Origin of the sequence: Pseudomonas sp. MWU12-3088 (assembly GCF_023242405.1) — a bacterium.
GTDB classification, from domain to species: Bacteria; Pseudomonadota; Gammaproteobacteria; order Pseudomonadales; family Pseudomonadaceae; genus Aquipseudomonas; species Aquipseudomonas kribbensis.
In genome coordinates this window covers 1,137,495-1,193,829 of sequence record NZ_JALJEA010000001.1, presented here as the reverse complement: position 1 = coordinate 1,193,829, position 56,335 = coordinate 1,137,495, and the positions used below count along the sequence as shown (strand labels likewise).

Here is a 56,335-nt window from a genome sequence, read left to right as displayed (position 1 = left end):
GCGATACAGATACAGCGTCGCGCACAACGCACACAGCGCGCCGACACTCATCCAGTAACCCGGCGCAGCCTTGTCGCCGGTGTACTGGATCAGGAAAGTCGACATCGCCGGGGTGAAGCCGCCGAAAATGGCGGTGGCAAGGCTGTAGGCCAACGAGAAACCGGCCACACGCACCTCAACCGGCATGATCTCGGTCAGCGCCGGAATCATCGCGCCGTTGTACATGCCGTAGATGAACGACAGCCACAGCAGCGACAGCAACATATGGCTGAAGCTCGGCGCCTGCACCAGATACGACAGCGCCGGATAGGTGGTCGCCAGGGCCAGCAGCGACATGGTGATCAACAGCGGACGACGGCCGAAACGGTCCGACAACGCGCCGCCAATCGGCAGCCAGAAGAAGTTCGAAACGCCCACCAGCAGCGTCACCAGCAACGCATCCGAGGTGCTCAGGTGAAGCACGGTTTTACCGAAGGTCGGCGCGTACACGGTGATCAGGTAGAACGCGGTGGTGGTCAGCGCAACCATCAACATCCCGCCGATGACCACGACCCAGTTCTGGCCGAGGGTGCGGAACACTTCTTTCATGCTCGGGCGATGTTTGCGGGTGGCGAACTCTTCGGTTTCCGCCAGGTTGCGACGCAACAGGAAGATGAACGGCACGATCATGCAGCCAACGAAAAACGGAATGCGCCAGCCCCAATCGGCAATCACATCCGGCGCCATCCACTGGTTCAAGGCAAAGCCCAGCGCGGCGGCAACGATGATCGCGACCTGTTGACTAGCCGACTGCCAGGCCGTGAAGAAACCCTTGCGGCCCGGTGTGGCGATCTCCGAGAGATATACCGACACACCGCCCAGTTCCGCACCGGCGGAGAAGCCCTGCAGCAAGCGCCCGATCAGTACCAGCGCCGGTGCGAACAGACCAATGGTTTCGTATCCGGGCACCAGCACAATCAATATCGTGCCGCTGGCCATGATCGACAGGGTGACGATCAAGCCCTTGCGACGACCGACGTCATCGATATACGCGCCGAGCACAATGGCCCCCAGCGGACGCATCAAAAAGCCTGCGCCGAACACCGCGAACGTCATCATCAGGGAAGCGAACTCACTGCTCGCCGGAAAGAACACCGCCGCGATCTGCGTGGCGTAGAAGCCGAACAGAAAGAAGTCGAACTGTTCGAGGAAGTTACCCGAGGTCACCCGGAAAATGGCACCGGCCCGCGAGCCGCCGTGTGGGATTGAGGCTGTCATCGAAAAATACTCCACCGCTTTTATGACGTGCGCGACGGGGAGGCGGCGCACGGTTTTTATTGGGGCGGATAGTGGCGCAGGGGGATCGATCTGTTAATTGCATAGTTGGTATGGATTGATGCGCAGGACGGATCAATCCATATCGAGCGGCAGCCGCATTATTGAAGCGGTGTGGCCGTTTCCTGTTTCTTCGCCGGCACACCCGGCGCAGTGGCGGTTGTAAAACTGCCATCCCACTGCGGATCGATCCGACGAATGCGCACGCTCAGATCAGGGTGTGACGCAAACATCCGACTCAGCAAGCCTGATCCTCCCGTGCTGAAAAACAAATGGCTGAACTCGGCGGCGCGGGGGGAGTTGATGACGGAGCCTTGTTTATGGGCGCCGATTTTTTTCAGCGCGCCGACAATGCTTTGCGGATTGCGCGTGTATTGCACCGCGCTCGCATCGGCGAGGAACTCACGCTGGCGACTGACAGCCGCCTTGATCAAATTCCCATACAGATGCCCGATAAATCCGGCCACGCACAGTGCGAATCCGAGCGCAAAAACTACCAGCATCAACCGCACGTCGCGTTTGTCGCGCTTGAGCAGACTGGCCATTATGTAAGTACCCGCCAGCCCCAGCACCAACAGGCCGTGCACCACCGCCACCAGTTGCGTATTGAGGCGCATGTCACCGTTGAAGATGTGGCTGAATTCGTGGGCAATCACCCCTTGCAGCTCTTCTCGGGTCAGCAGCTTCACCGCGCCACGGGTCACGCCGATGGCCGCATCCTCCGGTGTAAGTCCGGCTGCGAAGGCGTTGATGCTCTCGTCCGGCAACAAATACACCGCCGGCACGCGGGTGCCGGAGGCAATCGCCATTTCTTCGACGACGTTCATCAAGCGCTGCTCGTCCAGCGTGCGCGCATTGCCGTTGAGCAGGCGGCCACCCAGTTTCTCCGCAACGACTTTGCCGCCCGCCCGCAGTTGCTGGTATTTCAGCAGGCCGCCGATCACCACAATGCTGCTGATGAACGACGCGATGACGGCCATCGCCAGAAAGGCATCTGCCAGCGTGCCGGTGCCGCTCAAGTAGTCTTCAAAACCGCTGAACACGAAGGGCAGGGCGGTCAGGAAGACCAGCGAGACAATCGACAGAATCATCATGTAAACCAGCCGTCGGGTCTGGTTGCGAGCCTGGGTTTGTCGTTCAAAGAAATTCATCGGGCCATCCATGGAAAGCAGAAATCAGAAAGAAACCTTGGGTGCGGTTTTGATTGCCAGCGTATCCGCAAACTTCAGCGGCACGGCGTCATCGCGATGGCCAAAACTGGCTGCCAGCAGCACCGCAGGAAAGCTCTGTTTGAGGGTGTTGTAGGCCATGACTGCGTCGTTGAAGGCCTGGCGCGCGAAACTCACTTTGTTTTCGGTGCTGCTCAGCTCTTCGCTCAGTTGCTGCATGTTCTGCGATGCCTTGAGTTCCGGGTAGGCTTCCAGGGTCAGGTTCAATCGACCCACGGCGCTGCTGAGTGCGCTGTCCGCCAGCCCCAGTTGCGCGATGTGCTGGGCATTGCCCGGTTTGGCCTGTGCAGCTTCAAGTCCCGCCACGGCTTCATTGCGCGCAGCGATCACCGCTTCCAGGGTTTCGCGCTCATGGGCCAGATAACCCTTGGCGATGCTGACCAGATTGGGGATCAGGTCGTAGCGGCGCTTGAGCTGCACTTCGACCTGGGCAAACGCGTTCTTGATCTCGTTGCGCCGTGCAACGAGCTTGTTGAAAAGACTGACAGCGTAGAGGCCCAGAACCGCAAGCAGCACCAGATTGACGATGAGGTAGATTTTCACGGTGATGTCCTTGTTCACTCGGCGGGGGCGCGCGGGATCTTATCGTAATTGGTGGCCATTGGCTGTAATTGCCATGCAGCGGGGGAACCCCGGATGGTGCTCCGGGGCGCGACTACAATCTCAAGTCCTGCATCATCAAAAAACAAGGAATGATTCCAGAACCCCGCAGTCGGAGTTCAGGTATCACACATCTGAAGGAGGTTCACCGATGAACAACAAGACCCTGATCGCCAGCCTGGCCCTCGTCGCCGGCATCGCCGGGATCACCCCACTCGTTCAAGCGGCGCAACCCTCAACCGACACCGTCGAACGCTCGCCCACCGACGGCCGCGAACTGAAGGTCAACGACCGCGCCCCGGACGTCTACCAGCGCAGCGAAAAAGCCATCAAGAACTGGAAACAGAAAGGCCTCAAGCAACCCGATCCGCAGGCGCAGTGGGTGCAGATGAACGACAAGTACGTGATGGTGATGATCACCAACGGGACGATTGTGGATATCAAGCCGGTGGAGCGTTAACGCTCACATTCCAAATCCCGGTGCACTTGCCCGCACCGGGCTTTCGCCACCCAACCGATACTGATTGTTCCCGCTGCGCTTGGCCTCATACATTGCCAGATCCGCAATGTGCAGCAGCCGGTCCATGGTCGGCGCATGGTCGGGGAATACCGCTACGCCGAGGCTGGTGCCGATGTGGCGTTGGTCGTTGCCGATGGTGATGGGCGGGGACAGTTCGATGAAGATTTTCTGGCAGATGCTACGGGCTTCGTCCTGCAGGTTCAGGCCGGGGGCGAGGCCTTGCAGGATGACCACGAATTCGTCGCCACCGATCCGGGCGACGGTGTCGCTGACCCGCAGGATGCGTTTCAGCCGGGTGGCGGTGGTGATCAGGACGCGGTCGCCGGCGGCGTGGCCGTAACGGTCGTTGATGCTTTTGAAACCGTTGAGATCGATGAACACCAGCGCCACCCGGGTCTCGGTAGCGCGAGCATGTTCCAGTGCTTCCGACAGGCGTTCTTCCAGCACCAGTCGATTGGGTAAACCGGTCAGCGGATCGAAGTGGGCCAGGTGCTGAAGGTAACTGGCCGAGGCCTTCTCTTCGGTGATATCGCGCACCACGCCCATCATCTTGATCATCGCGTCATGATCGTTCTTTACCACGTTGCCGGTTTCCCGCAGCCAGCGAATCGTGCCGTCGGGCCAGACCACGCGGTACTCCTCGTCGTGGTTTTCACCGGTTTCCAGGCAACGCAATTCCCCGGCGCGCACCTTGGCGCGGTCGTCCGGGTGGACGCAGGAGCAGAACAAGGCGTAGGACGGTGTCACTTCACCGATCTTGAAGCCGAACATGCCGAAGATCGCGTCGGACCAATAGAGTCGATCCGTGTCGACTTCCCAATCCCAGGTGCCGATCCGCGCAAAATACTGGCTGCGCTTGAAGCGCTCGGCATCGCCATCCTGGTGGATGTTCCGACCTTCGGCCGCTCGGGTGAGCAATTCGCGATACTCAATAAGCTGCCGACGCAGGACACGCTCGCGACGAATCAACACGGCGATCACGACCATCAGCACAACGACAAGGGCAAAGCCGATCCAGAGTTGAGTCATTCAAGCATCGCTGACATGGCGTATCGATTCGGGGTTGGTGGCGGGTGGCTATCATTCATCACTGCCAACGCTGGGTCAAACGGTTGCCAATGTCCGGCATTTCTGGGAAAACGGCGGCCAGCGGAACAATAGAGTGAATGTTATGAATGATGAACTGCAGATAATCGATCTTCAGCCCGGCGACGGAAAAGCCGCCGTCAAAGGCGCATTGATCACCACCCAATACACCGGTTGGCTGGAAGACGGCACCGAGTTCGATTCGTCCTGGAGCCGGGGCAAACCGTTCCAGTGCGTGATCGGTACGGGCCGGGTGATCAAGGGCTGGGATCAAGGGATCATGGGCATGCAGGTCGGCGGCAAACGCAAACTGCTGGTGCCGGCGCATCTGGGGTATGGCGAGCGGACGATGGGCAAGATTCCGCCGAATTCGAATCTGGTGTTCGAGATTGAGTTGCTGGAGGTTTTGACGCGGGAGGATTGATTGCTCCGCGTTACAGCTGACGTCATAAAACCCGCTGCCTCCGATCACGGAGCAGCGGGTTTTTTCTTGTTTTTTTACCTGAGGCGTTACGCAGCCATCGCCATCTCATCCAGCGTTGCGGCAACCGTGCTGGTCAAGCTCGGAAATCTGCGTTTTACGCTGTTAAGTACCGGCATTACTCGGTTGCGGTCCAGTTTGCCGTGATCGCGGGCGAGCTGGACGAGGGCCTCGAGGGCGGCGGTGACGATGGATTTTCTTTCGCTTTCGAGCAGGAGCAGGCAGGCCTTTTCGGCCCACTGGCTGTCTTTTTCGTTGAGGCCGATGGAGATCAGGGCGGCGACGACGTGTGCATCGGATTTGCTTTCCATGGAGTGTTCCTCAGGTCGTGGCATCGAGAGTGTCCAGCGCCCGGTTCACGGCGAGTTCGCCACACATCACCACTTGGGCGATGCCCAGGACGGTACTGCGGTAGGGCGGGTCCAGCAACGCAGCGAAGTCGCTGAGCATCACGCTGGCCGAGGCCATCGATTCGCAGGCGTGGGCCAGCAAGGCATGTTGATCGATGTGGGGGGCGATGAGGAACATGCGGCCGGGGCAGTGTTGTTTCGGGGCGGTGGGTTTCAGGTAGTGGTCGAGGGCGCGCTCGGCGGCTTCGTGGAGTTTTTTTGAGTCGGTGGAGGAGTAGGGCGAAGTTGGGTCTGAATCAGTTTCGACATCTGTTTCGGGAGGATTCGGTGTGATTTTGAACATTTCGAAGGTTTCCAAAGTGATGCCGACACCACCTCGCGACTAAACGAAAAGGTGGCAGCTATACGCAGGTTAGTCGACCGGCAACCTTCCAAACCGGTGCACCCGAAGGTGCCCTGCGCACAGCTACCATTAAGTGCAGGTATTGAAAACCTGTCTGTTTGGAGCGTTATGCAGTTTGAAGGTAATACCGAGCGACTAAACCCGATCACTGACCATTCAGTGACGCGAATCAAGTTACCGACGCCCTCAAAACCGCACAAGCCGGCGGATTCTGGCGTAGTTGTAGGCAAAGGCGCAAGGCAATGTAGCCTCCCGGATGGGGGCAAAATGATGCGTCATTTTTCAGTCCGCCATCGCGAGCAGGCTCGCTCCCACAGGGTTCTGTGTCGGCTTATCAGGTATGCCGGCTCACGCATTTCTGCTTTGTGATACTGGATATTTAATAAGCCGCTTCAAGCTTGATTTATATCGGTTTCGATATAGCCTGCATGGCACATCCAGCACAAGGAAACAGGCTAAACCATGAAGGTTCATCAAAACCCACCCCAGCGTTTCGCAAGCGTCTGGGATGCACTGGAAGACACGCCGCAGGAAGCAGCCAACATGCGCCTGCGGGCCAAACTGATGCGCACGCTGTGCGAAACGATTCGTGCCTGGGAGCTTCCGCAGAAGGAGGCGGCCAAGCGTCTTGGCATCACCCAGCCGCGCCTCAACGACGTACTCAACGGCAAAATCGACAAGTTCTCTCTGGATGCGCTGGTCAACCTGTCGGCTGCAGCGCAACTGGACGTAGACCTCTGCTTCTCGTCGTCTCCGCCACTGCAATGGGCCGGACAGACGAGGGTTCCCAACGATCCTGCCTCTGAAAAGCCTTCCAGAGGTGGCGCCGTCTGACGCACCGCCTCATTCTCCCAAATCAAATTTTCAAGCCGCGACGGACGGTCGCAAGCAGGCCTTGCCCCTTCCGATCGAAACAGCGACTATGCTCGCCATATAGGGGTAGGGGGTATAGGTATGTCGCACACACACGAACACAAAGGTGAGTTGCTCAATCGGGTCCGGCGCATTGCCGGGCAGGTTCAGGCAGTTGAACGGTCGCTGGAATCCGAGGCCGATTGTGCCAAGACGTTGCACCTGATGGCGGCGATTCGCGGCGCGGTCAATGGCTTGATGGAGCAGTTCATCGAGGCCCACGCCCGCGAGCATGTCGCCCATCCCGACCTCAGCGATGAAGCCCGCGCCCAAGGCGTGGAAGAGTTGCTGCAAGCCATCCGCCGTTATTCCAAGTGAGCACCGACACCATGAATCTGACGACTCGCTCTGACGACTTTTCCCACGATCACCAGTTCCTTGGCGCGTCCCACGACGACAATGCCCGCCGCACCTTGTGGGTGGTGGCTCTGACGTTCGTGATGATGATCGGCGAAATTGCCGCCGGTTACCTCACCGGTTCCATGGCGCTGCTGGCCGACGGTTTTCACATGGCGACCCACGCCGGCGCCCTCGGCATCGCGGCGGCAGCCTATGGTTTTGCCCGGCGCAACGCCAACAACCGCCGTTACAGTTTCGGCACCGGCAAGGTCGGCGATCTGGCGGGTTTCGCCTCGGCCATGGTGCTGGGGCTGGTATCGCTGGGCATTGCCGGGGAATCGGTTTTCCGTCTGTTTGAGCCCACCAGCGTGGCGTTCGGCGAAGCAACCTTAATTGCCGTGGTCGGCCTGGGCGTCAACCTGCTCAGCGCTTTTCTGCTGGCCGGCCATCACGGTCATCATGACCACGGCCATAGCCACGATCATGGTCATCATCACCATCACGACAACAACCTGCGTTCAGCCTACGTGCACGTACTCGCCGATGCGTTGACCTCGGTGCTGGCGATTGCCGCGCTGCTGGCCGGGCGCTATCTGGGCTGGGTCTGGATGGACCCGGTGATGGGCATCGTCGGTTCCATCGTCATCGCCAAATGGGCCTGGAACCTGATGCGCGACAGCGCCGCCGTGCTGCTCGACACCACCGATGAGCCGGTGGCCGAAGAGATCCGCGAACTGCTGGAAACCTCCGACGACGTGCGCATCAGCGACCTGCACGTCTGGCAGGTCGGCCCGCAGGCGCGGGCGGCAATTGTCAGTGTGGTGGCGGCTGCTGGCGTTACGGCAGAAGCGATTCGCGAGCGACTGGCGCCGGTGCATGAGCTGTCGCACCTGACCATCGAATTGCGCAGCGCCTAAGCCCGTACTTCGCTGAACAGCGGAATGCGTCCGTTCAGCGAGGGGCGGTAGTGCCAGGTGAACCGGCTCAGGTCGATGTCATGGGCGAGGATTTCACCTACGGTGGCGCTGGCAATGGTCAGTGCCAACCTTTGCCCCGGGCATTGGTGCCGACCGCTGCCGAACGTGAAGCTGCGGCGGTTGGGGCGATCCGGCAGAAACTGGTCCGGATTTTCATTCAGGGCCGGGTCGCGGTTGGCCGAGGCGAGCAACACCAGTATCACGTCGCCCGCTTCAAAGCGTACGCCGTCGATTTCGCAGGTGTTCGCGACAAAACGTCGAGTGTTCTGTACCGAAGGATCGAAGCGCTGCACTTCTGCCAGCAGCGAATCGACTGACACGTCGTGTAATCCAGGCTGACGCTGCAACGCCACCAGCGCATTGCCAATCAGGCCGGCGGTGGCTTCAAAGGTCTGCGAGCAAAGGCCGATGAGGTTGGCGATCAGCACGTCCTCTTCGCCTGAAATGCGCTGCTGAATGTCGGCGAGAAACGGGTTCGGATCTGCCAGTAATTCAATGAAGTAACCGTGCAATTGCTCCGCCGCTCGATGGGCTGCCGCCAGTTGCAGGTCATTGCTCAGCGGCGACAGGCACGCTGCAAAATCGGCGGTCAGCTCACTGATCGTCCGCGCTTGTGCCGGAGTGAATCCGAGCAAAGCTGCAACCACGCTCACCGGGCCGCGAAACATTGCCTTATATAAGCCGTCGGCATCGTTTGTGATCAACCGAGCGGCGACCAGCGCTTTGACATCTTTGTCATTGATAAGCCCCAGCGGCGGCTCAACGGCCGAACGCGGGCAACGCTGACCTTCACCATCATTCATCCGCATCAACTGGCCAAACACCTTGCCCGCCATGCCGTCGGCGATGGTTTTGGGCACCGGCTCCTGCACCGGACGCACCCGGCAATCTGCATGCGCCAACACTGCGCAAACCGCCCGGGCACTGCTGGCCACCCACAGTTTCAGTCCGTGATGAAAGGTCAGCCCGCCCGCCGCGCGCAGTTCGGCGTAATAAGGGTAGGGATCGGCGTGAGTCGCAGCGATGATCGGGTCCATGGATCGCAACCTTGTCGGTGGGGAAAGTGTTGCTACTATCTCCAGTCCTTGGGGGCGATGATTCGTCCGGGAGCGAAATATGCACGCAGAAAATCAAGACATCGGCGTCTCGCAAGTGGCCGCCGCCATCGCGGAACCGGCGCGAACCAAAATGCTGTGCTCGCTGATGGACGGCCATGCCCGCACCGCCACGGAGCTGGCGACCCTCGCCGACGTCAGCGCCTCCACTGCCAGCGCACACCTGGCCAAACTCAAGGACCTGGCGCTGGTGCGCCTGCACGTGCAGGGCCGCCACCGTTATTACAGCCTCGCCGACAAGCGCGTGGCCCAAGCGCTTGAGGCGCTGATGGTGATCGGCCGGAACCCCGCACCGACCTTCAAACCGCACACGCCGGACCGTCTGCAATTTGCCCGTACCTGCTACGACCATATGGCCGGGACGCTGGCGGTGTTGCTGCATGACCGGTTGCTGGAGGGCGGTTGGCTGGTCGAAACCGATGAGCAGGCGTACCGCTTGAGCGAGAGCGGAGAGGCGCTGTTCGAAGGGTTGGGAGTCGAGGTCAGGGATCTGTCGACGATGCGCCGGCGCTTCGCCTGCCCATGCCTGGACTGGAGCATGCGTCGGCCGCATCTGGGTGGATCGCTTGGAGCGGCGCTGTTGCAGACCGCGTTGAAGCGCAAGTGGGTGACGCAGGATCTGGACAGTCGAGCGTTGACGTTGACGGCGGTGGGGCGCAAGGAAATGATAGAAAAGTTTGCGATATCTAAAGCGTCGTTACCGCCAGTTGATACATCGTTAAATAAATCTTCGCGATTTTGCTGTGAATTTACACATGCCCCACGTCAGTAAATGCAGTAGTTCAATAACCCTCAAACTCAGGAGGGGTGGACAAGCTGATGGCTAAATAGTAGCTTTTGGCCTGTGATCTCTTCGTTGGATCCAAGATGAATGATGACGGCGGGACCTATCTGAACGTAACTCTATGATGACAAATACCACGCAAGGAGAGGCATGTGGCTTTATACAAACAGGGTAATCACCTCACCCATTCGCTTGATTCTGCGTTCGACTCTTTATATGCCCCCGGAACCACAGCTCCCCATCCTGGCATTTACAGATGCACTAACTGTGGTGATGAAATAGCAATCGCGGGAGGCCACACACTACCTCCACAGAACCACAGGCAACATAGCCTAGCCTCTGGGGCAATCAGATGGCAGCTCTTGGTATACCCCGTACAGAATTGATTTTTGTCCGGATATGGAAGTAAGAGTGAAGTTCAGTTCTATTTAAATTCGGGGGGTAGTAATGCGACGTGGCAGATATTTTTTGGCGCGCGTTATAAAGCTTGGGCAGTTGAATCAGGCGCGCTTAATGGATGCGATTGCAAATGCACCTGTTGTTGAGTTAGGGCAATTTGAGTGGACAATAACTGACGTTATTGATATGCGAAACTCCTCGCAGCCGTATTTGTTTGGGAATTTAACGAAGTACTCAAGAGTTGGGGAGGTGACGGTAGTCGATGAACCTGCAAAACAGCAGTTGCGTGCAGAGGCTCCATATCTTCTAGAGGCTAGTGCCCCATTTGTCTATCTTCCAGATTTTTCGGGGCTTGCTTTTTTACAGGTTTGGAATGGTATACAGGAAACGGTATTTCCTAGAAGGTTCAAGTCAATTATTGAAGCAGCCTATGATAATTTTTTTGTAGAGTGCACTGTTGATCCTGTGACTGATTATCGGGCGTTTCTTGAGAAGTTGCAGTCCTTAGACGTAATTAATGAGTTGTCAGCTAAGGTTCATCCGCCAAATCCGTTGTTTGGTCGGTTGTGGGGGAGTCTAGATAAATACGTTCGGAGACGTCAGGCAGAAGAAGTAGTAGTTAAGGAAAGTACCTCAAAGCCGGAGGGTTTAGAAACGAAGTTGCTAGAGCTCATGGAGAAGATTTTATCAAATCCGAAATTTGAACCTGAGGAGGAGCCTGACATTACTGATGCTGCAATTTTGATGGCTGCCGATGGTTATGGCTCTGGAAAAGCTATAGGAACAGAAAACGGTCAGGAGGTTGTTATCAGAACCTCTGAATCACAAAAAAGCTTTTTGTTCGATAAAGCACCGGACCCGGATTATCTTGCTGCAGTTGCGAGAAGTCAGTTCGAGAATATTAGTGATGAAAGAGATATGAGACATTAAATTGAAAGGTCTTTTGTATATTTTTCGGGTGCTATTTATAAGCTTCGAAATGATCATATTGCTTTTGGGTGGGGCTGCTTGGTGGTTGTGGTTGCCGCAATTTAATGATATTGCATCGGTGATTCATCTTAATGATGAAATTAATAAATATCTAATGCTGCTTCCTGCTGGTCTTACAGTTTGGATATTCAATGAAGTGCGATGCTTGCTGCAAGAGGATAAAGATACTCTCCGGTTGCTGCTTAGGTGGGAGGATTATTGGAAGTTAAAATGTCATGCATGGGTAAGCTTGTGTTATGCGGTGGTATTTGTATGTGTTTCTCTAGTGCCTTGGGTTAGTAAGTCTGGTATTGCCACAGGGGGAGGGATTCTTTTGTTTTTGGTTGGAGTTGTCGGTCAGCTGTATGTTGCTGTTAGCGTGTATTTGGCTAGGATTAAGGTAAAGGAGATTGTAGTCAGTGCTGAAGCTTAAAGTTGGTTTGTTAAATTGTATTTGTGTTAAGGCCTGTTGAAGGTTTCGGTTGGTGATTGCGTCTGAGCTTAGGGATTAGAACTGATAACTTGGGACGCAAGGAAATGACTGCGCGATTCGGGGGGTAATGGCCCGAGTCGACGCAGCCTGTTCCGGCGAGTAAACCCTCGACCATCATGCCTGCCAGCCGCCAGCCGCCAGCCGCGTGCAGTGAGCGCGACCGACAAAGGGTCGTTTTACGGCTTGTGGCCCGCGGACGGACTCTATACTGTATATGCGAACAGTATAAGGTCCATGCCATGCAACTCATCGACAAGCTCAGCATCCTCGCCGACGCCGCCAAGTACGACGCCTCTTGCGCCAGCAGTGGCGCGCCCAAGCGCAGCTCCGAGGGCAAGAGCGGGCTGGGTTCCACCGATGGCATGGGTATCTGTCACAGCTATACGCCGGACGGGCGCTGTGTGTCGCTGCTCAAGGTTCTGCTGACCAATTTCTGCCTCTATGACTGCCAGTACTGCGTCAACCGCCGCTCGAGTGATGTGCCGCGGGCGCGTTTCACACCAGAGGAAGTGGTGACGCTGACCCTGGATTTCTACCGGCGCAATTGCGTCAGCGGGTTGTTCCTCAGTTCGGGGATCATCCGTTCGGCGGACTACACCATGGAGCAACTGGTGCGTGTTGCGAAGCTGTTGCGTGAGGAACATGAATTCCGGGGCTATATCCACCTCAAGACCATTCCCGAAGCCGATCCTGCGCTGATCGAAGAGGCCGGGCGTTATGCCGACCGCTTGAGCGTCAACATCGAATTACCGACCGATGCCAGTTTGCAGACGCTGGCGCCGGAGAAGCAGATCGGCTCGATCAAGCAGGCGATGAACACCATCTACACCGGCGTGCAGACCGTGCTCAACGAACCCCGCGCTCCAAAGTTCGCCCCGGCCGGGCAGAGCACGCAGATGATCGTCGGTGCCGATGACACCGACGACAGCACCATCCTCCACAGTGCCCAGGCCTTGTACGGCAACTTCCGTTTGCGCCGGGTCTATTACTCGGCATTCAGCCCGATTCCCGACAGCCCGAAAAGCGTACCGCTGGCCGCACCGCCGCTAATGCGTGAGCACCGCTTATATCAAGCCGACTTTCTGCTGCGCAGTTACGGCTACAGCGCCGGCGAGTTGCTTCAAGGGCCGGGCAATCTGGCGCTGGATATCGACCCGAAACTGGCCTGGGCACTGCAGAATCGCGAGGTGTTTCCGCTGGACCTCAATCGCGCCGAGCCAGCGTTGATCTCTCGCATTCCTGGCATTGGCCTGCGTACCACCGAGCGTCTGGTGGAGCTGCGTCGGCAGCGGCGCATCCGTTACGAGGACGTGGCCCGCATGCGCTGCGTACTGGCCAAAGCCAAGCCATTCATCATCACCAGCGACTACCACCCGCAGCAGGCGGAAGTCACCAGCCAGATGCTTTATCAGCAACTGCGCGACCGGCCGATGCCGCAGCAGATGGGGTTGTGGGGATGATCAATCTCGATTGCGACGACCTGTTCGACACCTGGCGGCCGCAGGCACGCTGGCTGCTCAGTCATGAAATCGATCCCAGCCTGGTGAGCTGGACGTCGGAAGGGGTGAGTGATCTGTTTGCCAGTGATGTGTCGGTGCCTGAAGGGCAGGGGCCGTTTCAGGCGCGGATTCCGCGTGCGTTGCTCGACACCCTGGAACAAGCGTCACGCTACCGTGGCGATCAGCGCTGGAGTCTGCTTTACGAAGTGCTCTGGCGCGTCAGCCACGGCGATCGCACGGCAATGATGGCCGGCGACAAGCTCGGCAGCGAGTTGCAGCGGCGGATCAAGCAGGTACAACGTGAGGCCCATCATCTACACGCGTTCGTGCGTTTCATCGAGCCTCCGTCAGACCTACCGGGCCCACAATATGTGGCGTGGCACGAACCGGCCCACGACATTCTGCACAGTGCCAGTGAACACTTCATCGGGCGCATGGGGCGGCATCGCTGGCTGATCGCTACGCCGCGTGATGGGGTTTATTACGATGGCGAACAGTTGATCCATCAGCGCCAGTGCCCGCTGGAATGGCAGCAATTGGCGCAGAACGTTGACGATCCGCAGGGCGAGTTGTGGCTGGCGTACTACAGTCACATCTTCAACCCGGCGCGGTTGAACGAGAAGGTCATGCAGGGGCACTTGCCCATGCGCTTCTGGAAGAATCTGCCGGAGGGGGAATTGATCCCCGGATTGATTACCCAGGCGCGAACGGGCAAACAGCAGAACGGGCAGGCCGGCGGCATCGCCGGGCGTGGCGGAAAGCGCATTGCCTTGAAACAGGTGGAGCGTGAATCGTCCGTTCAACGCGTCGCCGAAGCCATCAACAAACCAAAACCGGCAAAGGTCACCCCCGAGACTTTCGCCGTCAGCCAAGACCCTTTCGGGCTCGACAGCCAGCCTTTGGCGGCATTGGCGAGCAGCGCATAACTGCCGTGCACCAGAATCACCAGCACGGCGTAAGAGGCCACCAGTTTGAAGAACTGCGGAAGGAAAGCCTGTGTGGTGTCGATGAACTGCGGGAACACCGCCAGAAAGAAGAAAATGGCTTTGGGATTGAGAAACTGCAGGGACGCGGCTTCCAGAAAGCGGTAACTCGGGCGGGAAGGGCGGACGTCTTGCAAGGTTCGGAAACGATCCGAGCGCCAGCTCTTGAAACCCAGGTACAACAGGTAAGCGGCGCCGGCGTATTTCAGCACAGTGAAGGCTGTCGCCGAGGCGCTGAGGATCAGGCCGACACTGGTTGCACTGACGGCTGCAACCACAAAGGCTCCCGAGGCAATCCCCAGAATCCCGGGCACTGCGCCGATCCAGCCCAGGCGCACGGCGTTGGACAGGGTCAGCACCACGCCAGGGCCGGGGCTCAAAATGGTCAGGGTGGCGAAGAGTACAAAGAGTCCGTAGCTGTGCATGTCTGGCTCCGTCGGGGCGCGGGGTTGGGCGTGCGGGCAGATTGGCGTGGCGACGAACCTGTGACAAACGCTTTAAATGCAGCGCATACGTGACTAAATTAGACCCATGAACAAATCACTCCCGCCGCTCAATGCGGTTCGTGCCTTTGCAGTAGCTGCCCGTCATCAGAGTTTCACGCTGGCGGCCGAAGAGCTGCACGTGAGCCACAGCGCCGTCAGCCGGCACATCAAGTTGCTGGAAGAACACCTGGGTGTGTTGCTGTTCGAGCGGCGCATCCGGCAATCGTTGCTGACGCCTGCCGGCCAGCGTTTTTATCAGCAGGTCAGCGCCGGTCTGGCGCAGATCGCCGACGCGGCTGCCGAGTTGCGGCAGCGGGCCGCACGGCCGACAGTGACCATCAACACCCGGCCGTCCTTTGCCCAGTTGTGGCTGATGCCTCGGCTGGAAGACTTCACGGCGGAACATCCGGACATCGAACCGCAGGTGGTCACCCAGACCCGCTCTCCGGATCCTGCGCGAGACAGCTTCGACATCGTCATCCGCCGTGGCCGCGACGACTGGGCGCCGACCATCGAATCGCACGCGTTGTTTGAAGATGAGTTGCTGATGGTGGCGGCGCCCGAGCTGATCGAGCGAATCCCCTTGGCGGACCTTGCCGATCTGGGCCGGCACACCTTATTGACGGTGAGAGCCCGACGCGAAGACTGGCACCACTGGGCGCTGCGTTTTGGCCAGAGTCAGAGTGCGACCCAGGAGATTCGCCAGTTCGATTACATGCATCGAGTCATGGAGGCCGCTGTGGCGGGTGAGGGCGTCGCGTTGTGCCCGACCACGTTGCTGGGCACGCACCTGTCGAGCGGTCGCCTGGTCTGCCCGTTGCCCGATCTGCGGATGCCGCTGCCCCGTTATTACTATGGCGTGGCGCCGCAGGCATCGGCCTCGGCCCAGGTATTTCTGACGTGGTTGCAAAAACAGACCCCATGAAAAAGCCCCCATCGATTTCTCGATGGGGGCTTTTGTGCATCTGGCCGTCAGATCAAACCTTGACGATCCAGACCGCTGGCGCTTCGACGTCACCGGTCTGTACGCCGGTCAGCTCTTTGTAGAGCTTCTGGGTCACAGGGCCGACTTCGGTTTCGCTGTGGAACACGTGCAGGTGGTCGTTGTAGCTGATGCCGCCGATCGGGGTGATCACCGCAGCGGTACCGCAGGCGCCGGCTTCCTTGAAGTCCGACAGTTTGTCGATGAACACGTCGCCTTCGACGACTTCCAGGCCCAGACGGGACTTGGCCAGTTCGATCAGGGACAGACGGGTGATGCCCGGCAGGACCGACGGCGAGTTCGGGGTCACGAACTTGTTGTCGTGGGTGATCCCGAAGAAGTTGGCCGAACCGACTTCTTCGATCTTCTTGTGGGTCAGAGGATCCAGGTAGATGGCGTCAGCGAAGTGCGCTTTCTTGGCCTGGGAGCCCGGCATCAGGCTGGCAGCATAGTTGCCACCGACCTTGGCGGCACCGGTGCCTTGTGGCGCGGCGCGGTCGAAGCTGGAGATCTGGAAGTTGTGCGGGGTCAGGCCGCCCTTGAAGTAGGCGCCGACCGGGATCGCGAACACCGAGAAGATGAACTCAGGGGCGGTACGCACGCCGATGTTGTCACCCACGCCGATCACGAACGGACGCAGGTACAGCGCGCCGCCGGTGCCGTAAGGCGGGATGAAGCGCTCGTTGGCGCGAACCACTTCCTTGCACGCTTCGATGAATTGCTCGGTGGACACATGCGGCATCAGCAGGCGGGCGCAGCTGCGCTGCATCCGCGCGGCGTTCTGGTCCGGACGGAACAGGTTGATCGAGCCGTCCTTGCAACGATAGGCCTTCAGGCCTTCGAAGCATTGCTGGCCATAGTGAAGGGCAGTGGAGCCTTCGCTGATGTGCAGCACGTTGTCTTCGGTCAGGGTGCCTTTGTCCCACTCGCCGTTGCGAAAGTACGACAGATAGCGTTTATCGGTCTTGATGTAGTCAAAACCCAGCTTGTCCCAATTGATGCTTTCGTTACCCATGACACCCTCTATCACTTAACAACCGTCGAAACGGTTCAAGGCTTCTGACGTTTTTTTGGATGGGCACAACAATACTTCATTCTTGAGCGGTTTCGCAGCCCGGGCGATGGGGGGAGCAGCAGATTTATTAGCCTGCTTATGAAAAAACTCCCCCGCGTCGGGTTTTTACAAGTGCAACGCATGCCCGAGGGCACGCAACGCCGCTTCCTGCACCGCTTCACCCAGGGTCGGGTGCGCATGAATGGTGCCGCCGATGTCTTCCAGTCGCGCACCCATCTCCAGGCTTTGCGCAAACGCGGTGGACAGCTCCGACACCCCGACCCCCACCGCCTGCCAACCGACAATCACATGATTGTCCCGACGGGCGACCACCCGCACGAAACCGGTTTTCGATTCCAGGGTCATCGCCCGGCCATTGGCCGCGAACGGGAAGTTCGACACGATACAGTCCAGTCCCGCCGCCTTGGCTTCATCCGGGGTCTTGCCGACGACGACCAGTTCCGGGTCGGTGAAGCACACGGCGGCGATGGCGGTCGGGTTGAATTCGCGGGTCTTGCCGCTGATCAGTTCGGCAACCATCTCGCCCTGGGCCATGGCGCGGTGGGCCAGCATCGGCTCGCCGCTCAGGTCGCCGATGGCGTAGACGTTGCGCATGCTGGTCTGGCAGCGGCTGTCGATCTTGATCGCCGAGCCGTTCATGTCCAGATTCAGCGCTTCGAGGTTCCAGCCCTGGGTATTGGGTTTGCGACCGACGGCCACCAGCACCTGATCGGTTTCCAGGTTCAAGGTGTCGCCGTTCGGATCGCGCACCTGCAACGTACCGTCGAAGCCCAGCACGCTGTGCTTCAGGTACAGCTTCACGCCCAGTTGCTTCAGCGCTTCGTGCACCGGTTGGGTCAGTTCGGCGTCGTAGGCCGGCAGGATGCGATCCTGCGCCTCGACCACACTGACCTCGGCGCCTAGCTTGCGATAGGCAATGCCCAGCTCCAGGCCGATGTAACCACCGCCGACCACGATCAGACGTTTCGGAACCGACTTCGGCGCCAGTGCTTCGGTCGACGAAATGATCGGCCCGCCAATCGGCAGGATCGGCAGGTTGACGCTTTTCGAACCGGTGGCGAGCACCAGGTGTTCGCACTGGATGCGGGTGTCGCCGACTTCTACGGTCTTGCCGTCGATGACCTTGGCCCAGCCGTTGATGACCTGAACCTTGTTTTTCTTCAGCAGCGCGGCGACGCCAGTGGTCAGGCGATCGACAATGCCGTCCTTCCACTCGACGCTTTTGCTGATGTCGAGGGTCGGCGCGGAAACGCTGATGCCCAGTGCCGAATGCTGATTGTGATGCTGAGTCTGGTGAAACTGCTCGGCCACATGGATCAGCGCTTTAGACGGAATGCAGCCGATGTTCAGGCAGGTGCCGCCCAGCGATTCGCCCTCGACCAGAATGGTCGAAATGCCCAGTTGCCCGGCGCGAATGGCGGTCACGTAACCGCCGGGGCCGCCGCCGATGATCAGCAGCGTGGTGTTCAGAGATTGCATGCCATCACTCCACAAACAGGGTCGCGGGTTGTTCGAGCAGACCACGAATGGCCTGGATGAAGAGCGCCGCGTCCATGCCGTCGACCACGCGGTGATCGAAGGAGCTGGAGAGGTTCATCATCTTGCGGATCACCACCTGGCCTTTGACGACCATCGGGCGTTCGACGATTTTGTTCACGCCGACGATGGCCACTTCCGGCAGGTTCAGCACCGGGGTGCTGACGATGCCGCCCAGGGCGCCGAGGCTGGTCAGGGTGATGGTCGAGCCGGACAGTTCATCGCGGCTGGCCTTGCCATTGCGGGCGGCAGTGGCCAGGCGGGAGATTTCCGCCGCGCTGTCCCACAGGCTGCGCGCTTCGGCGTGACGTACCACCGGCACCATCAGGCCGACATCGCTTTGGGTGGCGACGCCGACATGCACCGCGCCGAGGCGGGTGATGACCTGGGCTTCGTCGTCGTAACGGGCGTTCATCTGCGGGAAGTCGCGCAGGGCGACGACCAGTGCACGCACCAGGAACGGCAGCAAGGTCAGCTTGCCACGGCTGGCGCCGTGTTTTTCGTTCAGGTGGGCGCGCAGTTCTTCAATCGCGGTGACGTCGATTTCCTCGACATAACTGAAGTGCGCGGCGCGCTGAGTGGCGTCCTGCATGCGCTGGGCAATCTTGCGGCGCATGCCGATAACCTGAATCTGTTCTTCATCGTGACGCTGAGCGTACGCGGCGGCGACCGGCGCCGAAGCGTTCGATTGACCTTGGGCCAGATAAGCTTCGAGGTCTTCATGCAGTACGCGACCGGCCGGGCCGGAGCCTCGTACCAGACGCAATTGAATGCCCAGATCCAGCGCGTGTTTGCGCACGGCCGGCGAGGCCAGCGGACGCTCATCGGCTTCTCGGGCAACCATCGGGCCCTGGCAAACCGGAGCGGTACGCGGCGCGGCGGGTTTGCTTTCAACGACCGCTTCAACTTTGGGTGCGACAGGTGCTTCCTTCGCTGCAACAGGCGCCGGTTTGTCGGACTCTTTCAGATTACCCGCACCTTCAACCTCGATGCTGATCAGCACACTGCCGACCGCCATCACTTCGCCCGGCTGACCGCCGAGCGCAATCACCTTGCCGTGTACCGGCGACGGAATATCCACCATCGCCTTGTCGGTCATCACATCCGCCAGCACCTGGTCTTCAACGACCAGATCGCCGACCTTGACGTGCCACTGCGACAGTTCTACTTCTGCGATGCCTTCGCCGATGTCCGGCATCTTGATAACGTGCGTGCCCATTCAGACCTCCATGACCCGTTTCAGCGCCGCGCCCACTCGGGACGGCCCAGGGAAATACGCCCACTCTTGCGCGTGCGGATAGGGGGTGTCCCAACCGGTGACGCGTTCGATCGGCGCTTCCAGGTGATGGAAGCAATGCTCTTGCACCAGCGACACCAGTTCGGCGCCGAAACCGCAGGTACGGGTGGCTTCGTGAACCACGACGCAGCGGCCGGTTTTCTTCACGGATTTGACGATGGTTTCCAGGTCCAGCGGCCACAGGCTGCGCAGGTCGATGACTTCAGCGTCCACGCCGCTTTCTTCGGCGGCGACCTGCGACACGTACACGGTGGTGCCGTAGGTCAGCACGGTGACGTCCTTGCCCGGACGGGCGATGGCGGCAACGTCCAGCGGCACGGTGTAGTAGCCGTCCGGGACTTGTGCGGCCGGGTGTTTCGACCAAGGCGTTACCGGGCGTTCGTGGTGGCCGTCGAACGGGCCGTTGTACAGGCGTTTCGGCTCCAGGAAGATTACCGGGTCATCGTTTTCGATGGAGGCGATCAGCAGGCCCTTGGCGTCATACGGGTTGGACGGCATGACGGTACGCAGGCCGCAGACCTGGGTAAACAGGGCTTCGATACTCTGGCTGTGGGTCTGGCCACCGTAGATGCCGCCACCGCAAGGCATGCGCAGGGTCATCGGCGCGGTGAATTCGCCGGCGGAGCGATAACGCAGGCGAGCCGCCTCGGAAATGATCTGGTCGTAGGCCGGGTAGACGTAGTCGGCGAACTGGATTTCCACCACCGGGCGCAGGCCGTAGGCACCCATGCCCACGGCGGTCCCGACGATGCCGCTCTCGGAGATCGGTGCGTCGAAAACCCGCGAGGTGCCGTACTTGGCCTGCAGGCCTTCGGTGCAACGGAACACGCCGCCGAAATAGCCGACGTCCTGGCCGAACACCACCACATTGTCGTCACGCTCAAGCATCACATCCATGGCCGAGCGCAGGGCCTGGATCATGGTCATGGTGGTCGTGGTCATGGCGGTTTCCAACTGAATATTGTTGTTGTGGTCGTTCATGTCAGATCCCCAACTGCTGACGCTGGCGCTTCAAGTGCTCCGGCATCTCTTTGTAGACGTCTTCGAACATGGTCGCGGCGCTTGGAATCTGGCCGCCGGCGAGGGTGCCGTACTGTTCGGCCTGTTTCTGTGCGGTGATCACTTCGGCTTCGAGCTCGGCGCTGACGGCAGCGTGCTCTTCTTCCGACCAGTGGCCGACCTTGATCAGGTGCTGTTTCAGGCGGGCGATCGGGTCGCCCAGCGGGAAGTGGCTCCAGTCGTCGGCAGGACGGTATTTGGACGGATCGTCGGAGGTCGAGTGCGGACCGGCACGGTAGGTGACCCATTCGATCATGGTCGGGCCGAGGCCGCGGCGGGCGCGTTCGGCAGCCCAGGCGGAGGCGGCGTAGACCGCGTAGAAGTCGTTGCCGTCGACGCGCAGGGAAGCGATGCCGCAACCGACGCCGCGTCCGGCGAAGGTGGTGGCTTCACCACCGGCGATGGCCTGGAAGGTCGAAATCGCCCACTGGTTGTTAACGACGTTGAGGATCACTGGCGCGCGGTAAACGTGGGCGAAGGTGAGGGCGGTGTGGAAGTCCGATTCGGCGGTGGCGCCGTCACCGATCCAGGCCGAGGCGATTTTGGTGTCGCCCTTGATTGCCGAAGCCATGCCCCAGCCCACGCCCTGGATGAACTGGGTGGCGAGGTTGCCGGAAATGGTGAAGAAACCCGCGTCCTTGACCGAGTACATGATCGGCAGTTGACGCCCCTTGAGCGGGTCGCGCTCGTTGGACAGCAGTTGGCAGATCAGGTCGACCAGCGGTACGTCGCGGGCCATCAGGATGCTTTGCTGGCGGTAGGTCGGGAAGCACATGTCGTCGGTGTTCAAGGCCAGGGCCTGGGCACTGCCGATGGCTTCTTCGCCGAGGCTCTGCATGTAGAACGACATTTTTTTCTGACGCTGGGCGACCACCATACGGTTGTCGTAGATCCGGGTCTTGAGCATGGCGCGCATGCCTTTGCGCAGGATCTCGACCGGCACGTTCTCGGCCCAAGGGCCAAGGGCATTGCCCTGGTCGTCGAGCACACGGATCAGACCACGGGCCAGGTCGGCAGTGTCGGCGGGTTCAACGTCGATGGAAGGTTTGCGCACCGTGCCGGCATCGGTCAGATGCAGGTAGGAGAAGTCGGTTTTGCAGCCTGGGCGGCCCGAAGGTTCAGGGACGTGCAGACGCAGCGGTTCATACGCTTGGGTCATGGCTTCTACGCTCGATCTTGTGAATTTCTTGTAGTGAGCTGGCAGTCATTCTTCGATAAAAGAAATCTTGTCCTACAACAATCATAGGCCCGGGCAAGAAGAATATTTCTCTCTGTTTCGTTGCGCTGGAGATCATTTGCAGATAGAAAATCTGCATAAACATAAAAAACAGGTGGTTTTGTCTCATGCGCAAACTGGACCGTACCGACATCGGCATTCTCAACAGCCTTCAGGAGAATGCGCGCATCACCAATGCCGACCTGGCCCGTTCGGTCAATCTGTCGCCGACACCGTGCTTCAACCGGGTCAAGGCGATGGAAGAACTGGGGCTGATCCGTGAGCAGGTGACCCTGCTCGATGCCGATCTGCTGGGGCTGCACGTGAACGTGTTCATTCACGTGAGCCTGGAGAAACAGGTGGAGGAAGCGCTGCAGCATTTCGAAGAAGCGATTTCCGACCGCCCGGAAGTCATGGAGTGCTACCTGATGGCCGGCGACCCGGACTATCTGATCCGGGTGCTGGTGCCGACCATTCAGTCCCTTGAGCGCTTCATGATGGATTTTCTGACCAAGGTGCCGGGCGTGGCCAACATCCGCTCAAGCTTCGCGCTCAAGCAGGTGCGCTACAAGACAGCTCTGCCGTTGCCAGCAAACGGTCTGACCCTCGGCAACTGACCGCTGACCGGGTTACAGGTAGTCATAGCGATAATTCAGCTCCGTCGTGTGGATTGCCTGCCCGACCGTGAATGTTTGTTCCCAGGGGGCGGGTTCATTCTCCGGGTGGAAGACCAGCGCAGTTTCATTCATTGCATCGGGATCGCCTTCACTGGACGTGAATGCCGGGAGGCGCGGATGTTGATGCTTCCAGCGTTCCCACAGCAGATCCATGTAGCAGTGATGCAGGAAGAAGACCGGATCGTTCGGGGAGGCCGCGTGCAGCATGTTGCCGCCCACCCAGGCGTGAACCGGGTTGTGCAGCTCTCTTTCCGCCACGTTTTCCCAACCCGCCGGCTCCAGCCAGTAGGGCGTCCTGTTGAGGGCAGAGATGACGGCGTCTTCCGACGGCAAGGCGCCTTCTGCACCCAGGTTTCGAAGCAGGCCGGTGTTTCCCGGCGCCTCGTCCCATACAGTGATCTCGAACCGGGACTGCTCCCGGGAAAACGGGCCGGTGGTGACGCGCTGCTCCAGCGTATTGTCGCCGTTTCCCCCCATGAAGTCGGAGGTGAAGGGGTTGTCGGCACCACTGAGTTGCCAGTTCCAGTAGGGCAAGGTGATGCCCGGATTGTTGGCAGCGGCCTGCAGGGCCAGCTCGAACTGGCGAATCAGAATCCGGTGCCAGGGAAAGAACAAGGGACTGCCGTGCGGATTGGGGACCAGCGGGTTGCCCCGTCCCATCGAATTCTTGTGGATCTGGACAAAGTCGTCGTAGCGGTTCTGCTGGCCGGGCCGCAGCACGCTGTCGACATTGTTTTTCAGCCTCAGAACCGCGTCGATGAAAGCGGATTTCTCATCCCGGGACAGATCCCGGTGGTTGCGGCGAATATCCATATTGCCAAAACTCCATTGGTTGATTGCCCAATGAAGTCTGCCTGCTGGCCGGAATTAAACCAGTTCATGGTTATCGACGCGTGATGTGGGAAAAACTTCCTCCATCACGCCCTGTGCAGTTTTTTCTTATAACGCATTGATCGGAATCTTCAGGTACGTCACGCCATTGCCTTCCGCCGGCGGCAGATTTCCGGCCCGCACATTGACCTGGATCGCCGGCAGCAACAGCGTCGGCATTCCCAACCCGGCATCACGTTTGGTGCGCATCTCGACAAAAGCGTTTTCGTCGATACCGTCATGCACATGGATATTGCTTTTGCGTTGTTCGCCGACAGTGGTCTGGCACTGCGAGGCGCGACCTTGCGGCGGGTAGTCGTGACAGACGTAAAGCTTCACGCTGGCGGGGAAGGCCAGCAGTTTATGGATCGAATGGAACAGTTGATGCGCGTTGCCGCCAGGGAAATCGCAGCGGGCGGTGCCGACGTCGGGCATGAACAGCGTGTCGCCGACCAGGATCTGTTCGCCATCGATCAGGTAGGCCATGTCCGCCGGGGTGTGACCGGGGACGTGCAGGGCGGTTGCCTTGAGGTTGCCGATCCTGAACGACTCGTTCGGCGCAAACAGATGATCGAACTGCGAGCCGTCGACACGAAATTCCGGCTCCAGATTGAACAGCGCCTTGAACACGTTCTGCACTTTGCTGATCGATTCGCCGATGGCGATCTTGCCGCCCAATTCACGACGCAGATAAGGGGCGGCGGACAGGTGATCGGCGTGGGCGTGGGTTTCCAGCAGCCACTGCACTTGCAGACGGTGGGTGCGAACGAAGGCAATGATTTTGTCTGCCTGGGCCGTGCAGGTGCGGCCGGCGGCGCCGTCGTAGTCGAGCACCGGATCGACGATCGCGCACTGTCCGCCATCGGCCTCGTAGACCACGTAGCTGTAGGTCGAGGAGGCAGGGTCGAGGAAAGCTTCAATCAGCGCGGGCATGGACAGGGTCCTGTGCAGGAAGGTGGAAAGTCAGGGTTGCAACACTTTATGTAAACACATAATGTCCGCAGCTTAAGTGACGTTGAAGGCATCCTGCAAATGCAATCCAGTCTGACCGAATGTGAAGTCGCCCAACTGCGGGCCTCGGCCTCCAAGGCCTGTTCGCTGCTCAAGGCCCTGGCCAATGAGGACCGGCTGCTGATCCTGTGCCAGCTGACCCAGGGTGAACGCAACGTCGGCGAGCTGGAGAAAATGACCGGCGTGCGTCAGCCGACCCTGTCCCAGCAATTGGGCATCCTGCGCGATGAAGGGCTGGTCGCGACCCGACGTGAAGGCAAGTACATTTTTTACGGCCTCGCCAGTCATGAAGTCATCCAGGTGATGAAAACCCTGTCCGGACTCTACTGCGGAGCCGTGCTCAAAAGCTGGGCGCAATAGACCCGGCTATCCTTGCGTGCAGCAATAAGGAACAAGCAATGAACGATCAACACTGGGGCCCATCCATCAGTGCAGACATCGTGGTCATCGGCGGCGGCACCGCCGGCATCGGTTTTGTCGCCAGTCTGCTCAAGCGTGATCCGCACCTGAAAGTGACGGTGATCGAGCCGAGTGCCCAGCATTACTACCAACCGGCGTGGACGCTGGTCGGCGGTGGTGCCTACGACGCCAAAGACACCGCCCGACCGATGAACAAGGTGATGCCGCGTCAGGCGACCTGGATTCAAGCGGCGGTGACGGCCGTCGATCCCGGCAAACGCCAGCTCACCCTCAACGATCAACGCACCGTCAGCTACCAGAACCTGATTGTCTGCCCCGGCCTGCGTCTGGCCTGGGAGAAGATCGAAGGCTTGCAGGAAAACCTCGGCCAGCACGGCGTGACGTCCAACTACAGCTATCAGCACGCGCAATACACCTGGGATCAGGTGCAGAAACTGCGCGGCGGCAAGGCGCTGTTCACCCAGCCGGCAATGCCGATCAAATGCGCAGGCGCCCCGCAAAAGGCGCTGTACCTGTCCTGCGATCACTGGCTCAAGAACGGCGTATTGAACAAGGTCGAGGTTGAATTCAACCTGGCCGGCGCGGCGCTGTTCGGCGTGGCGACGTTCGTGCCGCCGCTAATGAAATACATCGAAAAGTACAATGCCCGTCTGGCGTTCAACGCCAATCTGGTGAAGGTCGACGGCCCGGCGAAAACCGCCTGGTTCGAGGTCAAGGATGCCGACGGCAACGTCACTCAGGTAGCCAAGACCTTCGATCTGCTGCACGTCGTGCCGCCACAGGTTTCCCCGGACTTCATCGCTCAAAGTCCGCTGGCCGACGCCGCCGGCTGGTGCGAGGTCAACCCGCACAGCCTGCAACATCCGCGTTACCCGGAGGTGTTTGCGCTCGGCGATATCTGCAACACCACCAACGCGAAAACCGCTGCTGCCGTGCGCAAGCAGGTCGTGGTGGTCGCCGAGAACCTGCTGGCCCAGCGCAAGTCTCTGGCGTTGCCGTTGAAGTACGACGGCTACGGCTCCTGCCCGCTGACGGTGGAGAAGGGCAAGGTGATCCTCGCCGAGTTCGGCTATGGCGGCAAGTTGCTGCCGACCTTTCCCCTCGATCCGACCGTGCCACGGCGTTCCGCGTGGTGGCTGAAGGCGTCCCTGCTGCCGTGGTTCTACTGGAACGGCATGCTCAAGGGCCGCGAGTGGCTGACTGGTGTGTCCAAAGTCGACTGAGAACTCCCTATGTTGCTGGCAAGTCTGTTTGGCGTGGTGATGGGATTGATCCTCGGGCTGACCGGGGCCGGCGGCGGGATTCTCGCGGTGCCGGCGTTGGTACTCGGTCTGGGCTGGACGATGACGCAAGCGGCGCCGGTGGCATTGTTTGCCGTGGGCAGTGCGGCGGCAGTCGGGGCCATCGATGGTTTGCGTCATGGACTGGTGCGCTACCGCGCGGCGCTGTTGATCGCGGCGCTCGGGGCGGTGTTTTCGCCGCTGGGCATCTACTTCGCGCACCAGTTGCCGGAGAAGGTCCTGATGATCCTCTTCAGCCTGCTGATGGTCATGGTGGCCTGGCGCATGCTGCGTCGCGAACGCCAGCAAGAGGGACCGAGCGATCATGGCCACGCCAGTTGGGGCCAGAAAAACTGCATGCTCAATGAACAGACCGGCCGCTTCGACTGGACTGCCAAATGCACCGCAACCCTCGCGGCGCTGGGTGCGGTCACCGGCGTAGTGTCCGGGTTGTTGGGGGTTGGCGGCGGGTTCCTGATCGTGCCGGCCTTCAAGCAACTGACCGATGTGCAGATGCGCGGCATCGTCGCCACGTCGCTGATGGTGATCAGCCTGATTTCCGCCATCGGCGTGATCGGTGCGTTTCATGCCGGGGTGCGGATCGATCATTTGGGCGCGGCGTTTATCGTGGCCAGCATTGTCGGCATGATCATCGGGCGTAAACTTTGCGCGCGAGTACCGGCGAGGACATTGCAGGTGGGATTCGCCAGTGTGTGCCTGGTGGTCGCGGTTTATATGCTGCTGCGGGCTTGAGTCGTTAAAGAGAAAATCGCAGCCTTGGCTGCGATTTTTTTTGTCACTGGTTGTACGCCGCCTCGGTGTTGTCGATCAGCGGGTTTTTCTCGGTCAGCACCACTTGGGCAATCTGATCCTTGCGCATGAATGTCACCTTCGGATGGGATTGCGCATAGCGGATAAAGCGCTCCATCGCCTCGACCATCGCCGGCGTGCCGCCGATACGGTCGTGCAGACTCACCGACATCATCCGCCGCTTGCTCGCACCTTCGGCGTAGAGGCGATCGAATTCCAGCACCAGCTGCTGATAAAACTGCTCGGCGGAGAAATGCCTGCCTTCGATCAGCACAATGTCGTTGTTGCGCAGGGTGTAGGGCACCACGGCGAATTTGCGCCCGCGAGCCATGGTCACGAAGGGTTCATCGCGGCTGACATCGTCGATGTGGTAAGTGAAATTCAGATCCTGCAGCACCTTCAGCGTGTTGGGGCTGCGCCGCAGCCAGTTGGCGTTGTAGCCCACCGAGCGCTGGCCGGTGATTTTCTCCACCGCCGCGACGCCATCACCGATGAACTGTTTTTCCTGGGCGTAGTTCATGTTGTACGAATCGGCCCAGCGCATGCCGTGGGCCGCCAGTTCATGGCCGCGCTCGGCAATCGCCCTGGCCAGCTCCGGGTGCTTGAGCGCCGCTTCGCCGACCACGTGGGAGGTGACTTTGATGCCGGTGCGATCCCACAGATCGAGCATGCGCCACAGACCTTCCTTGTAGCCGTAATCGAACCAGGTCTGCGCCGGCAAGTCCGGATAGCCTTTGGGTAGCTGCGTGCCGGAGAACGGACTTTCCGCGCCCTCGGGCTGGCCACCGGTTTCGAATTGCATCGACACCGAAATCACCAGTTGCGAGCCATCCGGCCACGGGCGTTCCTGGGCGAAGGCGAGGGCGGGCAGCAACAGGGTGGCTGCCATCAGGTTTTTCAGCAGACGCGGGGAGCGTTGCCAGCGGGGCGTGGTCATAACGGGCACCTTGCAGGTTGAGAAGTGCGGCAAGGTTGGCATCCGCTACGCTTGGGAAAAATCCGCTGCGGGCGAGATGACCTTTAAACAAAATTTACGAATCCACCACTGACTTGTGGGAGCAAGCTCCCACAGGGATATGTGTTTGGCTGCCGTTTTGCGGCACACTCAAGCCATCACCGTACAAGGCCTTTCCATGGATCGATACGCCCCGCGCAACTGGCAGCCTCACGAGAAGCCCAGCCTGCCCGGATCCCCCTCGACGCCGCTGCACTCCAACCCCAAGCGCCTGGCCTATGCGCTGGTCGGGTTGCTGGTGGCGTTGACCGGTGGCTTGGGTAACTCGCTGGTAGTCGCCAACCTGCCTTATCTGCAAGGGGCGCTCGGGGCGACCACGGCGGAGATGGCCTGGCTGCCGGCGGCGTATGTGATGACCAACGTGTCGATGAACCTGCTGCTGGTGAAGTTTCGCCAGCAGTTCGGATTGCGGGCGTTCACCGAGGTGTTTCTGGTGCTATATGCGCTGGTGACCTTCGGCCATTTGTTCGTCAATGACCTGAATTCGGCGGTCGCCGTGCGGGCGGCCCACGGTATGGTCGGCGCGGCATTGAGCTCTCTGGGCCTGTATTACATGGTGCAGGCGTTCCCGGCCAAGTGGCGCATGAAGGCGCTGGTGCTGGGGCTTGGTACTTCACAGCTGGCCTTGCCGCTGGCGCGGCTATTTTCCGAAGATCTGCTGCAGATCGCCGAATGGCGCGGGCTGTACCTGTTCGAATTGGGCATGGCGCTGCTGTCGCTGGGTTGCGTATTGATGCTCAAGCTGCCGCCGGGTGACCGCTTCAAGACCTTTGAACCCCTCGATTTTCTGACCTTCGCGATTCTTGCCAGCGGTGTGGCCTTGCTGTGCGCGGTGCTGTCCCTGGGCCGGATCGACTGGTGGCTCGAAGCACAATGGATCGGCATTGCCCTCGCGGCATCGATCGCCCTGATCCTCGCGGGACTGGCCATCGAACACAACCGCAGCAACCCGATGCTGATGACCCGCTGGCTCGGCAGCGGAGTGATGATCCGTCTAGCGCTGGCGGTGATCCTGATTCGCATGGTGACCTCGGAGCAATCCACCGGCGCCGTGGGTTTCATGCAGAACCTGAACATGAGCAGCCAGCAGTTGCACAGCCTGTACGTGGTGATGCTGATCGGCAGCGTCGCCGGCCTGCTGACCAGTGCGCTGACCATCGACCCGAAACACCTTTTGATGCCGCTGATCGTCTCGCTGGCGTTGATGGCCACCGGTTCGATCATCGACAGCTCCTCGAACAACCTGACCCGCCCCGAGAACCTGTATTTCAGCCAGTTCCTGCTGGCGTTCGGCAGCACATTCTTCCTCGGCCCGACCATGGTCCTTGGCACCCGCAACGTGCTGACCAATCCACGCAATCTGGTGAGCTTTTCGGTGTTGTTCGGGATCTGCAACAACCTCGGTGGCCTGATCGGCGCGGCGTTGCTGGGGACGTTTCAGATCGTGCGCGAGAAGTTTCATTCCAGCCATATCGTCGAGCAACTGGTGCTGTCCGACCCGTTGGTGGCCGCCCGGGTGCAGAGTGGCGGTTCGGCGGTCGGCTCCCTGATCGCCGACCCGAGCCTGCGCAACCTGCAAGGCATTCGCAGCCTGGCCAACGCGGCCACCCGTGAGGCCAACGTACTGGCTTACAACGATGTGTTCATGCTGATCGCGGTGATCGCGATCCTCACCATGATCTGGATTTCCATCCGTGCGCTCTGGCTGATCAGCACCACCAAAGCCGTCGCTCCGACACCTTCCGTACCTTCCAGCGGTGCCACTTCTTCATGACTGAACCGACCACCACGACCACCAATGCCATTGCCGCCACGCCCGAGGGCGAGGCACCGCCGTCATCACCGAACACCGAGCCGCGCTCGTTGCGGGTGCGGATCATCTCGTCGCTGGGCTTTGCCGCGATTGCCATCGTCGGCGTGCTGATCGTGCTGTATGCGTGGCAGTTGCCGCCGTTCAGCAGTGCGGTCGAAACCACCGAAAACGCTCTGGTGCGCGGGCAGGTGACGATCATCGGTCCGCAGCTCAGCGGTTATGTCTATGAAGTGCCGGTGCAGGATTTTCAGTTCGTGAAGGCCGGGGATCTGCTGGTGCGTCTCGATGACCGGATTTATCAGCAGCGTCTCGATCAGTCGCTGGCGCAACTGGCGGTGCAGAAAGCCTCACTGGCCAACGTGGTGCAGCAACGTAACAGCGCCGAGGCGACCATCAAGTTGCGGCAGGCGGTGGTGGCCGACAGCGAGGCGCAGTTGCGTAAAAGCGAGGCTGACCTGCGCCGCAACACCGCGCTGGTCAATGACGGCTCGGTATCCAAACGCGAGATGGACGTGGCGCTGGCCGCCAACGCGCAAAGCATTGCGTCCGTAGCGCAGGCCAAGGCCAATCTGGAAATCGCCCGGCAGGATCTGCAAACGGTGATCGTCAATCGCGGTTCGCTGGAAGCCGCAGTGGCCAGTGCCGAGGCGGCGGTGCAACTGGCGCGAATCGATCTTTCCAACACCCGCATCATCGCCCCGCGTGACGGCCAGCTCGGGCAGATCGGCGTGCGCCTCGGCGCCTACGTCAATTCCGGGGCGCAACTGATGGCGCTGGTCCCGGACCAGAAGTGGGTGATCGCCAACATGAAAGAGACCCAGATGGACAACGTGCGGGTCGGGCAACCGGTGAGCTTCACCGTCGATGCGCTGAACCACCGCAAATTCACCGGCCACGTTCAGCACATCTCGCCCGGCACCGGTTCGGAGTTCGCGTTATTGCAGGCCGACAACGCCACCGGCAACTTCGTGAAGATCGCCCAGCGGGTGCCGGTGCGGGTGACCATCGATCCGGACCAACAGGAAATCGAGCGCTTGCGGCCGGGCATGTCGGTGGTGGTCAGCATCGATACGGCAAAGGGTGATACTCAGAAACACTGAGGTCAGGCCGCAATCATCGGCGGCAGGGTGCCGAGCACGGAAACCGCCGCCACCGCGCCGATCCCAAGCAGCCACTCCAGCATCACACTGCGCTTGAGGGTATCGACGCGCTGTTCGCAATCACGGATGCGCAAGCGATTGAACAGCGCCAGCCCCAGCATCCCGAGCACCAGCAAAGCCTTGATCAGCAGGATCAGGGCGAATCCCGAGAACAACGGCGTCGGCCACCACTGGCCGGTGAGGACACGCACGTTGATCAATCCGGTGATCAGCAGACCGGCAACCAGCACATAGCCGATCCCGCTGAAGCGCTGCAAGACGTAACGCACCGTTTCGCCGGATTGGCGCAGGATCATCACCAGCATCAGCAACCCGCCGAGCCAGGCGCCGACGCAGGTCAGGTGAACGACCTGATTGAGGATCAGCATCTGGCCGCTGAATCCGTCGAGCATCGCCCCGTGGCCGACCGGCGCGAGGGTCATCAGCAGCAACGCGCTCAGGCCCAGCCGCAATGGCTGGCTCGAACGCCAGGGCGTAAACAGCAACGCCAGCAACAGCGCATTGATCAGCAGATGCCAGCGCCATACCTGACCGAAAAACGTATGGCCCAGCACCAGCTCGACGGTGTCCGGGTCGAACGCCGCAGCCGCCGAACCGGCCATGCTCGCGGTGATCAGCAACGCCCAGGCAACGCCGCTGGCCAGCGCAATCGCCGTCAACCAACGAGCCAGCCGCGCCAGCTGCCGATCCAGCGCCGGCGCTTCACCCTTGAGCAGCAGCGGCCGGAACAGCCAGGCCCCGAACAGCATCAACACCACGATGAAATGCAGGAACCGGCACAGCACCAGCGCGTCGCTCATGAATTACTGGCCAACCTTGAACTGATAGGCGCCTTCGCTCTTGTGCGTGTCGACCGACACCGCGTGCCATTCGACCTTGTATTCGCCAGCGGTCAACGGTGCTTCGGGGGTGACGATCAGGGTTTTCTTGTCGCCTTCGGTGGTCAGCGGCTTGATCTTCACCGGCGCGCCGCCGTGGGTCACGGTGACTTTGGTGAAGCTGGCTTCGACGCCTTCGGAAAACACCAGGCGCAAATCCGCAGGGGCGGCGACGGTGCTGTCGGCGGCCGGGGTTTCGCTTTTCAGGTGAGCATGGGCGAACGCCTGGGAATTGACGACCAGCGAAGCCAGCAGGGCGCCGGTGGTGAGCAGTTTTTTCATCGACATGGGCAGTGTCCTTTCAGTGAAATGGCGGGCTGAGTATAGAGCGTGGATCACAAGGCTTTCAGGCGCATGTGCACGACCGGAAAGGGCCGGCCTTCACCGTCGAGTTCCGAGCGGCCAATGTCCTCGAAGCCGTAGTGCAGATAGAAGCCGTGGGCCTGGGGATTCTGTTCGTTGACGTCGACCTTCAGCAACGGGCGGCGGACATGGTCGAGCAAGCGTCGGCCGATGCCTTGGCCACGCCGGGCCGGGTCGATGAACAGCATCTGTACGGTGTCGTCGTCGGTGGCGATGAAGCCCGCCGGAGAGTTATCGGGGTTCTCGAAGACCCAGACATCCAGCGCGGGCAGGTAGGCGTCACGCACCAGCGGGAACAGTCGGTGAATGTCGTCTTCCGGAAGAAAATCGTGGGTGGCGCGGACGGAACGTTCCCACAGGTCGGCAAGTTGCTGATCGTCCGCGGCAATACGTTTGCGAATGGTCATGGACAAGATCCTTCAGTGTCTGACAGGGAGAAGGGGGGCGATCCTAAACCAGAAAAAAGCCCAAGTGTGTGAAGAATCGTTCTCGCCTGTCGCCCCTTGCCCAGAGCGGATGCTAGTCTTCAACAACGTTGTCTTCAGGGAGCCCTCATGGGCAATCACAAGATCGAAATCCGCCGCACCAACGTCGACAAGATCCTGCTGGCGGCGGAAAAAGTCTTCGCCGAAAAAGGCTTCGGCGGCACCGCCATGGCCGACATCGCCGCCGAAGTGCAGCTGCCTCGCTCCAACCTGCATTACTACTTTTCAACCAAGAGCGAGCTGTACAGCGCCGTGCTGTTCGACCTGCTGGAAGTGTGGAAGCAGGACGCGCTGTGCTTCGAGATGTTCGACGATCCGCGGGTGGTGCTCAGCAGCTACATCCGCGCCAAGATGAACCACTCGCGCAGCCGGCCCTACGGCTCGAAAGTCTGGGCCAACGAAATCATCCACGGTGCCCCGACCCTGGGCGAGGCGCTGGATGTCAGCCTGTACGACTGGGCCAAGATGAAAGAGGCGAAGATTCGTCAGTGGGTGGAGGACAAGCGGATTCTGCCGGTGGAACCGTCGAGCCTGCTGTACATGATCTGGGCGTCGACCCAGCATTACGCTGACTTCGATCATCAGGTGAATATTTTGAATGAGCATCAGCCGTTGTCGGACATGCAGTTCGAGCGGGCGGTGCAGACGGTGACTAGCGTGATTCTGCGGGGGATAGGGTTGGAGCCATGAGGCAAGGGTGTGGCTGCCGGCCTCATCGCTAGCAGGCTAGCTCCCACAGGGAATTGCATTCCAACAGTGGGAGCTAGCCTGCTAGCGATGGCGGTGGTTCAGGCAACTACATGGTAGGGATTCCTCGGATCATGATTCCAGTCCAGAAACGGCTTGCCCGTTTCCATCGGCACCATCTCGATACAGTCCGCCACCGGGCAGGTGATCTGACACAGATTGCACCCCACACACTCATCATCGATCACTTCATATTTATGCGTGCCATCGGGCTGTTTCAGGCTGCTGATCGCCTGGTGTGACGTGTCTTCGCAGGCAATGTGGCAACGCCCGCAACCGATGCACGCCTCCTGATCGATCTTCGCAATCACCTGATAGTTGATGTCCAGGTACTTCCAGTCGGTGGTATTGCCCACCGCACGCCCGGAAAACTCGGCGATGCTGGCGTAACCCTGACTGTCCATCCACCGCGACAAACCGTCCTTCATCTCATCGACAATCCGGAAGCCATGCAGCATCGCCGCCGTGCACACCTGCACCGCGCCGCTGCCTAGAGCCATGAACTCCGCCGCGTCGCGCCAGCTTCCGATGCCGCCAATGCCGCAAATCGGCAGGCCCTGGGTCTGCGGATCACGGGCGATCTCCGCGACCATGTTCAGTGCAATCGGTTTGACCGCCGAGCCGCAATAGCCGCCGTGGGTACTTTTGCTGCCGACGGTGGGCAGGGCGACCATGTGTTCGAGGTCGACGCTGGTGATCGAATTGATGGTGTTGATCAGCGACACCGCATCGGCGCCACCTCGATGCGCGGCGCGGGCGGCGACGCGGATGTCGGTGATGTTCGGCGTCAGCTTGACGATCACCGGTAGCGAGCAATAAGTCTTGCACCAGCGCGTGACCTGCTCGACATACTCCGGCACCTGACCGACCGCCGCGCCCATGCCGCGTTCGGGCATGCCGTGGGGGCAGCCGAAATTCAGCTCGATGCCGTCGGCGCCGGTGGCTTCCACCAGCGGCAGGATGTGTTTCCACGACTCCTCGACGCACGGCACCATCAGCGACACGATCAGCGCGCGATCCGGCCAGTCCTTCTTCACCTGAGTGATTTCCCGCAGGTTGATTTCCAGCGAGCGGTCGGTGATCAGTTCGATGTTGTTGATGCCCAGCACTTCGCGGTTGTTGCCGTAATGCGCCGAGTAGCGTGAGGACACGTTGACCGCCGCCGGGTCTTCACCCAGGGTTTTCCAGACCACACCGCCCCAGCCGGCCTCGAAGGCGCGCACCACGTTGTAGGCCTTGTCGGTCGGCGGCGCGGAGGCCAGCCAGAACGGGTTGGGGGCTTTGATACCGGCGAAGACAATCGAGAGATCGGCCATTTACGCAGCCTCCACGTTGAGCATCAGTTGAGCGTTGATCGCCTCGGCGGCGCGCTTGCCGTGTTGCACCGCTTGCACGGTCAGGTCCTGATCGAGGCTGGTGCAGTCGCCGCCGGCAAACACGCCGGGGATGCTGGTACGCAGGTTTTCATCGACCTGAATCCGTTCGCCCTGACGCTTGAGTTCGCGGGCCAGTGGGTCGGCGAGGGCGCTGCCATCGAAGGCCTGGCCGATGGCTTTGAAGATCGCATCGGCCGCCAGCTCGAAGGTCTCGCCCGTGGTTTGCAGGCGACCTTCCACCAGATGCGTGCGGGCGAAGCGCATGCCGCGCACCTTGCCCTGAGCGTCGAGCAGCACTTCGTCCGGTTGTGCCCAGGTCAGCAGCCGCACCTGATTGGCCTTGGCGATGTCCTGTTCGTGGCCGGTTGCGCCCATGTCCGCCGCGCCACGGCGATAGACCAGATTGACGTCGCGGGCGCCGAGGCGAGCCATTTGCACGGCCATGTCGATGGCGGTGTTGCCGGCGCCGAGGACGATGCAGTGCTCGGCCAGCGGCAGTTGCGACAGGTCATCGGCCTGGCGCAGTTCGCGGATGTAATCGGTGGCGGCGAGCAGGCCGGGGGCGTCTTCGTGGGCCAGGCCGAGTTGTTTGCTGGCGTTGAGACCGAGGCCGAGGAACACCGCGTCGAACTGCTGATGCAGTTCGCTCAAGGTCAGATTTTCACCGAGTTTCTGCCCGTGGCGGATTTCGATGCCGCCGATTTGCAGGAGGAAATCCAGCTCCTTCTGTGCGTAGTCGTCCACCAGTTTGTACTTGGCGATCCCGTATTCGTTGAGCCCGCCAGCCTTTTCCCGCGCCTCGAAAATCACCACGTCATGCCCGTGCATGGCGCTGCGGTGGGCGCAGGACAGACCCGCCGGGCCGGCACCGACCACGGCAATGCGTTTGCCGGTGGCGGCGGCGCGCTGGAACGGGTGCTCGGTGAAGTGCGCGTTGTCCACGGCATAGCGTTGCAGCAGGCCGATCAGCACGGGCGCGCATTCGTGGGCGTTGTTGCGCACGCAGGCTTGCTGGCAAAGGATCTCGGTCGGGCAGACCCGGGCGCAACTGCCGCCGAGGATGTTCGCCGAGAGGATTTTCTGCGCCGCACCGGGCACGTTGTCCTGATGGATATTGCGGATGAACGACGGAATGTCGATCTCGCTCGGGCACGCGTTCACGCAAGGCGCGTCGTAGCAATACAGGCAGCGCGAGGCTTCCAGATGCGCCTGACGGTCGTTGAGCGGCGGCGCCAGATCGGTGAAATGGCCGGCGAGGGCGGCCGCACTTTCGTGCGGGTGCGGGAGATGGTTCAGGGTCTCGATCACGGTTTTTTGCCTCACGGTTATTTCAGGTTTTCTGCCTCTGTCGGGCAGTGGTTTGATCGTTCGGCTTGGGAACGATCAGGAGTCAGCGCTTGACGGCCACAGGTCTGTGCAACTCAGCCCGTTTGCTCAACAAGTCAAACACCGCCGGATACGCCGGCCGTTCGATATACCGGCCCGCCCCGCGCTCGGCGCGCAGGTCGCCGTCGGCCCAGACCACTTTCCCCTGGCTGACGGTATGGCTTGGCACACCGCGCACGGTCTTGCCTTCGAAGATGTTGAAGTCCACCTGCTGGTGGTGGGTCTTGGCGGAGATGGTGCGGGTGCCTTGCGGGTCCCACAGCACCAGATCGGCATCGGCGCCGACGCGGATTGCGCCTTTGCGTGGGTAGAGATTGAAGATTTTCGCGGTGTGGGTGGAGGTGAGGGCGACGAAGTCCTGCATCGACAACCGTCCGGTGTTCACCCCTTCATCCCACAACACCGCCATGCGGTCTTCGATGCCGGCGGTGCCGTTGGGGATCTTGCTGAAGTCGTCGCGCCCGGCGGCTTTCTGCTCGGCGCAGAAACAGCAATGGTCGGTAGCTGTGGTGTGCAGATTGCCGCTCTGCAAGCCATGCCACAGCGCATCCTGATGCCCGCGCGGACGGAACGGCGGGCTCATCACGTAGCCGGCGGCGGTCTGCCAGTCCGGGTGCTGGTAGACGCTGTCGTCCAGCAGCAGATGCCCGGCCAGCACTTCGCCGTAGACCGGTTGGCCCTTGCTGCGGGCGTAGGTGATTTCGTCGAGGGCTTCCTTGGTCGAGACGTGCACCAGGTACAGCGGCGTGCCGATGGTTTCAGCGATACGGATCGCCCGGCTCGCCGCTTCGCCTTCGACCTGCGAGGGCCGCGACAGCGGATGGGCTTCCGGCCCGGTGATGCCCTGGGCCATCAACTTGCGCTGCAGGTGATAGACCAGCTCGCCGTTTTCCGCGTGCACGGTCGGTACCGCGCCGAGTTCCAGGCAGCGTTCGAAGCTCGCGACCAGCGTGTCGTCGGCGGCCATGATCGCGTTTTTGTAGGCCATGAAATGCTTGAAGCTGTTGATCCCGTGATGGCTGACCAGCTCGGCCATTTCCTCGCGGACCTGCTCGCTCCACCAGGTGATCGCGACGTGGAAGCCATAGTCCGACGCCGACTTTTCCGCCCAGCCGCGCCACTGGTGAAAGGCTTCGAGCAGCGACTGCTGCGGATTGGGAATCACGAAATCGATGATCGAGGTGGTGCCGCCGGCCAGGCCTGCGGCGGTGCCGCTGTAGAAGTCTTCGCTGGCCACGGTGCCCATGAACGGGAGTTGCATGTGGGTGTGCGGATCGATGCCTCCGGGCATCAGGTATTGGCCGCTACCGTCAAGCACTTCAGCGCCGGCGGGAATATCCAGGTTTTCACCAATGGCTTTGATCACGCCGTCAGCGCAATAGACATCGGCGCGGTAACTTTCATCATGGGTAACAACGGTGGCGCCACGGATCAACAGAGACATTCCGAGTTCCTCGCAGGCATGACCGACTTGTGCCGGTTCTAGTGTTTTATTGTTTGCAGCGCCAAATGCGTAATCTTGTCAGCACTGTCAGGAATAGACGCTAGTCGCAGTTCTGCAATTGATCAAGATTATTTTTTATAAGCTTATGACTGTTTTAACTGACTGATAAATAACGATAAAAATCATAAATCACCAAAATGGTGAGGCACTTCACCATTTTGACGCACTTGACAGGTTGGAAATATGAGCAAGATTTCCTATGTGAAATCAGCCGCTTGAAGTTGAGCTGCGGCTGATCGCCCACGATGAAAAAAAGTGCAGTGCACCAGATTGAGTCCTGACAGTTCGGACAACTTGCCTGGCAATTAGCCTGAGTGTTCAGTCAAGTTTTCGCGGTCTCACAAGGTGAATAATTAAAACTGATAAACATCAGTAAGTTGCAGGAAATAGAAAGCACGGCCCGATGCGAAAGCGGGGCACCCGGCACGTTTATTGATGCCGCCGCTGACACCATGGCCGGTGCATGAAAGTTGTCAGTTCCTCCGGCCATCGTCCGGCTCGCACCCGCGTGTGCAGCCGTCTGATGAGCAAAAAATAATCAGAAGAAACAGTGGAGCGGCCATGCAACAGAACAGATCGCAAGTGACCGAGCGCGACGGCTTGTTCGAACTCGAAGCCGGCAGCGACGTCCTCGACAGTCCCCGTTACAACCACGACATGGCACCGACCAAGGTGCGCGAACGAACCTGGAACAAATGGCACATCACCGCCCTGTGGGTCGGCATGTCGATCTGCGTGCCGACCTACACCCTGGGCGGCGTGCTCACTGCGTATTTCGGTTTGACCGTCGGTGAGGCGCTGCTGGCGATTCTGTTCGCCAACATCATCGTGCTCATCCCGCTGACGCTGAATGCGTTTCCCGGCACCAAATACGGCATCCCGTTTCCGGTACTGCTGCGTTCGTCGTTCGGGATTCTCGGCTCCAACGTGCCGTGTCTGATCCGCGCGCTGGTGGCCTGCGGCTGGTTCGGCATCCAGACCATGTTCGGCGGGCTGGCGATCCACCTGTTTCTCGGCTCGATTTTCGAGGGCTGGAAATCCCTCGGCGGCACGGGGGAGGTGATCGGTTTCATGATCTTCTGGACGCTGAACCTGTGGGTGGTGATCCGTGGCGCCGAGTCGATCAAATGGCTGGAAACCCTGTCGGCGCCGCTGTTGGTGGCGGTCGGTATCGGGCTGCTGGTGTGGGCCATGCCCAATGTGTCGATGACCGAACTGCTGGCGATTCCGCCGAAGCGTCCCGAAGGCGCAAGCGTGGTCAGTTACTTCGCCGCCGGGCTGACGGCGATGGTCGGCTTCTGGGCCACCCTGTCGCTGAATATTCCCGACTTCAGCCGTTATGCCCGCAGCCAGAAGGATCAGATCCTCGGGCAAATTTTCGGCCTGCCGCTGACCATGTTCCTGTTCGCCGCGCTGGGTGTGGTGATGACCGCCGCGTCGGTGAAACTGGTGGGTGTCAGCGTCTCCGATCCGGTGACTTTGATCGGCCATATCCAGAGCCCGGTGTGGGTCGCGGTGGCCATGGCACTGATCATCATCGCCACGCTGTCGACCAACACCGCTGCCAACATCGTCTCGCCAACCAACGACTTCCAGAACATCGCGCCCAAGGTCATCAACCGCACCAAGGCAGTGATTCTTACCGGGTTCGTCGGCCTCGCGCTGATGGGCCATGAGTTGCTGAAAAAGCTCGGCTGGATCGTCTCCGATGTCAGCCTGGAAACCGTGTATTCGAACTGGCTGCTGGGTTATTCCAGCCTGCTCGGGCCGATTGCCGGGATCATGGTGGTGGACTATTTCCTGATCAAGAAACAACAACTGGACCTGGCCGGCCTGTATCGCGATGACGTGTACCCGGCGTGGAACTGGTCCGGGTTCATCGCGTTCGGCGTGCCGGTGGTGCTGACCCTGCTGTCGCTGGGCAGCAGCGCGTTCAGCTGGTTCTACAGCTACGGCTGGTTCACTGGCTCGGCGCTGGGCGGGTTGATCTATTACGGGTTGTGCGCGATGCGGACCAGCCCGGTCATCGTCAAATCGCCGTTGTAATTCCCATAAGAACTGCCTGAGGAGATCCCCATGAACGCAGCCGTAGACGTTCTGCAATCGACCCATCAGCACATCAACCGCGACCGCTTGTGGGCGTCGCTCATGGAACTGGCCAAACTCGGCGCCACGGTCAAGGGCGGGGTCTGTCGCCTGGCCCTGACCGATCTCGACCGTCAGGCCCGCGATATTTTCGCGCAGTGGTGCAAGGACGCCGGTTGCAGCGTCTCGGTCGATGAAGTCGGCAACATCTTCGCCCGCCGCCCCGGGCGCAATCCGAACCTTCCGCCAGTGATGACCGGCAGCCACATCGACACCCAGCCGACCGGCGGCAAATTCGACGGCTGTTTCGGCGTGCTGGCCGGGGTCGAAGTGCTGCGCACCCTCAACGACCTGGGGGTGGAAACCGAGGCGCCGCTGGAAGTGGTGGTCTGGACCAACGAAGAAGGCTCGCGCTTCGCCCCGTGCATGATGGGCTCCGGCGTGTTCGCGGAAAAGTTCACCCTCGAAGAAACCCTGGCCAAGGTCGATGCCGACGGCGTAACGGTCGGCGAAGCGCTGAACGCCATCGGCTACGCCGGGCCGCGCAAGGTCAGCGGGCACAAGGTTGGCGCCTATTTCGAGGCGCACATCGAGCAAGGCCCGATCCTGGAAGACGAACAGAAAACTATCGGCGTGGTACTCGGCGCACTGGGGCAGAAGTGGTTCGACCTGAAACTGCGCGGCGTCGAAGCCCACGCCGGCCCGACCCCGATGCACCTGCGCAAGGATGCATTGGTCGGCGCCTCGGTGATCGTCGGCGCAGTCAACCGAGCCGCCCTCGGCCATCAACCCCACGCCTGCGGTACGGTCGGTTGCCTGCAGGCCTATCCGGGTTCGCGCAACGTCATTCCCGGTGAGGTGCGCATGACCCTCGACTTTCGGCATCTGGAACCGGCACGTCTGGACTCGATGATTGCCGAGGTCAAACAGGTTATCGAAACCACCTGCGAAGAACACGGCCTGACCTACGAGTTGACTCCGACCGCCGACTTCCCGCCGCTGTACTTCGAAAAAGGCTGTGTCGAAGCGGTGCGCGGTGCCGCCAAAGGTCTGGGCCTGTCGCACATGGACATCGTCAGCGGCGCCGGCCATGACGCGATCTTCCTCGCCGAACTCGGCCCGGCCGGGATGATCTTTGTGCCATGTGAAGGCGGCATCAGCCACAACGAAATCGAAAACGCCGCGCCGGACGATCTGGCGGCGGGCTGTGCGGTGTTGTTGCGGGCGATGCTGGCGGCTTCGGCAGCGGTGGCGGGAGGACAACGGGCCGCCTGACTTCAAACTGTCATCTGTTCGTGCGACGTTGCCGCCCCGGAAAAGGAAGTCAGGGACGCGCAATGTCGCCCATCAAAGTCATCACCTCAGGCTCGGCGTATCTGGACATCGACGCCTGTGCCTGCTGCATCGCCTACGCAGAGCTGCTCAACCTGCAAGGCATTCCCGCCCGCGCTGTCAGCAGCGCAAAACCCAATGCCAGCGTTTCGAACACCGTGCTCGGCTAGGGCGCCGTTCTGGACGATTACCGTCCGACCTCCGACGATGAGTTCGTGCTGGTTGACGTCTCCGATTACCACCACTTCGACCCGATGGTCGCACTCGACCGGGTAGTGGAAGTCATCGACCATCATCCGGGGTTCGAAAACCACTGGGCGCAAAAGCTCGGATCTGCCGCCGATATCCGCCCGATCGGCGCGGCGGCGACTCAGGTTTTCCAGCGCTGGAAAACTGCCGGTTTGCTGCCGAGGATCAGCGAGCAGAGTGCCGCGCTGCTGGCCACGGCGATTCTGGATAACACGCTGAATTTCACTGGGCAGATGACCACGGCGGCGGATATCGAGGCCTATGCCGAACTCGCGCCACACGGGAAACTTACGGCGGACTGGCCCGGGCAGTACTTCCTCGAATGTCAGGCGGCCATCGAATCAGACATGTCTGCCGCATTGGCCGCCGATCTCAAACGCATGAAACCCGAGAGCCGGTTGCCCGAGGTTTTTGCGCAGATGACCGTGTGGGACGCCGATGCGTTGATCGAGAAGCATCGCAGCGAGATTTGCCGCTGGATGGACGGGCAGGGCGATGACTGGTTGCTGAACGTCATCAGCATCAGCCAACGCAAAAGTTGTTTGCTGGCCGAACCCGTGGTCAGCCAGCAGAAGTTGAGTCGTTTGCTGCCGATGGAATGGCAGGCTGGATTGGCGGTTCAAAAGCCCTCGATCTTGCGCAAGGAGCTGCTGAGCCTGGGGCTGAACGCAAACTCAGGCGAGTGAACTGATTACCCGGGATTGTCGGTTTTACTCGCCGCGCCTTTACGCCGTTCAACGCCAGTCGGGTTTCCAACGTCCAGCAATCGTCTTTCCACCATTACATTTTCAAGCGCCTGACGCTCGGCCGGCGCCATCTGGTGCTCGCGCTTTTTCAGCTCCAGCAGGATGGGGCTGGACCAGGTGCGATAGGTCTGTTCGATGAGGCGGTTGGATGTCATCAGTCTCTCCTTGATCAAGAGCCCGGTGTAGCTGGCAGGGGCTCAATCCGATGAGGTACTAACGTTAGTCGACAAAACGGGAAGGCGCTAATGCCGCCGGTGGAAGCCGACGAGACGAATCGTCGCACCGTCGCTCCCACCGGAAATGCATCAGTCGTCGACCTTCATCATCGCCTGCACGCCTTCCCACGCTTCGGCCCGCATCCGCTCGATATCCAGCCCCGGAATCACCCCGTCATCGACCACAATCCGCCCGCCCACCAGGCTGTACTTCACCGCAATCGGCTCACCCGCGACGACCGGTGCGACGGCGCTGTCGTGGAAGCCGTAGAAGCGGGGATGGTCGAGGCTGTAGATCACCAGGTCCGCTGCCTGGCCGACTTCCAGTGTGCCGACCGCGCCGAGGCCGAGCACTTGTGCGCCGCCGGCGGTGCCCCAGTGGATGACGTCTTCGGCGGTGGTGGCCGAGGCGCCCTGTTCGGCGCGGTGGATCAGCCATGCGGTATTGGCTTCGCCGACCATGCTCCCGGATTCGTTGGAGGCCACGCCGTCGACGCCGAGGGAAATGGGCACGCCGGCCTCGTACATTTGCGGGATCGGCGCAACGCCGCTGCCCAGCCGGGCGTTGCTCACCGGGCAGTGGGAGACGCCGGTGCCGGTCTGGGCGAGCATGCGGATTTCCCCCGGTTGCAGGTGCACGGCGTGGGCGAACCACACGTCCGGGCCGAGCCATTCGTGTTCGGCGACGAACTCCACCGGCAGGCAGTTGTACTTGTCGCGGCAGAAGTTCACGTAGTTCTGGGTTTCCGACAGGTGCGTGTGCAAGCGCAACCCCATGCCTCGGGCGGTGTGCGCCAGTTCACGCAGCAGCGTCGGCGGCAGCGAGAAGGTTGGCGTGGTCGGCGCCACGACCACACGGCGCAGGGCATCCGGGGTGTCCTGGTGATAGCGCGTTTTCAGCCGTTCGAGATCGCCGACCATTTGTTCCAGGGATTCCGGTTGCAACGCGGTTTTCGAGAAGCCCGGATGTGCGCTGGCAGACTCCAGCGCGCCGCCACGGCACAGCACGAAACGCAGGCCGAATTCCTCGGCAAGGTCGAACAGCAAGTCGCCGGTCTCGGTGCTGCCGTGAGCGTGGTAGAGGTAGTGGTGATCGGCGCAGGTGGTGACGCCGGACAGCAGCAGTTCGACCATCCCCAGCCGGGCGGCGATCCGCGCCAGTTGCGGGGTGAAGCGGTTCAGGCGCGGGTAGGGCACGCTGGCCAGCCAGCCTTGCAGGTCCTGATTCAAACCTTCGGGCACGGCTTTGAGCAGGTTCTGGAACAGGTGGTGGTGGGTGTTGATCCAGCCCGGATAGACCACCGAGTTGCGCGCGTCGATCACTCGCTCGCCGGGTTGTGGCTCAAGGTTGGCGGCCATTTCGGCGATGCGGCCGTTGACCACGCGGATGTCCACGGCGCCTGCCCGGGCACGGGGGCCGCGCAGGCCGGTCATCACCGCCACGGGATTTTTGATCAGGATGTTTTGAAGTCGAGTCATGGGCCGCTCCAGTCAGAGGATGTGCGAGGCGGATTTGCCGGGTGTGGTTTCTGGCACGCTGACGCCGTTGAGCGCCGCGTTGAGCAGCACCGACACCAGGCAGGCGATGACCACGCTGCTGTGCAGGAACGGCTGTGACCACTCGGGCAACTGTTTGAACAGGGTCGGGGCGAGCACCGGCACCAGGGCGGCGGCGATGGTGAAACCGACGATCAGCACGTTGTAGCGGTTGCGCTCGTAGTCGACCTTGGCCAGGGTCTGGATCCCGGCCGCCGCGACCACGCCGAACATGGCGATGCCGGCACCGCCCAGTGCGGCGGTCGGCATCGAGGCGATGATCGCCCCGGCCTTCGGCACCAAGGCAATCGAGCACATCAGCAGGCCGCTGATCGCCACCACCCAACGGCTACGCACGCCGGTCAGGATCACCAGCCCGACGTTTTCCATGAAGGCAATGAACGGGAACGCGGCGAACATCCCGGCGATGGTGCTGGCCAGGCCATTGGCGCGCAGGCCGTTGATCACCTGTTTGTCGTCCACCGGTTTGTCGACGATGTCGCCAATGGCCACAAACAGCCCCATGGACTCGACCATCTGCACGATCATCACGACGACCATGGTCGCGATGGGGATCAGGCTGAAGGTCGGCAAACCGAAATAGAACGGGTAGGGCACGGTCAGCCACGGCGCGTCCTCGACGCTGTGAAAGTTGCCCATGCCCAGACCGTAAGCCAGACCGGCACCCACCAGCATTCCCACCAGCACCGCCATGTTGCGCAGTAACGGGCTGCCATAACGGTTGACCAGCAGAATCGTCAGCAGCACCAGCACCGCCACGGCGAGAAACGCCGGGGCGCCGAAGTTGCTCGCGTTGCGCCCGCCACCGACCCATTCATAGGCAATCGGGAACAGTTGCAGACCGATCACCGTGACGATGCAACCGGTCACCACCGGCGGAAAGAATCGTCGCAAGCGGCCCACGAACGGCGCCATCAGCAGGGTGAAAATCCCCGCGCCGATCACCGCCCCGCAGACCCCGGCGAAGCCCACCTCCGGGTTGCTGCCGATGGCGATCACCGGCCCGACGCTGCTGAACGCCACGCCCTGCAGGATCGGCAGGCGCACGCCGAACTTCCAGAAACCGACGGTCTGCAACAGGGTGGCGATGCCGGAGCAGAACAGCGTGGTGCTGATCAGCACCACCGTGTCGGCGTGGGACATTTTCAGGGCACTGGCGACAATCAACGGCACGGCGATGGCGCCGATGTACGAGACGGCCATGTGCTGCAGGCCGAGGGTGAGCATCTGTCGCACTGGCAAGACGCGGTCGACGGGGTGGACGGTGGAGGAGGAACTGGCTGACGACATGGGGAATCACCTCTAGCTGTTGTTATTCGGTACAGAGGGGTATTCGTTCTGTGTGCCCGGAACCGCCATCCACCGGCTCCGATGCCGGGTTTCAGCCGGCCAGGCAGGCGGCGAAGCCCTGGTTCAGCGCCGCCCGATCCAGGTCGCGGCCGATGAACACGATCTTGCTCGAGCGCGGCTCACTGCCCCACGCGGTCGAGGCGCGGAACTCCACCAGACTGTGCACGCCTTGCAGCACGTAGCGTTGGTCTTCGTTGGCCACCGCCAGCACGCCTTTCATGCGGTACAGGTTGTCGGCCTGAGCACTGCGCAACTCGCTGATCCAGCGGTGGAACGCCATCAGGTTGACGGCGCCGTCCACGGCAATGCCCACCGAGGACACGCTCGGGTCGTGTTCGTGATCGGGCTCTTCAGCGTGATGGTCATGGTCGTGGTGATCGTGGTCGTGCTGATCCGCGCCGATTTCCATCAGCTTCTGCGTGCATTCGAAGGCGCCGATGCCGAGGATTTTCGACAGGTCGATTTGCGCATGGGTCGAGGTCACCAGATCCGCCGTGGCGTTCAGGCCACGAATCTTGCCGCGCAGGGTTTCCACCTCCTCAGCACTGACCAGGTCGACCTTGTTGATGACGATGCGGTCGGCGCAGACGATCTGATCCACCGCCTGATTGTCGACGCCGTCCAGTTGCAGGTCTTCCAGGTGCTGGGCGATGTGCTTGGCATCGACCATGGTCACGATGGCGTCGAGTTCGACTTCCTCGGCAATCGGGTCGTTGATGAAAAAACTCTGGGCCACCGGGTACGGGTCGGCCAGGCCGCTGGTCTCGATCAGGATATGGTCGAGCCGCACCGGGCGCGCCACCAGCTCGCGGACGATGCGCACCAGATCCTCGCGGACTTCGGCGGTGCAGCAGACGCAGCCGTTGACCATTTCGTAGATCTCTTCGGTCTCGGAGCTGAGCACCAGATCGCCGTCGATGCCGACTTCGCCGAACTCGTTTTCGATCACCGCGATCTTGCGGCCATGGTTCTCCTTGAGGATGTAGTTGAGCAGGGTGGTTTTGCCGGCACCGAGGAACCCGGTGAGGATGGTGACCGGGATTTTGGTGTTCGGGGTCGGGGCGTTGAAGGGGGTGTTCATGTGAGGCTCCTTGATGATTACCGGTGCACGATGAATTGAGTGATGACGCTTTACTGTGGGAGCTAGCTTGCTAGCGATAGCGGTGTGTCATTTAGCGGTGATGGCGACTGATCGACCGCCATCGCGAGCAAGCTCGCTCCCACAGGGTTCTGTGTGTTCTCGCCATCGGCGGGCGACGCCGGCATCGAGGCCGAACAGGTCGAGGACACGACCGAGGCTGTGGTCGACCATTTGCGCCAGGCTGTCCGGGCGGGCGTAGAAGGCCGGCACCGGCGGGGCGATGATCCCGCCCATCTCGGTGACGGCGGTCATGTTGCGCAAGTGGGCGAGGGTCAGCGGCGTTTCGCGGGCCATCAGCACCAGGGTGCGGCGCTCCTTGAGGGTGACGTCGGCGGCGCGGCCGATCAGTCCCGATGACGTGCCGGTGGCGATCTCCGCCAGGGTGCGCATCGAGCACGGCGCAACCACCATGCCCAGGCAACGGAACGAACCGCTGGCGATCCCGGCGGCGACGTCATCGGCGCGGTGGTAGTGGCTCGCGAGGGCGGTGACGTCGGCCAGTTTGTAGTCGGTTTCGTGGGCCATGGTCAGCAGCGCGGCGCGGCTGATGATCAGGTGGCTTTCGATGTTCAGCTCGGCCAGCAACTCCAGCAGGCGCACGCCGTAGATGAACCCGGACGCACCGCTGATGCCGACCACCATCCGCTGGCGGTTCACGATGACAGACCTTCAAGCAGTTGCCGCGCGCGCTCGAGCACATCCTGATCGAGCTGCGCCTTGATTCCGTCGAACCCCGAGCCGCGCGTGGCATCGAGGCCCATGCGCGAGGTGGTGCCATTGACCGAGGACGACGGGTCAAGCGGGCTGCCGGGCAAACCGTCGATGGTGAAGATGTCGAGATGCGGCTGGAAGTGCGTGGCCAGTGCCCACAGCACCTGGCTGTCGTCGGTGAGGTCGATGTCGCTGTCCACCGCGATCACGGTTTTCAGGTACGGGTCCCAGCCGAGCAGGGCCAGCATGATCTGCCGGGCTTCGCCGTCGCGGCTCTGGTCCAGCGCCACGTAACAATGAAAATGCGTGCCGGAGTTGGGGTAATGCACGGCAGTGACGGCGGGGAAGCGCGCCTTGAGCTTCTCGCTCATTTCCGCTTCGCGGGGCAGCCGCGCCAGGGTCAGGTGTTCGGCGTAACGTCCGCCCATCACGTCCACCAGCCAGGCGTCCTTGCGCCGCAACAGGGTGTCGACGCGCAGCACATTGTTGGTCGAGCGATCCGAGGAGTAGCCGCTGAATTCGCCGAACGGACCCTCTTCGGCATAGGCCGCCGGGTCTATCGCACCTTCGAGTACGAACTCGGCGTAAGCCGGAACGCCGATGCCATAGCGCGGGGTCTTCACCAGTTCCAGCGGCGCACCGAACAACCCGCCGGCCACCGCGCGCTCATCGCTGCCATAAGGCAAGCGAGCAGCAGCGGCGAGCATGAACAGCGGGTGCGCGCCGACCACCATGGTCACGCGCAATTCTTCACCGCGTTCGCGGGCGGTCTGCAACATCCGCCACAGGTGCCCGCGTGAGTGCAGGCTGGTGGCCAGGGCCTGGCGGGCGTGGCGCATCGAGCGGTGGTAGCTCATGTTGGCGATGCCGGTCTGCGGGTCCTCGGCGATGATGATCGCGTTGGTGATGTACGGGCCGCGATCACTGTCGAAATGCTTGAGCATCGGCAGCAGCGCCAGATCCAGCGCTTCACCTTCGAAGACTTCGTCGAGCACCGGGCCGGTTTCGATGTAGCGCGGCGGAATCGGCTGGTTGGCGCGGGTCTGGAAGGTTTCATGCAACTGCGCGGCGCTGACGCCGAACAGTCGGGCGATACGTCGGCGGGAGGCGAACAGATTGGTCGCCACCGGCACGCCGAGGTTGCCGACGTGTTCGCAGATCAACAGCGGGTCGCGGCCCTGGGCGGCGAGGGCATCGACCAGGGCGGTGACGTCCTGATCGGCAGAAAGGGGTTGGGTGATGGTCAGCACATCGTCCGGGTACTGGCGGCGATAGGCGTCGATGAATACGTGAAAATCCTGAGAGTCGCCGAGCGTCGAACGGGTCATGGTTTCACCTCGTAAAAAGCAGGCGCGCAGGGGTGAGGCAGGCGTTCGATCGACAAGCCGTTGGCCTGCCGGTCGAGCGAACGCCGGGTCATCTTCGCGCCTGTAAAGTCGCTGTGTACGGGTTTAGAGGTAGGTCGTGGTCAGACGAATGTCCGCCTCGGCCAGGTCCTTCGGTGGCGGGGTCGGTTCTATTCCGCACAACCGGGCGATGTTGTTGCCCAAGTAGTCCTCAAGGTGATCCTCGTCGATCCCCAGGCCTTGCGGCGCCGGCGAGCACAGCACTTCCAGCTCGCGCAGCCACATGCCCGGTTCGTTCGGCGGCGAGTCGGTGCCGAACACGATCTTGTTGCGCGGCAGCTCTTTGGCGAACTCGACGATCCGCGACTGGAAGCACCAGCCGGACTCGCAGTACACGTTCGGCGTGTCCATCGCCATCCAGAACGCCTCGAACGAGTAGTTGCCGCCGGTCTGGATGCCGAAGTGACCGATGATGAAATTGACCATCGGGAACTCGCGGATGATCGGGTAGAACATCGTCGGAATGGTGTACGGGCCGTCACCGGTGTGGATCAGCACCACGATGTTGTACTTGGCGCAGACCTTCATCGCCGGACGCAGCCAGTCCAGTGCGCGATCCGGGCGATAGCCATGCATGTTGGCGTGCAGTTTGAGCATCTTGAAGCCGTATTCCTTGATGTGGAATTCCAGCTCCGCCGCGCCGTTTTCCGGCCCCCAGCGCGGGTTGAAGTTGAAGTTGCCGATGAAGCGGTCCGGGTACTTCACGCACAGTTCGGCGACGTAGGACATGTAGTCGCGCACGCCCTCGCGGCCACGGCGGTTGCCGTCGCGATAACCGGTGTTGCCCGGTGGCGGCTGGATGAAGCCCATGTCGATCCGGCGCGGTTTGCCGTTGATCATGTACGGGCCGTCCATCAGCTTGAGCATGCGCTCGCCGGTGAACGGTTCGCCGGTGTGGCGCCAGGCCTCGTCGACCAGGTTGGTGGGGTGCAGATGGGTGTCGATGATCATCGGTTCAGCTCCTGGCCAGTTGAGTGGTGACGGGGCGCTTGAGTTGCGCCTCTGCTTCGGAAACGGAACGCGGCGGCGGGGATGGCTGTAGGCCGATCATCCGTGCGGTGTTGTTGCCCAGGTAATCCTCGAGGGTGTCCTCGTCGAGGTTCAGGCCCTGCGGCGGCTCGTGGCACAGCACTTCGAGCAGGCGCAGCCACATGCCCGGTTCGTTCGGCGGGGTGTCGGTGCCGAACAGAATCTTGTGGGTCGGCAGGACCTTGGCGAACTCGACGATCCGCGATTGCAGGCACCAGCCAGACTCGCAATAGACGTTGGGCAGCTCCATCGCCCACTGCATCGGTTCAAACACGTAGACGCCGCCGGTCTGCACGCCGAAGTGGGCCATGATGAAATCGACGTTGGGGAATTCCTTGATCATCGGCACCCATTCCGACGGGATGCTGTAGGGCCCGTCGCCGGTGTGCAGCTTGACCGGAATGCCCAGCTCGGCGCATTTCTCGAAGGCCGGGCGCACCCAGTCCAGCGCACGGTCGGGACGGTAGGCGTGCATGTTGGCCTGCATCTGCACCATCTTGAAACCGTGTTCCTTGACGTAGCGCTCGATCGCCTCGACGCCGTTTTCCACGCCGCAGCGCGGGTTGTAGACGAAGCAGCCGATGAAACGGTCCGGGTAGGTCTGGACCATTTTCAGGGTGTAGGCCATGTAGGCGTCGATGGATTCGCGGCCCGACAGTTCGCCGTCGGTCCAGGTGTAAATGGTGTTGCCCTGGGGTGGCTGGATGAAGGCTTTGTCGATGCGGCGAGGCTTGCCGTTGACCATGTACGGGCCATCCATCATCTCCAGCAGACGCTCGCCGGTGAACGGGTCACCGTCATGCCTCCAGGCGAGGTCCACCAGATCGGTGGGATAGCAGCTGATATCGATGATCATTGAAGTCGATCTCCTGATAGCGGGGAAGGGAGCCTTGCGGCTCACAGCATCCACGTCCCGGGCAATCGGCCGTTTCTATGCGCAGCACTCGCGCATTCCCTCGCCTGTTCGCATCCGGCCCGGGAGGGTGGTTGCTTGAGGCGAGTATTGGAAGGCGGGGGAGGGTTCGTACAATATTAATTGGGTGGGGTGGTGATATGTGTTCGATATGGGCTTGTCAGCGATGGCGTCAGGGCTGTGTTTGCCGGGCCAACTGCTTGATCACTTCAACAACAGGCGCCACCCGCTCGGCTTGCCCATGGGGCCACACCGCATAAAGATTGTAATGCGCCGCAATCCGCGCCTCGTTCAACGCCACCAGCCGCCCGCTGCGCAACGCATCGGCGGCCAGCAATCCACGCACCAGCCCGGCGCCAACGCCAGCCTCCGCAGCCGCAATCAGATTCGCCGCATTATCAAAAACCACCCGCGCCGGCGGTTCCGTCGGTGTCATCCCGGCCGCGTCCAGCCATGGAATCCACGACCGTCGCGTGTACCCCAACAACGGCAACTCAAGAATCTGCGCCGGGCTCAACGGCAGCTGCAAACCATGCCGCTCCAGCAACGCCGGAGACGCCACCGCCAGCACCCGGTCCCCGCAGATCTGCGTCATCTCGCAATCGTCCCAATCGCCGTAGCCATAGCGCAACGACAGGTCCACCCGTTCGAACGTGCTGCGATCACTGCGCGGCATCGACAGGATCGTCACTTCGTAATCCGGCAAACCGTCGAGCAACTGCGGCAGGCGCGGATTGAGCCAGCTCTGGGCCAGTTCGCTGTCGACGTCGAGAGTCAGACGCTGGGCCACGCTGCGGTTTTTCACCGAAGACAACGCCCGGTCAATCTGCGCCAGCCCGTCCGACAGCACGCTGGCAAACAACTGCCCGGCATCGGTCAGGTTGCTGCCGCCGCCTTCGCGCACGAACAGCGGCTGGCCGATGAATTCTTCCAGGGCGCGGATCTGCTGGCTGATCGCGCTGTGGGTCAGGTCGAGCTTGCGCGCGGCGCTGGAAAAACTGCCGCTGCGTGCCGCGTGGATGAACGCGCTCATGGACTGCACCGACGGGTATCGCTTGTACATGTTGTTAGTCCTGCTTACACCGGTTGGCAGAAATCGTCGCTGGCCGCGTGTTGCCCGGGCTTCCAATAATCGATGACCAGGCCCGCACAAAGACGGGCCGCTCTTTTGGAGCCTGACAATGATTGCATTCACGGTTAACGGCGAACGACGCGAGCTGGATGAAGCGTCCCCCTCCATGCCCTTGTTATGGGTGTTGCGTGATCAGTTGAAACTCACCGGCACCAAGTTCGGCTGCGGCATGGGCCTGTGCGGTGCATGCACCGTGCACTTGAACGGCGTTGCGGTGCGTTCCTGCCAGTTGCCGCTGGCCGCCGTCGCGGGCCATAGCATCACCACCATCGAGGGCCTGTCGCCTAACGAAAGCCATCCGCTGCAACTGGCCTGGGTCGCCGAAGATGTGCCGCAATGCGGCTACTGTCAATCCGGGCAGATCATGTCCGCCGCCGCGCTGCTCAGCACTGGCGCACCGGTCAACGACGACTCGATCCGCAACGCCATGTCCGGGAATATCTGCCGCTGCGGCACTTACGGGCGCATCAACAAGGCGATCAAACGTGCGGCGAATGCGCCGAAGGAGGCGTGATGAGCCTCGTCGAAAATGCCGGTTTCGAACTGTCGCGGCGGGTGTTTCTAAAGCAGACGGTGACGGTGGCGTCCGGTCTGGCGATTGCGCTGTACCTGCCGTCCGGTGCAGCGACTGAAGCGAAAACCTCGGCCACTGAATTTGAACCCAACGCCTGGGTACGGGTGCTGCCCGACGGCACGGTGAAACTGGTGGTGCACAAGCATGATTCCGGCACCGGAACCCAGACCGCACTGGCCGCGTGCGTGGCCGAGGAACTGGATGTGAACCCGATGACCGTGCAGGTCATTACCCCGGAAGATCCGTTCTTCGAAACCTATATTCATCCGGTCTGGAAAGTCTTCTCCACCGGCGGCAGCACCAGTGTATCGCTGGAATACGATCGCCTGCGCATGGCCGGCGCCACGGCGCGGGCGCTGCTGATCGGTGCGGCGGCGCAGCAGTGGAAAGTCACTCCCGAGAGCTGCTCCACCGAGGAAGGCCGGGTCGTGCATGCGTCGAGCAAACGCAGCCTCGGCTATGGCGAACTGGCCGGCGCGGCGGCGCAACTGCCGGCGCCGGCCAATGTCGCGTTGAAAGATCCGTCGCAGTTCAAATACATCGGCAAGTTGCGCCACAAACGCGATGCGGCGGCCAAGGTGTGCGGGCGTTTCAAGTACAGCATCGACGTGCAGTTGCCGGGGATGCTGGTGGCGGTGATTCAGCGTGCGCCGGTGGTGGGCGCCAAGGTTGTCGCGGTGGATTCGGTAGCCGCGTTGCAGGTGCCGGGTGTGCGCAAGGTGATCGCGGTTCCGGGCCGACCGGACGTACTCGGCGGCAACCTCGAAGGCGTCGCGGTCCTGGCCGAAACGTTCTGGGCCGCGCAGCAGGGACGCAAGCTGCTGGAGATCAAATGGAGCGACTCGCCGCTGGCCGGCTTCGACAGCGCCGATCTGGCCAAGGCACAGCTCGCAGCGATCAGCGACCCGGCAACGCAGACCGTCAAAGCCATGGCCCAAGGCGATGTCGCCGGACAGTGGCCGGGTGCGGCGAAGCTGCTCGAAGCCGATTACACGATGCCCTACAAGGTGCAAAACCCGCTGGAGCCGATCTGCATCACCGCCCAGGTCAAGGACAAGGCGATCACTTATTGGGGCGGCGTGCAGGTGCCATCGTCGGCGCTGGAAGCGGCGCAGACCGTGTGCGGCATCGGCAAGGACAAGGTCACCATCCATGAGCTGGTCTCCGGCGGCAGCTTCGGTGCGCGGGAAGCCAAATACTGGCTGTTCGAAGTGGCGTATCTGGCGCAGCAGACCAGCGTTCCGGTGAAATTGCTCAACAGCCGCGAAGACGAAATGCACGCGCTGTTCAATCACCCGGCGACCTTGCACCGGGTAAAAGGTGCGCTGGATGCCCAGGGCAAACTCACGGCGCTGCAACTGCATGCAGTGTCGCCAGCCTCGCCGGAGCAGTGGGAACCGGGCTATTTCGAGCGCCCCGATCACATGGATTACAGCACCACCGAAGCGATCACCGCGTGGGACTTCGCCTATCGTCCGCCGCACCTGGAGCTGAACTGGGTCAAGCACGAAAGCCATGTGCCCAGCGGCTGGTATCGCTCCGTAAGTTTCATTCCCAACGTGTTTGCCGTGGAAAGCTTCATGGATGAACTGGCCCATGCGGCCGGTGAAGACCCGTTGGCGTTCCGCCTGGCCAACATGCGGGAGCGGCCACGGCATGTGGAGGTGTTGAAGCAGGCCGCCGAACGCGCCGGCTGGGGCCAGAAACTGCCGCCGGATACAGCGCTGGGGATCGCCACCAATCAGGGCTACACCAGTTTTATCGCCGTGGTGGCGCGGGTTGCGAAAGTCGACGGCAAGGCGCGGGTCGAGAAGCTGACCTGTGTGGTCGACTGCGGCTTGGCGGTTTCACCGGGCGGGGTCGAAGAGCAGATTTACGGCGGGCTGATGTGGGGCCTCGGCCATGCGCTGTTCGACCGTCTCGACATTCAGCAGGGCAGGGTGGTGCAGAGCAACTTCCACGACTATCGCGTCACGCGCATGTCCGACATGCCGCCCGTGGACATCCTCGTGCTCGATGGCCAGCCGGACAAACCGGGTGGCGTCGGAGAGCTGGGCAGTCCGTCGGTGGTTCCGGCGATCGCCAATGCGTTGTTCAGCCTGACCGGGGTGCGTCAGCGTTCCACACCACTGAACCTGGGATAAGCCGCCATGGACCTGCGTTTGCTGCGGTACTTCATGGCCTTGGCCGATGAGCTGCACTTCGGCCGTGCCGCTGAACGGCTGCACATCTGCCAGCCGCCGTTAAGCCAACAGATTCGCTTGCTGGAGGAAGAGCTCGGCACGCCGCTGTTCGAGCGCAGCCATCACCGTGTCGAGCTGACGGCGGCGGGGCAGATGCTCAAGGAGCAGGCGCCGCTGGTGTTCGAACAACTCGAGCGGGCGCTGGACCTGACCCGCCAGACCGGGCGCGGGCAGCTCGGCGAGCTGGAAATCGGCATGATCAGTTCGGTGATGGTCGGCGTGCTGCCCAAGGCGCTGCACCTGTTTCGCGAGCGCTACCCGCAGGTGACCTGGCGCTTGCATGAGATGACCCCGGCGGCCCAGGTCAAGGCGCTGAAGGAGAAGCGCATCGACGCCTGCGTGTTCCGCGTCGGTTATGACGACCCGCAGTTGCGCAATGAATTGCTGATCCATGAGCCGATTCATGTGGTGATGCCAGCGGATCATCCGCTGGCCCGGCGTGAAGTGCTGGCGCCGGCAGATCTGGCGCAGGAACCGTTTGTGGCGCTGGAATTGAAGCAGTCGCGCTTCGCCAATTTTCTCTATCAGTGCTGCATTCAGGCCGGGTTCACCCCGCAGATCCGCCAGCAGGTGATCGAGGTGCAGACCTTGCTCAGTCTGGTGCGTGCCGGGTTCGGCGTGGCGCTGTTGCCGGCCTCCATCGAGCAACTGGCCCCGGCTGGACTGGTGTTCCGGCGCCTGACCCCGGCGTTGCCGCAAGTGCCGCTGTACGCGACGTATCGGGCGGACGATGCCTCGCCAGTGCTCAAGCTGTTTCTCGATACGCTGCGGGAACTGGTGGATCACTCATCGCGCTGACCAAGGGCAAAATTGCCCGGCACGATCGCGACGGCCAGCGGTCGTAATCTTCACATGCGCGTACTTGTGGAGAGCCAATGAGCCGGGACGTCCTGACCACCGAAACCAATCGCCGTCAGTTGCAGCAGATCATCGCCGGTCTGTCCGACGGGGTGATTCTGCTGGAACTCGACCAGACCATCCTCTGGGCCAACGAAGCCGCGCTGGCGATGCATGGCGTCAGTCGCATCGGCGAGTTGGGCAACAATGCCGGGGAGTATGCCGAGCGTTTCAACCTGCGCTATCGCAACAACCACACGCTGACGCCGGAGCAGTACCCGATCAGTCGCGTGGCGGCGGGGGAAACCTTCAGTGACGTGCTGGTGGAAGTCACCCCGCACAGCGATGAAGAACGCACCTGGGTGCACAGTGTGCGCAGCATGGTGTTGACCGATCGTGACGGCGAAACCGAATCGCTGGTGCTGATCATGAGCGACGTCACCGATTGGGCCAACGCCGAGCAGCGCTTCGAAAAGACCTTCAACGCCAACCCGGCACCGGCGGTGATCTGCCGCCTCAGTGATTTGCGTTACATCAAGGTCAATCCGGGCTTCCTTGAAATGACTGGCTACACCCGCGATCAAGTAATCGGCGCCTCGACCTATGAGCTGGACATTCTCGAACAGGCCGAACGCAAGGAACTGGCGATCCAGCGCCTGCGGGATGTCGCGACCATTCCGCAGATGCAGGCCGAGTTGCGTCTGCCGGACGGCGGCAGCAAGCAGGTGATCGTCGCCGGCCAGCCGCTGGTGCTCAACGACGAGGACTGCATGTTGTTTTCGTTTGTCGACATGGAGCTGCGACACAAGGCCGAAGTTGCGCTGCGCCAGAGTGAGGAACGATTTGCCAAGGCCTTTCGCCTGACGCCGGTGCCGATCCTGATCTGCAGCGCCGACGAGCAACGGCTGATCGACGTC

The 56,335-nt window shown here is 61.2% G+C and carries 54 protein-coding genes and 2 pseudogenes (2 of these 56 only partly in view); 25 read left to right on the top strand and 31 right to left on the bottom strand.

Going from position 1 to position 56,335, the window contains the following annotated elements; translation table 11 throughout:
• The 3 genes from M5B98_RS05425 to M5B98_RS05415 form a co-directional block, all read right to left on the bottom strand.
• Positions 1-1,257 carry the 5' portion of an MFS transporter gene (locus M5B98_RS05425; RefSeq protein ID WP_248742088.1) on the bottom strand. It extends 36 nt beyond the left edge of the window, so 1,257 of the gene's 1,293 nt are visible here — the first part of the coding sequence; it begins with the start codon at positions 1,255-1,257; the stop codon falls past the left edge of the window.
• Between the two features lie 158 nt (positions 1,258-1,415).
• Complete coding sequence (locus tag M5B98_RS05420; RefSeq protein WP_248742087.1) at positions 1,416-2,465, bottom strand: M48 family metallopeptidase; 1,050 nt, start codon at positions 2,463-2,465, stop codon at positions 1,416-1,418.
• 24 nt (positions 2,466-2,489) lie between these two features.
• Positions 2,490-3,086 carry a LemA family protein gene (locus tag M5B98_RS05415; RefSeq protein ID WP_085711616.1) on the bottom strand — a complete coding sequence of 199 codons (597 nt, stop codon included), beginning with the start codon at positions 3,084-3,086 and terminating at the stop codon, positions 2,490-2,492.
• A gap of 208 nt (positions 3,087-3,294) precedes the next feature.
• Here M5B98_RS05415 and M5B98_RS05410 point away from each other — a divergent pair, with 208 nt between their 5' ends.
• The gene (locus tag M5B98_RS05410; protein ID WP_085711544.1) at positions 3,295-3,603 is read left to right on the top strand and encodes an RcnB family protein; all 309 of its coding nucleotides are present in this window, start codon (positions 3,295-3,297) and stop codon (positions 3,601-3,603) included.
• Positions 3,604-3,606: 3 nt separating this feature from the next.
• Here M5B98_RS05410 and M5B98_RS05405 read toward each other — a convergent pair whose 3' ends face one another.
• On the bottom strand, positions 3,607-4,692 hold the full coding sequence (locus M5B98_RS05405; RefSeq protein ID WP_248742086.1) for a sensor domain-containing diguanylate cyclase: 1,086 nt from the start codon (positions 4,690-4,692) through the stop codon (positions 3,607-3,609).
• Between the two features lie 142 nt (positions 4,693-4,834).
• Here M5B98_RS05405 and M5B98_RS05400 point away from each other — a divergent pair, with 142 nt between their 5' ends.
• The gene (locus M5B98_RS05400; RefSeq protein WP_007952931.1) at positions 4,835-5,173 is read left to right on the top strand and encodes an FKBP-type peptidyl-prolyl cis-trans isomerase; all 339 of its coding nucleotides are present in this window, start codon (positions 4,835-4,837) and stop codon (positions 5,171-5,173) included.
• An 86-nt stretch (positions 5,174-5,259) separates the two neighbouring features.
• Here M5B98_RS05400 and M5B98_RS05395 read toward each other — a convergent pair whose 3' ends face one another.
• Positions 5,260-5,541, bottom strand: a complete 282-nt coding sequence (locus M5B98_RS05395; RefSeq protein WP_085711540.1) for a hypothetical protein — start codon at positions 5,539-5,541, stop codon at positions 5,260-5,262.
• A gap of 10 nt (positions 5,542-5,551) precedes the next feature.
• The gene (locus tag M5B98_RS05390; RefSeq protein ID WP_207863892.1) at positions 5,552-5,923 is read right to left on the bottom strand and encodes a DUF6124 family protein; all 372 of its coding nucleotides are present in this window, start codon (positions 5,921-5,923) and stop codon (positions 5,552-5,554) included.
• Positions 5,924-6,445: 522 nt separating this feature from the next.
• On the opposite strand from M5B98_RS05390, the gene M5B98_RS05385 reads away from it, so the two are divergent.
• The 3 genes from M5B98_RS05385 (at position 6,446) to dmeF (ending at position 8,151) form a co-directional block, all read left to right on the top strand.
• Positions 6,446-6,817 carry a helix-turn-helix domain-containing protein gene (locus tag M5B98_RS05385; protein ID WP_248742085.1) on the top strand — a complete coding sequence of 124 codons (372 nt, stop codon included), beginning with the start codon at positions 6,446-6,448 and terminating at the stop codon, positions 6,815-6,817.
• 120 nt (positions 6,818-6,937) lie between these two features.
• Positions 6,938-7,213 (top strand): metal/formaldehyde-sensitive transcriptional repressor, encoded by a 276-nt coding sequence (locus M5B98_RS05380; protein WP_096822565.1) that lies wholly within the window; start codon positions 6,938-6,940, stop codon positions 7,211-7,213.
• A gap of 11 nt (positions 7,214-7,224) precedes the next feature.
• A complete protein-coding gene (gene dmeF / locus M5B98_RS05375; protein WP_119427132.1) occupies positions 7,225-8,151 on the top strand; it encodes a CDF family Co(II)/Ni(II) efflux transporter DmeF in 927 nt (308 codons plus the stop codon).
• On the opposite strand, the gene M5B98_RS05370 is transcribed toward dmeF, so the two are convergent.
• Complete coding sequence (locus tag M5B98_RS05370; RefSeq protein ID WP_248742084.1) at positions 8,148-9,248, bottom strand: cytochrome P450; 1,101 nt, start codon at positions 9,246-9,248, stop codon at positions 8,148-8,150. The genes dmeF and M5B98_RS05370 overlap by 4 nt on opposite strands.
• A gap of 79 nt (positions 9,249-9,327) precedes the next feature.
• Between M5B98_RS05370 and M5B98_RS05365 the strand changes: the two genes are divergently transcribed.
• The 5 genes and pseudogenes from M5B98_RS05365 to M5B98_RS05345 form a co-directional block, all read left to right on the top strand.
• Entirely contained in the window at positions 9,328-10,098 is a 771-nt protein-coding gene (locus tag M5B98_RS05365) for an ArsR/SmtB family transcription factor (RefSeq protein WP_248742083.1), read from the top strand.
• Between the two features lie 525 nt (positions 10,099-10,623).
• Complete coding sequence (locus M5B98_RS05360) at positions 10,624-11,439, top strand: hypothetical protein (RefSeq protein ID WP_248742082.1); 816 nt, start codon at positions 10,624-10,626, stop codon at positions 11,437-11,439.
• A 1-nt stretch (position 11,440) separates the two neighbouring features.
• Positions 11,441-11,911: a hypothetical protein gene (locus M5B98_RS05355; RefSeq protein ID WP_248742081.1), complete on the top strand. Its 471-nt coding sequence runs from the start codon at positions 11,441-11,443 to the stop codon at positions 11,909-11,911.
• A gap of 299 nt (positions 11,912-12,210) precedes the next feature.
• Positions 12,211-13,431, top strand: a complete 1,221-nt coding sequence (locus tag M5B98_RS05350; protein ID WP_248742080.1) for a putative DNA modification/repair radical SAM protein — start codon at positions 12,211-12,213, stop codon at positions 13,429-13,431.
• Positions 13,428-14,246, top strand: a pseudogene (locus M5B98_RS05345) (TIGR03915 family putative DNA repair protein); the annotation flags it as partial. The gene M5B98_RS05350 and the pseudogene M5B98_RS05345, both read left to right, overlap by 4 nt.
• Before the next feature lie 23 nt (positions 14,247-14,269).
• Here M5B98_RS05345 and M5B98_RS05340 read toward each other — a convergent pair.
• On the bottom strand, positions 14,270-14,878 hold the full coding sequence (locus M5B98_RS05340; protein WP_248742079.1) for a LysE family translocator: 609 nt from the start codon (positions 14,876-14,878) through the stop codon (positions 14,270-14,272).
• Positions 14,879-14,984: 106 nt separating this feature from the next.
• Here M5B98_RS05340 and M5B98_RS05335 point away from each other — a divergent pair, with 106 nt between their 5' ends.
• A complete protein-coding gene (locus M5B98_RS05335; RefSeq protein WP_248742078.1) occupies positions 14,985-15,863 on the top strand; it encodes a LysR substrate-binding domain-containing protein in 879 nt (292 codons plus the stop codon).
• Between the two features lie 52 nt (positions 15,864-15,915).
• On the opposite strand, the gene M5B98_RS05330 is transcribed toward M5B98_RS05335, so the two are convergent.
• The 5 genes from M5B98_RS05330 to M5B98_RS05310 all read right to left on the bottom strand — a co-directional run bounded on the left by M5B98_RS05330 (position 15,916) and on the right by M5B98_RS05310 (position 22,046).
• Entirely contained in the window at positions 15,916-16,935 is a 1,020-nt protein-coding gene (locus tag M5B98_RS05330; protein WP_248742077.1) for a branched-chain amino acid aminotransferase, read from the bottom strand.
• A 165-nt stretch (positions 16,936-17,100) separates the two neighbouring features.
• Positions 17,101-18,474 carry a dihydrolipoyl dehydrogenase gene (gene lpdA, locus M5B98_RS05325; RefSeq protein ID WP_248742076.1) on the bottom strand — a complete coding sequence of 458 codons (1,374 nt, stop codon included), beginning with the start codon at positions 18,472-18,474 and terminating at the stop codon, positions 17,101-17,103.
• Between the two features lie 4 nt (positions 18,475-18,478).
• Positions 18,479-19,750 carry a dihydrolipoamide acetyltransferase family protein gene (locus M5B98_RS05320; RefSeq protein ID WP_248742075.1) on the bottom strand — a complete coding sequence of 424 codons (1,272 nt, stop codon included), beginning with the start codon at positions 19,748-19,750 and terminating at the stop codon, positions 18,479-18,481.
• A complete protein-coding gene (locus M5B98_RS05315; protein WP_085711528.1) occupies positions 19,751-20,809 on the bottom strand; it encodes an alpha-ketoacid dehydrogenase subunit beta in 1,059 nt (352 codons plus the stop codon).
• Position 20,810: 1 nt separating this feature from the next.
• Positions 20,811-22,046, bottom strand: coding sequence for a 3-methyl-2-oxobutanoate dehydrogenase (2-methylpropanoyl-transferring) subunit alpha (locus tag M5B98_RS05310; RefSeq protein WP_248742074.1), 1,236 nt, complete (start codon positions 22,044-22,046; stop codon positions 20,811-20,813).
• 185 nt (positions 22,047-22,231) lie between these two features.
• Between M5B98_RS05310 and bkdR the strand changes: the two genes are divergently transcribed.
• Positions 22,232-22,720, top strand: a complete 489-nt coding sequence (gene bkdR, locus M5B98_RS05305; RefSeq protein WP_007915088.1) for a Bkd operon transcriptional regulator BkdR — start codon at positions 22,232-22,234, stop codon at positions 22,718-22,720.
• A gap of 12 nt (positions 22,721-22,732) precedes the next feature.
• Here the strand turns inward: bkdR and M5B98_RS05300 are convergent, their stop codons facing one another.
• On the bottom strand, positions 22,733-23,593 hold the full coding sequence (locus M5B98_RS05300) for a tyrosinase family protein (RefSeq protein ID WP_248742073.1): 861 nt from the start codon (positions 23,591-23,593) through the stop codon (positions 22,733-22,735).
• 126 nt (positions 23,594-23,719) lie between these two features.
• Positions 23,720-24,583, bottom strand: coding sequence for an MBL fold metallo-hydrolase (locus tag M5B98_RS05295; RefSeq protein WP_248742072.1), 864 nt, complete (start codon positions 24,581-24,583; stop codon positions 23,720-23,722).
• A 99-nt stretch (positions 24,584-24,682) separates the two neighbouring features.
• Between M5B98_RS05295 and M5B98_RS05290 the strand changes: the two genes are divergently transcribed.
• Genes M5B98_RS05290 through M5B98_RS05280 form a run of 3 tightly spaced genes read left to right on the top strand, consistent with a single transcriptional unit; the run spans position 24,683 to position 27,114 of the window.
• Entirely contained in the window at positions 24,683-25,021 is a 339-nt protein-coding gene (locus M5B98_RS05290; RefSeq protein WP_007952897.1) for an ArsR/SmtB family transcription factor, read from the top strand.
• Between the two features lie 38 nt (positions 25,022-25,059).
• Entirely contained in the window at positions 25,060-26,304 is a 1,245-nt protein-coding gene (locus tag M5B98_RS05285; protein ID WP_248742071.1) for an FAD/NAD(P)-binding oxidoreductase, read from the top strand.
• A 9-nt stretch (positions 26,305-26,313) separates the two neighbouring features.
• Positions 26,314-27,114 carry a sulfite exporter TauE/SafE family protein gene (locus tag M5B98_RS05280; protein ID WP_248742070.1) on the top strand — a complete coding sequence of 267 codons (801 nt, stop codon included), beginning with the start codon at positions 26,314-26,316 and terminating at the stop codon, positions 27,112-27,114.
• 43 nt (positions 27,115-27,157) lie between these two features.
• On the opposite strand, the gene M5B98_RS05275 is transcribed toward M5B98_RS05280, so the two are convergent.
• The gene (locus tag M5B98_RS05275) at positions 27,158-28,108 is read right to left on the bottom strand and encodes a polysaccharide deacetylase family protein (protein ID WP_248742069.1); all 951 of its coding nucleotides are present in this window, start codon (positions 28,106-28,108) and stop codon (positions 27,158-27,160) included.
• A gap of 196 nt (positions 28,109-28,304) precedes the next feature.
• Between M5B98_RS05275 and M5B98_RS05270 the strand changes: the two genes are divergently transcribed.
• Positions 28,305-29,960 (top strand): MFS transporter, encoded by a 1,656-nt coding sequence (locus tag M5B98_RS05270; protein WP_085711522.1) that lies wholly within the window; start codon positions 28,305-28,307, stop codon positions 29,958-29,960.
• Positions 29,957-31,099 (top strand): HlyD family secretion protein, encoded by a 1,143-nt coding sequence (locus tag M5B98_RS05265; protein WP_085711521.1) that lies wholly within the window; start codon positions 29,957-29,959, stop codon positions 31,097-31,099. The genes M5B98_RS05270 and M5B98_RS05265 overlap by 4 nt, the downstream gene beginning before the upstream one ends.
• Before the next feature lie 2 nt (positions 31,100-31,101).
• On the opposite strand, the gene copD is transcribed toward M5B98_RS05265, so the two are convergent.
• The 3 genes from copD to M5B98_RS05250 are packed head-to-tail and all read right to left on the bottom strand — an operon-like array spanning position 31,102 to position 32,807.
• The gene (gene copD / locus M5B98_RS05260) at positions 31,102-31,959 is read right to left on the bottom strand and encodes a copper homeostasis membrane protein CopD (protein WP_248742068.1); all 858 of its coding nucleotides are present in this window, start codon (positions 31,957-31,959) and stop codon (positions 31,102-31,104) included.
• A gap of 3 nt (positions 31,960-31,962) precedes the next feature.
• A complete protein-coding gene (gene copC / locus M5B98_RS05255; protein WP_248742067.1) occupies positions 31,963-32,325 on the bottom strand; it encodes a copper homeostasis periplasmic binding protein CopC in 363 nt (120 codons plus the stop codon).
• 47 nt (positions 32,326-32,372) lie between these two features.
• Positions 32,373-32,807: a GNAT family N-acetyltransferase gene (locus M5B98_RS05250; protein ID WP_248742066.1), complete on the bottom strand. Its 435-nt coding sequence runs from the start codon at positions 32,805-32,807 to the stop codon at positions 32,373-32,375.
• Between the two features lie 147 nt (positions 32,808-32,954).
• On the opposite strand from M5B98_RS05250, the gene M5B98_RS05245 reads away from it, so the two are divergent.
• Positions 32,955-33,575, top strand: a complete 621-nt coding sequence (locus M5B98_RS05245) for a TetR/AcrR family transcriptional regulator (RefSeq protein WP_007952885.1) — start codon at positions 32,955-32,957, stop codon at positions 33,573-33,575.
• 98 nt (positions 33,576-33,673) lie between these two features.
• Here the strand turns inward: M5B98_RS05245 and preA are convergent, their stop codons facing one another.
• From preA to hydA, 3 genes are all read right to left on the bottom strand, one after another.
• A complete protein-coding gene (gene preA, locus M5B98_RS05240; protein ID WP_248742065.1) occupies positions 33,674-34,948 on the bottom strand; it encodes an NAD-dependent dihydropyrimidine dehydrogenase subunit PreA in 1,275 nt (424 codons plus the stop codon).
• Complete coding sequence (locus M5B98_RS05235; RefSeq protein ID WP_248742064.1) at positions 34,949-36,316, bottom strand: NAD(P)-dependent oxidoreductase; 1,368 nt, start codon at positions 36,314-36,316, stop codon at positions 34,949-34,951. It lies immediately after the preceding gene.
• An 82-nt stretch (positions 36,317-36,398) separates the two neighbouring features.
• Positions 36,399-37,838 carry a dihydropyrimidinase gene (gene hydA, locus M5B98_RS05230; protein ID WP_248742063.1) on the bottom strand — a complete coding sequence of 480 codons (1,440 nt, stop codon included), beginning with the start codon at positions 37,836-37,838 and terminating at the stop codon, positions 36,399-36,401.
• A gap of 621 nt (positions 37,839-38,459) precedes the next feature.
• Here hydA and M5B98_RS05225 point away from each other — a divergent pair.
• The 3 genes and pseudogenes from M5B98_RS05225 to M5B98_RS05215 all read left to right on the top strand — a co-directional run bounded on the left by M5B98_RS05225 (position 38,460) and on the right by M5B98_RS05215 (position 42,250).
• Positions 38,460-39,944: an NCS1 family nucleobase:cation symporter-1 gene (locus M5B98_RS05225; RefSeq protein ID WP_248742062.1), complete on the top strand. Its 1,485-nt coding sequence runs from the start codon at positions 38,460-38,462 to the stop codon at positions 39,942-39,944.
• Positions 39,945-39,974: 30 nt separating this feature from the next.
• Positions 39,975-41,258, top strand: a complete 1,284-nt coding sequence (locus M5B98_RS05220) for a Zn-dependent hydrolase (RefSeq protein WP_248742061.1) — start codon at positions 39,975-39,977, stop codon at positions 41,256-41,258.
• Positions 41,259-41,329: 71 nt separating this feature from the next.
• Positions 41,330-42,250, top strand: a pseudogene (locus M5B98_RS05215) (DHH family phosphoesterase).
• 5 nt (positions 42,251-42,255) lie between these two features.
• Here M5B98_RS05215 and M5B98_RS05210 read toward each other — a convergent pair.
• From M5B98_RS05210 to M5B98_RS05170, 9 genes are all read right to left on the bottom strand, one after another.
• Complete coding sequence (locus M5B98_RS05210) at positions 42,256-42,465, bottom strand: hypothetical protein (protein WP_248742060.1); 210 nt, start codon at positions 42,463-42,465, stop codon at positions 42,256-42,258.
• Between the two features lie 150 nt (positions 42,466-42,615).
• On the bottom strand, positions 42,616-44,004 hold the full coding sequence (locus M5B98_RS05205; RefSeq protein WP_248742059.1) for an amidohydrolase family protein: 1,389 nt from the start codon (positions 44,002-44,004) through the stop codon (positions 42,616-42,618).
• Between the two features lie 12 nt (positions 44,005-44,016).
• A complete protein-coding gene (locus tag M5B98_RS05200; RefSeq protein WP_248742058.1) occupies positions 44,017-45,372 on the bottom strand; it encodes a nucleobase:cation symporter-2 family protein in 1,356 nt (451 codons plus the stop codon).
• A 91-nt stretch (positions 45,373-45,463) separates the two neighbouring features.
• Entirely contained in the window at positions 45,464-46,513 is a 1,050-nt protein-coding gene (locus M5B98_RS05195; RefSeq protein WP_115078367.1) for a CobW family GTP-binding protein, read from the bottom strand.
• An 87-nt stretch (positions 46,514-46,600) separates the two neighbouring features.
• Positions 46,601-47,215, bottom strand: a complete 615-nt coding sequence (locus M5B98_RS05190) for a UbiX family flavin prenyltransferase (protein ID WP_248742175.1) — start codon at positions 47,213-47,215, stop codon at positions 46,601-46,603.
• A gap of 11 nt (positions 47,216-47,226) precedes the next feature.
• On the bottom strand, positions 47,227-48,612 hold the full coding sequence (locus M5B98_RS05185; RefSeq protein WP_248742057.1) for a UbiD family decarboxylase: 1,386 nt from the start codon (positions 48,610-48,612) through the stop codon (positions 47,227-47,229).
• Between the two features lie 123 nt (positions 48,613-48,735).
• Positions 48,736-49,641 (bottom strand): amidohydrolase family protein, encoded by a 906-nt coding sequence (locus tag M5B98_RS05180; RefSeq protein WP_007952854.1) that lies wholly within the window; start codon positions 49,639-49,641, stop codon positions 48,736-48,738.
• 4 nt (positions 49,642-49,645) lie between these two features.
• Positions 49,646-50,575 carry an amidohydrolase family protein gene (locus M5B98_RS05175; RefSeq protein ID WP_011334798.1) on the bottom strand — a complete coding sequence of 310 codons (930 nt, stop codon included), beginning with the start codon at positions 50,573-50,575 and terminating at the stop codon, positions 49,646-49,648.
• A 229-nt stretch (positions 50,576-50,804) separates the two neighbouring features.
• Positions 50,805-51,695 (bottom strand): LysR substrate-binding domain-containing protein, encoded by an 891-nt coding sequence (locus M5B98_RS05170; RefSeq protein WP_248742056.1) that lies wholly within the window; start codon positions 51,693-51,695, stop codon positions 50,805-50,807.
• Positions 51,696-51,813: 118 nt separating this feature from the next.
• Here M5B98_RS05170 and M5B98_RS05165 point away from each other — a divergent pair, with 118 nt between their 5' ends.
• The 4 genes from M5B98_RS05165 to M5B98_RS05150 all read left to right on the top strand — a co-directional run.
• Positions 51,814-52,278, top strand: coding sequence for a (2Fe-2S)-binding protein (locus M5B98_RS05165; protein WP_248742055.1), 465 nt, complete (start codon positions 51,814-51,816; stop codon positions 52,276-52,278).
• A complete protein-coding gene (locus tag M5B98_RS05160) occupies positions 52,278-54,482 on the top strand; it encodes a xanthine dehydrogenase family protein molybdopterin-binding subunit (RefSeq protein ID WP_248742054.1) in 2,205 nt (734 codons plus the stop codon). The genes M5B98_RS05165 and M5B98_RS05160 overlap by 1 nt, the downstream gene beginning before the upstream one ends.
• Before the next feature lie 6 nt (positions 54,483-54,488).
• Positions 54,489-55,379, top strand: coding sequence for a LysR family transcriptional regulator (locus tag M5B98_RS05155; RefSeq protein ID WP_085711502.1), 891 nt, complete (start codon positions 54,489-54,491; stop codon positions 55,377-55,379).
• Positions 55,380-55,456: 77 nt separating this feature from the next.
• Positions 55,457-56,335 carry the 5' portion of a helix-turn-helix transcriptional regulator gene (locus tag M5B98_RS05150; protein WP_248742053.1) on the top strand. Its footprint extends 612 nt past the window's final position, so the window shows 879 of its 1,491 coding nt (coding positions 1-879); it begins with the start codon at positions 55,457-55,459; its stop codon lies beyond the right edge, outside the window.

Coding starts and splice junctions, on each gene's coding strand:
- M5B98_RS05420 (WP_248742087.1), bottom strand. CDS start 2,465: ATGAATTTCTTTGAACGACAAACCCAGGCTCGCAACCAGACCCGACGG.
- M5B98_RS05410 (WP_085711544.1), top strand. CDS start 3,295: ATGAACAACAAGACCCTGATCGCCAGCCTGGCCCTCGTCGCCGGCATC.
- M5B98_RS05405 (WP_248742086.1), bottom strand. CDS start 4,692: ATGACTCAACTCTGGATCGGCTTTGCCCTTGTCGTTGTGCTGATGGTC.
- M5B98_RS05400 (WP_007952931.1), top strand. CDS start 4,835: ATGAATGATGAACTGCAGATAATCGATCTTCAGCCCGGCGACGGAAAA.
- M5B98_RS05395 (WP_085711540.1), bottom strand. CDS start 5,541: ATGGAAAGCAAATCCGATGCACACGTCGTCGCCGCCCTGATCTCCATC.
- M5B98_RS05390 (WP_207863892.1), bottom strand. CDS start 5,923: ATGTTCAAAATCACACCGAATCCTCCCGAAACAGATGTCGAAACTGAT.
- M5B98_RS05385 (WP_248742085.1), top strand. CDS start 6,446: ATGAAGGTTCATCAAAACCCACCCCAGCGTTTCGCAAGCGTCTGGGAT.
- M5B98_RS05380 (WP_096822565.1), top strand. CDS start 6,938: ATGTCGCACACACACGAACACAAAGGTGAGTTGCTCAATCGGGTCCGG.
- dmeF (WP_119427132.1), top strand. CDS start 7,225: ATGAATCTGACGACTCGCTCTGACGACTTTTCCCACGATCACCAGTTC.
- M5B98_RS05370 (WP_248742084.1), bottom strand. CDS start 9,248: ATGGACCCGATCATCGCTGCGACTCACGCCGATCCCTACCCTTATTAC.
- M5B98_RS05365 (WP_248742083.1), top strand. CDS start 9,328: ATGCACGCAGAAAATCAAGACATCGGCGTCTCGCAAGTGGCCGCCGCC.
- M5B98_RS05360 (WP_248742082.1), top strand. CDS start 10,624: ATGGATGCGATTGCAAATGCACCTGTTGTTGAGTTAGGGCAATTTGAG.
- M5B98_RS05350 (WP_248742080.1), top strand. CDS start 12,211: ATGCAACTCATCGACAAGCTCAGCATCCTCGCCGACGCCGCCAAGTAC.
- M5B98_RS05340 (WP_248742079.1), bottom strand. CDS start 14,878: ATGCACAGCTACGGACTCTTTGTACTCTTCGCCACCCTGACCATTTTG.
- M5B98_RS05335 (WP_248742078.1), top strand. CDS start 14,985: ATGAACAAATCACTCCCGCCGCTCAATGCGGTTCGTGCCTTTGCAGTA.
- M5B98_RS05330 (WP_248742077.1), bottom strand. CDS start 16,935: ATGGGTAACGAAAGCATCAATTGGGACAAGCTGGGTTTTGACTACATC.
- lpdA (WP_248742076.1), bottom strand. CDS start 18,474: ATGCAATCTCTGAACACCACGCTGCTGATCATCGGCGGCGGCCCCGGC.
- M5B98_RS05320 (WP_248742075.1), bottom strand. CDS start 19,750: ATGGGCACGCACGTTATCAAGATGCCGGACATCGGCGAAGGCATCGCA.
- M5B98_RS05315 (WP_085711528.1), bottom strand. CDS start 20,809: ATGAACGACCACAACAACAATATTCAGTTGGAAACCGCCATGACCACG.
- M5B98_RS05310 (WP_248742074.1), bottom strand. CDS start 22,046: ATGACCCAAGCGTATGAACCGCTGCGTCTGCACGTCCCTGAACCTTCG.
- bkdR (WP_007915088.1), top strand. CDS start 22,232: ATGCGCAAACTGGACCGTACCGACATCGGCATTCTCAACAGCCTTCAG.
- M5B98_RS05300 (WP_248742073.1), bottom strand. CDS start 23,593: ATGGATATTCGCCGCAACCACCGGGATCTGTCCCGGGATGAGAAATCC.
- M5B98_RS05295 (WP_248742072.1), bottom strand. CDS start 24,583: ATGCCCGCGCTGATTGAAGCTTTCCTCGACCCTGCCTCCTCGACCTAC.
- M5B98_RS05290 (WP_007952897.1), top strand. CDS start 24,683: ATGCAATCCAGTCTGACCGAATGTGAAGTCGCCCAACTGCGGGCCTCG.
- M5B98_RS05285 (WP_248742071.1), top strand. CDS start 25,060: ATGAACGATCAACACTGGGGCCCATCCATCAGTGCAGACATCGTGGTC.
- M5B98_RS05280 (WP_248742070.1), top strand. CDS start 26,314: ATGTTGCTGGCAAGTCTGTTTGGCGTGGTGATGGGATTGATCCTCGGG.
- M5B98_RS05275 (WP_248742069.1), bottom strand. CDS start 28,108: ATGACCACGCCCCGCTGGCAACGCTCCCCGCGTCTGCTGAAAAACCTG.
- M5B98_RS05270 (WP_085711522.1), top strand. CDS start 28,305: ATGGATCGATACGCCCCGCGCAACTGGCAGCCTCACGAGAAGCCCAGC.
- M5B98_RS05265 (WP_085711521.1), top strand. CDS start 29,957: ATGACTGAACCGACCACCACGACCACCAATGCCATTGCCGCCACGCCC.
- copD (WP_248742068.1), bottom strand. CDS start 31,959: ATGAGCGACGCGCTGGTGCTGTGCCGGTTCCTGCATTTCATCGTGGTG.
- copC (WP_248742067.1), bottom strand. CDS start 32,325: ATGTCGATGAAAAAACTGCTCACCACCGGCGCCCTGCTGGCTTCGCTG.
- M5B98_RS05250 (WP_248742066.1), bottom strand. CDS start 32,807: ATGACCATTCGCAAACGTATTGCCGCGGACGATCAGCAACTTGCCGAC.
- M5B98_RS05245 (WP_007952885.1), top strand. CDS start 32,955: ATGGGCAATCACAAGATCGAAATCCGCCGCACCAACGTCGACAAGATC.
- preA (WP_248742065.1), bottom strand. CDS start 34,948: ATGGCCGATCTCTCGATTGTCTTCGCCGGTATCAAAGCCCCCAACCCG.
- hydA (WP_248742063.1), bottom strand. CDS start 37,838: ATGTCTCTGTTGATCCGTGGCGCCACCGTTGTTACCCATGATGAAAGT.
- M5B98_RS05225 (WP_248742062.1), top strand. CDS start 38,460: ATGCAACAGAACAGATCGCAAGTGACCGAGCGCGACGGCTTGTTCGAA.
- M5B98_RS05220 (WP_248742061.1), top strand. CDS start 39,975: ATGAACGCAGCCGTAGACGTTCTGCAATCGACCCATCAGCACATCAAC.
- M5B98_RS05210 (WP_248742060.1), bottom strand. CDS start 42,465: ATGACATCCAACCGCCTCATCGAACAGACCTATCGCACCTGGTCCAGC.
- M5B98_RS05205 (WP_248742059.1), bottom strand. CDS start 44,004: ATGACTCGACTTCAAAACATCCTGATCAAAAATCCCGTGGCGGTGATG.
- M5B98_RS05200 (WP_248742058.1), bottom strand. CDS start 45,372: ATGTCGTCAGCCAGTTCCTCCTCCACCGTCCACCCCGTCGACCGCGTC.
- M5B98_RS05195 (WP_115078367.1), bottom strand. CDS start 46,513: ATGAACACCCCCTTCAACGCCCCGACCCCGAACACCAAAATCCCGGTC.
- M5B98_RS05190 (WP_248742175.1), bottom strand. CDS start 47,215: ATGGTGGTCGGCATCAGCGGTGCGTCCGGGTTCATCTACGGCGTGCGC.
- M5B98_RS05185 (WP_248742057.1), bottom strand. CDS start 48,612: ATGACCCGTTCGACGCTCGGCGACTCTCAGGATTTTCACGTATTCATC.
- M5B98_RS05180 (WP_007952854.1), bottom strand. CDS start 49,641: ATGATCATCGACACCCATCTGCACCCCACCAACCTGGTCGACGAGGCC.
- M5B98_RS05175 (WP_011334798.1), bottom strand. CDS start 50,575: ATGATCATCGATATCAGCTGCTATCCCACCGATCTGGTGGACCTCGCC.
- M5B98_RS05170 (WP_248742056.1), bottom strand. CDS start 51,695: ATGTACAAGCGATACCCGTCGGTGCAGTCCATGAGCGCGTTCATCCAC.
- M5B98_RS05165 (WP_248742055.1), top strand. CDS start 51,814: ATGATTGCATTCACGGTTAACGGCGAACGACGCGAGCTGGATGAAGCG.
- M5B98_RS05160 (WP_248742054.1), top strand. CDS start 52,278: ATGAGCCTCGTCGAAAATGCCGGTTTCGAACTGTCGCGGCGGGTGTTT.
- M5B98_RS05155 (WP_085711502.1), top strand. CDS start 54,489: ATGGACCTGCGTTTGCTGCGGTACTTCATGGCCTTGGCCGATGAGCTG.